Source organism: Dickeya chrysanthemi NCPPB 402, assembly GCF_000406105.1.
In the GTDB taxonomy this organism is placed as follows: domain Bacteria; phylum Pseudomonadota; class Gammaproteobacteria; order Enterobacterales; family Enterobacteriaceae; genus Dickeya; species Dickeya chrysanthemi.
The window spans coordinates 3,767,652-3,825,322 of the sequence record NZ_CM001974.1 but is presented as its reverse complement, the minus strand read 5'-3'; the positions used below and the strand labels follow the sequence as shown (position 1 = coordinate 3,825,322).

Genomic DNA, 57,671 nt, shown 5'->3' with positions numbered 1-57,671 from the left:
GGAATACCGTGAGACGTTGGGCTCCCGGCTGACGCAAACCCGCGTGCTGGGGCTGCTCAACGATGCGCTGGAAGACGACGCTATCGTGGTGGGCGCGGCCGGGTCGTTGCCCGGCGACCTGCAACGGCTATGGCAGGTGAAAACGCCGGACAGCTATCACCTGGAGTACGGCTATTCCTGCATGGGCTATGAGATCGCGGCGGCGGTAGGGGCACGGCTGGCCGCACCCCAGCAGCCGGTGTATGCGATGGTGGGCGACGGTTCTTACCTAATGCTGCACAGCGAACTGCAAACCGCGGTGCAGGAAGGCATCAAGATAACCGTGTTGCTGTTCGACAATGCCGGCTTCGGCTGCATCAACAACCTGCAAATGGGCCAGGGCATGGGCAGTTTTTGTACCGAGAACCGACGGCGCGACCCGAACAGCGGCAAACTGACCGGCCCGCTGGTGACGGTGGATTTCGCCCGCAACGCCGAAAGCTACGGCTGTCGGGCGTGGACGGTGCGGGACGAGGCGTCGTTGTTACAGGCGGTGCGCGAAGCACAGGCGCACTCCGGCCCTTGTCTGCTGGATATCAAGGTGTTGCCGAAAACCATGACCCACGGCTACGACGCCTGGTGGAACACCGGCACCGCGCAGGTAGCGGACAACCCGGCGATTGAAGCCGCGGCGCGCGAGGTGCAATTACAGCGCTCAAAAGCCCGACAGTATTAATCCGCCTGATTGTCTGGCTGGTGCCCTGCGCAGCATTGCGGGGCACCTTCTGCCATACGCCATACGCAGAGATGAATGACAGGTGTGAACCCTGAATTATTCACTCACCTCTTTTCGAACGTAAACAGGAAAATCTTTAGGTTTTAAATCAGGATGATCAATCGAAATATCATTGATCACATTGCAAAGGGTATAAAGAAGTTCGCCTACCCGGTATTTACATTGGTTATATTCTTCCTCTGGTATTTTATCGCCAAGTTCGACCAGCTCTTTTTCAACTAACATTATCATCGTAGAGGTGTTTTTGATGACTCTTCTGGCGACGTCTTTATCCGAAATAAACATGACTTGACTCCAAAATTTATTTTATTAATTAGCGTGACTGTCGGGGGGGGGGATTTACTCGTCTCTGGATATGAAGCGTTATTTTTTCATCAACTCTTGCAGCATTTTTTCCGGGTTGTTCAGAAAGGAGCGTGTAATTTGATAATGATCGGTGTCTTTATAATTTACCGGCGAGAGGCTATCGCCATCGAACTGGTAGATTAACGCATCCGGGTAACCCAGCAGAATCGGCGAGTGGGTGGCGATAATAAATTGTGAATCATCCTGAATCAGGTCATGCATTCTGGCGAGCATGGCCAATTGTCTGGCTGGCGACAGTGCAGCCTCCGGTTCGTCGAGCAGGTATAACCCCTTGCTGCCAAAGCGGTTCATCATCAGTGAGAGAAAAGACTCGCCGTGCGATTGCTCATGTAACGAGTGACCGCCGTAGGAATTAATCACCGGCGGACTGCCAGCCGGTTCGGCATCAAGATGTTCGATTTCGGAGGCCAGATTAAAAAAGCTTTCGGCACGGAAGAAAAATCCATTCCGGGGACGTTTCACGCCTTTGGCGATTCTCAGGTAATTCGATAATGCTGAATGCGATGCCCGCGTGCTGAAATTAAAATTTCGGGTGCCGCCTTCGGGGTTAAATCCCATGGCGACGGCAATTGCTTCCAGCAATGTTGATTTGCCGCTGCCGTTCTCGCCAATAAAAAAGGTTACCTTGGGGTGAGGGTCAATAAAGTCAAACGAATGAATGGCTGGAATAGAAAATGGATAAAGGTCGAATGATTCCACCTTATCGCGGTTAAGAGAGATGCGGCTGATGTACTGATTTGAAATCATGCTGCGTTATTTCCTGCCCTGGGTTGCATCAGCAATCCCTGAATAATAATGGTTGTCATTATCAAATTCAACGCGGTTTTCAGCCACGGCTTTGATTGCTAAACAAACTCATTGCTGCGATTGCTACGCGGTGTTCAGCCTCTGATTGAGCATCGCTGTATGGCGCCGGTGCCCTTGTTTTTCTGCAACGGAAACGGCATTTGAAATATTTATTTCATTTTTATTCACTGGCAGGGAAATGCGGATAGCCTTATCCGTCTCTCCTCGGGCGGCTTTGCCCGTGAGCCGGCTACAAGATACGCAGTGGTCTTTCTTTACTAATCCCCCGTCTTGATTGGGTTTTTCCCCGTTCTGCAACGCGTTGACGGAACGACGATGGTTTCGTGATTTTGCTAACACTATTTTGCTCATATGTCACAAAAATGTTAGCTGGCGCGCAAAAACATAATTTCCAGTTTTACTGAAATTGAAATAAACGTTTTATTGTCTTTACTCTAACAAGCAGAACAGACCCTGACCCTACAACCAACCAGTGATACCTCCAGGTATCGAGGGAGTAGCCATGTTTAACATTGCTTTACTGGGTGCCGGCCGCATCGGCCAGGTTCACGCCGTCAACATCGCCGAACATCGGGAAACCTGCCTCTATTCGGTGGTCGATCCCAATCCGGCTAACGCGCAGGCGCTGTCTGATAAATATCAGGCGCGTTTGCAAACCGTCGATGAGGCGATGGCCGACCCGGCGGTACACGCGGTACTGATTGCGTCCGCCACCGACACCCACGCCGACCTGATCGAGCTAGCCGCCCGCCACGGCAAGGCCATCTTCTGCGAAAAACCGGTACATCTGGATATCGCCCGGGTGCGCGACTGCCTGAAGGTGGTGGAGCAACAGCAGGTGCCGTTGTTCGTCGGGTTTAACCGTCGTTACGACCCGCAGTTTCGCCGGGTGAAAACGCTGGCGGGCGAAGGGCGTATCGGCAAGCCGGAATCGCTGATGATTATCTCCCGCGACCCGTCGCCGCCGCCGGCGGAGTATGTGCGCGTGTCCGGCGGACTGTTCCGCGATATGACCATCCACGATTTCGACATGGTGCGTTTCATCATGGGCGAAGAGCCGGTATCGGTGTTTGCGCAGGGCAGCAATCTGGTGGACCCGGCTATCGGCGCGGCGGGCGACATCGATACCGCGTTTGTGGTGTTCAAATTCGCCTCCGGCGCGATGGCGACCATCGTCAACAGCCGCCGCTCCGGTTACGGCTACGACCAGCGGCTGGAACTGCACGGCGAACTCGGCGTGCTGAGCGCGGGCAATATCCGCGAAAACCAGGTGGAACACTGGGGCGACGCCGGGTGTCTCGCCGCCAAACCGGAACACTTTTTCTTGCAGCGTTACCGTGACGCCTACGCGGCGGAATGGCGTCATTTCGTCGAGGTGCTGCACGGGCGTACCCGGCCCGAGTGCAGCGGCGTCGACGGCGAGCGGGCGCTGTATCTGGCCGACAAAGCGCTGGAGTCGCTGGCGACGGGGCGTGCGGTTTCGCTCTGACATAACTACATGACACAACTACAGGGTCTGGCATGGCATCAGGCCCTGGCATCACGACATCAATAACAACATAACCTGACGTTTATACCCTAAATAATTCGAGTTGCAGGAAGGCGGCGACGCAGTGAATCCCCAGGAGCTTACATCGGTAAGTGACTGGGGTGAGCGAGGAAAGCCAACGCATCGGCAACTTGAAGTATGACGGGGATAACCTACACCCAACTGATGCAGAGACAACACCATGAAAAAGATAACCATCATGGCCGCCGCGATGGCCTTCACGATGTCGTCCGGTCTGGCACAGGCCCAGAACGAACAGATTGTATTCAGTACTCCCAACCTGGCCATGCCATTTGAAGTCCACATGCAGCGTACTGCGGTCAAGGCCGCCAAAGAACTGGGCGTTAACCTGCAGGTGCTGGATAGCCAGGGCAGTTCCCCGAAACAGGTGGCGGATCTGGAAAACGCCATCACCCGCGGCGCACAGGGGTTTGTGGTGTCGCCCAACGATGTCAACGCGGTGTCCGGTGCGGTCACGGAAATTCAGGACGCCAAACTGCCGGTGGTGACGCTGGACCGTTCGGTGAAGACCGACAAGAAAGTGCCGCACTTCGGCGCCAACAACTACAAGGGCGGCCAGGCAATCGGCGATTTCGTTAAAGCGCGCTTTCCGGACGGTGCCGATATCGTGCTGCTGACCGGCCAGCCGGGGTCGTCATCCAACATCGAACGTACGCAGGGCATCCGCGACAGCCTGAAAGCCGGCGGCAGCAAGTACCGTCTGGTGGCGGATCAGACCGGCAACTGGATGCGTTCCGAAGGGATGCGCATTGTGGAAAGCGTGCTGCCGTCGCTGCCCAAGCGCCCGCAGGTGATTTTGTCGGCCAACGACGATATGGCGTTGGGGGCGATTGAAGCGCTGCAAAGCCAGGGGCTGAAGCCGGGCGAGGTGATGGTCACCGGTTTTGACGCCGTACCGGAAGCGCTGGCGCGGGTACGCGACGGCTGGCTGGCAGCCACCGCTGATCAACGTCCCGGCTACGCGGTAACACAGGCGATGACCCAACTGACCAACAACATTCGCACCAAATCGGCGATCACCGGCGCGGACTATCCGCCGACCATGATCACCAAAGACAACCTGAACGATGCTGAACGTATCGGCGAAGCGGGCAAATAAGCGGACACACCACTCACGCACCGGCCGGAAGGCCGGTGATGAAGGAGGGCTATCCCATGACTGAACCCTTACTGGCTATCACTGATCTGGCCAAGAATTTCTCCGGCGTCTGGGCGCTGAACAAGGTGCAACTGACGGTACAGTCAGGCGAAATCCACGCGTTGCTGGGTGAGAACGGCGCGGGCAAGTCTACTCTGCTCAAGGCATTGGCCGGGGCGCAGCCTCAGACCAGCGGCGATATCCGCTTCAACGGCGAGCTGCTGTCGCCGCAGGATTCGCCGGTAGCGCGGCAAAACCGCGGTATCGTCACCATCTATCAGGAATTCAACCTGCTGCCCAACATGACGGTGGCGGAAAACATGTTTCTTGGCCGTGAATTACAACGCAGCCGGCTGTTTGTCGATGCGCAAGCGGTCAATCAGGAAGCCCGCACGATACTGGAGTACCTGCAACTGAACATAGCGCCGACCACCCAGGTGGCGCGGCTGAGCGTAGCGCAACAGCAGATGGTGGAAATCGCTCGTGCGCTGACGCTGAACGCCCGGCTGATCGTGATGGATGAGCCATCCGCCGCGCTGAGCGACAGCGAAGTCGAGAGCCTGCATCGGGTGGTGCGTGAGCTGAAAACGCGCGGCGTCAGCGTGATTTATGTCACGCACCGGCTGCACGAAGTGTTCCAACTGTGTGACCGTTTCACCGTATTTCAGGACGGCCGTTACACCGGTTCCGGCAACGTGGCCGACATCGATGTGGCCGGCATCATTCGCATGATGGTCGGGCGCGATGTGGTGTTTACCCGCCGTCCGCCGTCGGAAACCCATCATCACGACAAACCGGTACGGCTGGCGGTGAAAGGGCTGTGCCGGGAAAAACCGCCGCTCGACCCGCACGGCATCGCGCTCGATAACATCGGTTTTCAGGTGCACGAGGGCGAGATCCTCGGTATCGCCGGGCTGGTGGGCGCTGGCCGCACCGAAGTGGCGCGCTGCCTGTTCGGCGCCGACCCGTTCACTTCCGGTGAATTTTGGCTCGACGGACAGCCCTACCACCCGGTCGATCCGCTGCATGCGCTCGATCAGGGCATCGCGCTGGTGCCGGAAGATCGCAAAAAAGAGGGTGCCGTGCTGGGCTTGTCTATCCGCAACAACCTGTCGCTCTCCAGCCTGTCGTCGCTGTTGCGCTGGCGCTACTTCGTCGATACCCGCCGCGAGGACGACCTGATCGAATCCTACCGGCAGGCGTTGCGCATCAAGATGGTGGACAGCGAGCAGGAGGTGCGCAAGCTCTCCGGCGGCAACCAGCAGAAAGTGATTCTGGCGCGTTGTATGGCGCTCAACCCCCGGGTGTTGATCGTCGATGAGCCGACGCGCGGCATCGATGTCGGCACCAAGTCCGAAGTGCATCAGGTGCTGTTCGATATGGCGAAACGCGGTGTGGCGGTGATCGTCATTTCGTCCGACCTGCCGGAAGTGATGGCGATTTCCGATCGCATCATCACGCTAAGCGAAGGCCGGGTCACCGGCGAACTGCACGGCGATGACGCCACGGAAGAGCGGCTGATGACCCTGATGGCCATCTGCCATGACGCACAACAGGCCGCATAACGGAGAGTCTATGAGTATGCAACAACCCTTATCCCGCATTAAATTGCCGGCGCCGGCCAACGGCCGGGGACGCATCGACCCGATCGCCTTCTTCGAGCGTTTCGGGGTATTCATTTTCATGATCCTGCTGCTGATCTTTTTTCAGTCGCAGAACAGCAACTTCCTGACGGAACGCAACATCACCAACATCCTTACCGAGGTGTCTATCTACGGCATCATGGCGGTGGGGATGACCTTCGTGATCCTGACCGCAGGCATTGATCTGTCGGTCGGGTCGATTCTGGCGGTGTGCGCCATGACCGCCGCTTATGTGATCAAAGGCGATAACTTCACCACCGTCGATGCGCAAGCCTGGGGCGGCATGAGCTGGCTGGTGGGGCTCGGCATCTGTCTGGCGATAGGCACGATCATCGGTTTCCTGCACGGGTTGGGGGTCACCCGCCTGCGTCTGTCGCCATTCATCGTCACGCTGGGCGGCATGACCATCTGGCGCGGCCTGACGTTGGTTGTCAACGACGGCGCGCCCATCGCCGGGTTTGATCCCGGTTACCGCTGGTGGGGACGCGGCGAACTGCTCGGCGTCTCTATCCCTATCTGGATCTTCGCGCTGGTGGCGTTGGTCGGCTGGCTGGCGCTGCATAAAACCCGCTGGGGGCGCTTTGTGTACGCCATCGGCGGCAATACCGAGGCGGCGCGGCTGGCCGGGGTTAACGTACAGCGGGTGCTGGTCAGCGTCTACGTAGTGATTGGCGCACTGGCGGGGCTGGCGGGCTTTATTCTCAGCGCCCGGCTGGGCAGCGCCGAAGCGGTAGCCGGTATTTCGTTCGAACTGCGGGTCATCGCCTCGGTGGTGATCGGCGGCACCTCGCTGATGGGCGGTTACGGGCGTATCAGCGGTACCATTATCGGCTCGGTGATTATGGGGATCCTGATTAACGGGCTGGTGCTGATGAACGTCTCGGCCTACTACCAGCAGATCATCACCGGGCTCATCATCGTGCTGGCGGTGGCGTTCGATACTTACGCCAAAAGCCGACGCGGCGCACTCTGACAATGGGAGCGACACACATGAAACAGGTACGAATCGGTTTGATCGGCACCGGCTACATCGGCCGCGCCCACGCTATCGCCTATGCGCAGGCGCCGGTGGTGTACGGGCTGAAAGGGCAACTGGTGTGCGAGATGCTGGCGGAAGTCTCGCCGGAGCTGGCGAAACAGCGTGCACGGGAACTGGGCTTTGCCCGCTATACCAGTGACTGGCAGGAACTGGTGGCCGACCCGGCCATCGACGTGGTGGATATCTGCGCGCCTAATTTTCTGCATCAGGAAATGGCGATGGCGGCGATTCGCCACGGCAAACACGTCTATTCGGAAAAACCGCTGGCGCTCAATGCCGCCGAGGCGCGCGAGATGGTGGATGCCGCGCGCCAGGCGGGGGTGAAAACGCTGGTCGGGTTTAACTACATGAAAAACCCGGCGGCACAGCTGGCGAAAGAGATTATCGCCCGTGGTGAAATCGGCGAGGTGACCCATTTCTACGGTACCCACAACGAAGACTATCTGGCCGACCCGAACAAGCCGGCGGACTGGCACTGTTTTCGGCATACCGCCGGGCTGGGGGCGCTGGGCGACGTGGGGGCGCACATCGTCAATATGGCGCACTACCTGGTCGGCGAGGTAGCCGAGGTGTGCGGCGATCTGCAAACGGTAGTGCCGCAGCGGCCGGTCAGCGCCGGTTCTGCTGATCGGGTAACGGTGGAAAACGAAGATCAGGCCCATGCGATGGTGCGTTTCGCCAATGGCGCGCGCGGGGTGATCGAGACGTCACGCGTGGCGTGTGGCCGCAAAATGGGGCTGAGTTATGTCATCACCGGCACCCGCGGGGCTATCAGTTTTACCCAGGAGCGCATGGCGGAGTTGAAGCTGTACCGGCATGACGACCCGGTTAACCGGCAAGGATTTCAGACCTTGCTGATCGGGCCGCAACACCCGGAATACGCTGCGTTCTGCGCCAGCGCCGGGCATGGTTTCGGCTTTAACGATCAGAAAACCGTCGAGGTGCGCGATCTTGTCGACGGCATCGCCGCCGACCGGCCGCTGTGGCCTGATTTTGAAGAGGGCTGGCGGGTCTCCCGGGTGCTGGATGCCATTGTGCTGTCGCATCAGGCCGCACGCTGGGTGGCGGTGCATGAAGTGGGATAACCGTCTGGCCGACGTGTTGTCGATTTCCCTTTTGGGCTGACAGGAATGGACATAATGACTACGCAAAAGCAGTTTGATGTGATTTGCATGGGGCGGGTGGCGGTAGACCTGTACGGTCAGCAGATCGGCGCGTGTCTGGAAGACATGGGTAGCTTCGCCAAATATCTGGGCGGTTCTTCCGGCAACGTCGCCTACGGCACCGCCCGGCAAGGGTTGCGTTCCTCGATGCTGGCGCGGGTCGGCGACGAACACATGGGGCGCTTTCTGCGCGAAGAATTACAGCAGGTCGGCTGCGACACCAGCCACTTGATTACCGACCCGACGCGGCTAACCGCGCTGGTGCTGCTCGGCATCAAGGACCGGGAAACCTTTCCGTTGATTTTCTACCGCGATAACTGCGCCGACATGGCCATTACGCCGGAAGATGTCAGCGAAGACTACATCGCCTCGTCGCGCAGTCTGGCGATTACCGGCACCCATTTGTCGCACCCGAACACCCGCGAAGCGGTATTGACCGCGCTGCGCTACGCCCGCCGTCACGGTGTGAAAACGGTGCTGGATATCGACTATCGGCCGGTGCTGTGGGGGTTGACCTCGCCCGGCGACGGCGAAACCCGTTTTATCGAATCCGCTGCGGTGACGGCGCAACTGCAACAGGTGCTGAACCTGTTCGACCTGATCGTCGGCACCGAAGAGGAGTTTCATATCGCCGGCGGTAACACCGACACATTGCAGGCGCTGCGTCAGGTGCGCTCGCATACCGCGGCGGAGCTGGTGTGCAAGCGTGGCCCGCTCGGTTGTTCGGTGTTCACCGGCGCTATTCCGGCGTCGCTGGATGACGGCATCACCGTCAAAGGCGTGCGCGTCGAGGTGCTCAACGTGCTGGGCGCGGGCGATGCGTTTATGTCCGGCTTGCTGCGTGGTTATTTGAGCGGTGAAGGCTGGGAAAAAGCCTGTGCCTACGCCAATGCCTGCGGCGCGCTGGTGGTGTCGCGCCACGGCTGCGCCCCGGCGATGCCGAGCCGTATCGAACTGGATAATTATCTGGCGCGCGCCCATGCGGTGCCAAGACCGGATCTGGACCCGGAACTGAACCACCTGCATCGCGTCACCACCCGCCGTCAGCGCTGGGAAGAACTGTGCGTCATTGCCTTCGATCACCGTATTCAACTGGAGGAGATGGCGCTGGCCTGTGGTGCCGAGCGTAGCCGGATCCCGGCGCTCAAACAGTTGATTCTCCAGGCCAGCCAGCAGGCGGCACAGCAAGCCGGGTTGCTGGGCAGTGGCGAATCGTCCGGCAAAGCCGGATTAACGCCCGGCAAAGCCGGATTAACGCCCGGCAAAGCCGGATTAATGCCCGGCAAAGCCGGATTACTGTGCGACGGCACCTTCGGGCAAGACGCGCTCAATACCATCACCGGGCAAGGCTGGTGGATAGGCCGCCCGATCGAGCTGCCGGGCTCACGCCCACTGGCGCTGGAGCACGGCAACATCGGTTCGCAATTGGTGAACTGGCCGCTGGAACACATCGTGAAGTGCCTGGTGTTTTTCCACCCGGAAGATGACAGCCCGCTGCGGCTGGCGCAGGAGCGGCAGGTGAGCGAGGTCTATCGCGCCTGTTGCCAGTCCGGCCATGAGTTGCTGCTGGAGGTGATCCTGCCGGCCGATATGCCGCGCAGCGACGAGCTGTACCTACGGGCGATTCAACGATTTTACAACCTTGGCGTCCGGCCGGACTGGTGGAAACTGCCGCCGTTGTCCGCCGACGGCTGGCAACGGTTGGAACAGTTACTGGCCGAGCGCGATCCCTATTGCCGTGGCGTGGTGATCCTCGGGCTGGATGCGCCGATCGAGACGTTACGTCAGGGGTTCAACGCCGCTGCCGGTCAATCGGTGGTGAAAGGATTTGCGGTGGGGCGCACGTTGTTTGCCCAGCCGGCGCAGCAGTGGCTGCGCGGCGATATCGACGATCAGCAACTGATCGCCGATGTCAAAGATAACTACCTGCACTTGATCGCCTTGTGGCGTCAGCGCGGCTAACTCCATTAATTCTGAGCAGAGGGAATCGAGAATGAGCGTTCAACTGGGTATCAATCCGCTGACCTGGACCAATGACGACCTGCCATCGCTGGGTGCGGAAACCCCGCTGGAAACCTGCCTGAGCGAAGGGCGTCAGGCCGGTTTCGCCGGGTTTGAGCTGGGCAACAAGTTTCCGCGTCAGTCCGGCGTGCTGGGGCCGATTCTGCAACAACATGAGCTGCGTTTGGTCTCCGGCTGGTATTCCGGCCAACTACTGACCCGTTCGGTCAAAGAGGAAATCGAGGCGGTGCAGGACCATCTCAACCTGCTGCGGGAACTGGGTGCCACCGTGTTGGTGTTCGCCGAAGTGACCGGTGCGATTCACGGCGAGCAGGGTACGCCGGTGCACCTGCGCCCGCGTTTTCCGGCGGCGCGCTGGCAGGAATACGGCGAGAAGCTCAGCGAATTCGCCCGTTATACCCAGCAGCAGGGGGTGCAAATCGCCTATCACCACCATATGGGAACGGTGATTGAAACCGCCGACGACGTAGACCAACTGATGACCCATACCGGGCCGGAAGTGGGGTTGCTGCTGGATACCGGTCACCTCACCTTTGCCGGTGCCGATCCGTTGGCGGTGGCGCAACGCTGGGCGACGCGCATCAACCACGTGCATTGCAAAGATATCCGCCCCGAGGTACTCAAAGAAGTGAAAAACCGCAAAACCAGTTTTCTGGATGCGGTACTGAGCGGCGTATTCACCGTACCGGGCGACGGCTGCGTCGACTACCCGTCATTGTTCCAACTGCTGAAAGCGCAGGATTATCAGGGCTGGCTGGTGGTGGAAGCCGAACAGGACCCGGCGGTGGCGCATCCGCTGACTTACGCGACGTTGGGATTTACTAACCTGCAACGCTTTGCCCGCGATGCCGGTTTGATTTGACGGTAGCAACCAGGAGGTGGCGATGTCTCGATTACTGTCTCGTTATCATGTGCCGGATGAGCTAGGGCGCATCCAGCAGATTACCCCGGCCCGAGCGGGCTGGCGTTATGTCGGGTTTGAGGTTTACCAGCTATCGACCGGTACGACGCTGGCGCTGCCGGCGGTGGCGCAAGAGCGTTGTCTGGTGCTGGTCGGCGGTCGTGCAACGGTGGTAACGCCGCAGGCGCGGTTTGAGCATATCGGCGAACGTATGAACCCGTTCGAGCGTAAGAAGCCCTGGGCGGTGTATGTTACGTCGGGTGAAACGGTGACGATCATCGCCGATACGCCGCTGGAACTGGCGGTCTGTGCCGCGCCGGGCGCGGGTAACCATCCCACCCGGTTGATCGCGCCGCAGGATATCGGTGCCGAGGCGCGTGGCGTCGGGCGCAACCGCCGTTTCGTGCACAATATTCTGCCGGAGGACCAGGCCGCAGACAGCCTGCTGGTGGTGGAGGTTTACACCGACGAGGGCTGTACCAGTTCTTACCCCAGCCACAAGCACGACGTCGACAACCCGCCGCAGGAAACCTGGCTGGAGGAAACTTACTATCACCGGCTCAATCCGCCGCAGGGGTTCTGTCTACAACGGGTCTATACCGAGGATCGTTCGCTGGACGAGTGCATGGCGGTGTATGACCGGGACGTGGTGATGGTGCCGCGCGGCTATCATCCGGTGGCGACGCTGGCGGGCTACGACAGTTATTACCTCAACGTGATGGCCGGGCCGGTGCGCCAGTGGCGCTTTAGCTGGGAGCAGGATCATCAGTGGGTGAACAGCGCGGAATACGCGGCAAAGCACAGCGGATAGCGTGCACATGAGGTTTTTATCGTACAGATAAAACCGGGCTGGCAGCCCAAACCGCTATGTTGTCTCGTGAACGGTGACGTCTGCCTGGGCGGTGAATGGTTTCGTGCGGAATGAACAGAGCCGTTTCTTTGCTATTTCATCGCACGCACGACAAGGAGAGGCTTGTATCTTGCTCATGTCGTGATTAGCTATCACGACATGAAACAGAGTGAGCTTCGAAGGAGAGTCAGGGCTGTAAACCTTGTGGTTGAGTTTAAGCCCTCTGTTTCACCTTTCACGCCAGCATTAACATTGAACGGTTACCTAGAGCACTGACTCTGAACGTACAAGCGAAACGGGCGTGATGGCTTCAGTGAAAGGGGGACATCATTATGTATTACGTAGGTATTGATATCAGTAAGCGTGTCGTCGACGTATGTCTGTTAATTGATGGCATTAAAGGTAAACGGAAGACGAAAACGTTACCCAATGGCCCCAACGCGGTTGAGGCGCTGGCTGAATGGCTAACGCGACAAAAATGTGACCCGAGTCAGGCCCATATCGTCATGGAAGCAACGGGGATTTATCACGAACACCTCGCTTATGGTCTTCATCAGTCAGGTATTGCTGTATCGGTGATAAATCCCCACCGTTTGCGAGAGTTTGCCAAAGGAATGGGGATACTTACGAAGACAGATAAAGTGGATGCCTGTGCGCTGGCCTGTTATGGCTGTCTGAGACAGCCGGAGTGCTGGACGTCCCCCGCTCCAGAAATAAGGAAACTCAGGGCATTACTGCAGCACAGGGATAGTCTGCTGGGTGATAAACAGCGCCTGGAAAACCGGCTGAGCACGTTAAGGTCGACACTGACAACAGAAGAAGTGATGGCATCACTGGAATCGATGGTGCAGCACGTAAAGGATGAGCTGGAGCGTATAGAAAGACTGATAGCGGACCACATAGACAACCATCCCGGACTAAAGAACGACCTGAAACTTCTGAAGTCGATTGATGGAGTTGGAGACCAAATCGGATGGAATATGTTGGCTACCATTCGGGGCAATTGCTTCAGGAGCGCAGAACAGGTGGCGGCTTATCTGGGGGTCATCCCGGTAGAGCGTCGCTCAGGAGCCTCGGTACGTGGCAGAGCCAGGTTGTCGAAAATCGGGCCATCCGCGATGCGGGCAAAGCTGTATATGGGAGCGATAGCAGCCATCAGTCACAATCATCATGTGAAGGCGCAATACGAGCGACTGTTGCTAAAAGGCAAGGCAAAGATGCTGGCGATAGGGGCGGCGATGAGGAAGCTGGTTCATCTGTGTTATGGCGTGCTGCATACGCAGCAACAATATGACAGAAATTATGGGGTGGTAGCCAGTTGAATGGCTTGACTGACAACACGGTTACTCAGCGCCGCCTCTCCTTGACCACTGGCTTGAGGGCTAAACTATGAACCCTGACGGGTTCACCCTTGCGGGCCAGCGCAAGCGCTGTTCCATTTTGCATTGCAAAATGGTGTGCCGCTTCGCGGTCCCTTCGGCGTTCGCCTTCGCTGTTCGGGCCGCCCGTGACGCGATTACTCGCCACATGCTGTGGCTCGCCCTGCGGGCCAGCGTAAACGCTGTTCAAAAACGCTTTTCGCGTTTTTGTCAGACGCGGCACGGGCTTTCGCCGCGTCCATGCGGCTCACCCGGCGAAGTCGTCCACCTCAGCACAGTTTTTGACGCCGGGAAAACCGTCATCCGCATGTACTAATGCGTTTGTTAGCAATTTTTACTCGGTTTAATACCCCATTTTCGCTTTTCTGACTTCGTCCCCTAACTGCCATACCGCCATAGCGTAGTGCACGCTGTGGTTGTAACGGGTGATGGCGTAGAAGTTCGGCAGGCCATACCAGAACTGGTAGTAGCTGCCCATGTCGAGACGCAGCAGGCTGGCTTCCTGCGCGCCGCCTAATGAAGCGGTCGGGCGTAGCCCGGCCGCTGCCAGCGTTGACAAGGAATAGCGGGTTTTGAAGCCGGTTTCCAGTGCGAAAGTCTGGCCGCTGGCGGTCACCGCGACCTGTCCGTCTGGCTGCCAGCCGTTTGATTTGAAGTAGTTGGCGACACTGCCGATGGCGTCTACCGGGTCCCATAGGTTGGGAATGCCGTCGCCGTTGAAATCCACCGCGTATTTCTTGAACGCCGATGGCATAAACTGGCCGTAACCCATCGCACCGGCAAACGAACCACGCAGCGACAGCGGGTCAAAGCCGTCTTCCCGCGCCATCAGCAGAAAGTACTCCAGCTCGCTTTGGAAGTACTCGGCGCGGCGCGGGTAGGCGAAGGCCAGCGTAGCCAGCGCATCCAGTATGCGGGTTTTGCCCATCACCCGGCCCCAGCGGGTTTCCACCCCGATAATACCGACGATGATCTCCGGCGGCACACCGTAGACCTGCTGGGCGCGTTCCAGTGCATCCTGATACTGGTTCCAGAACGCGACGCCGTTTTGCAGGTTATCCGGGGTGATGAATTGCTTGCGGTAACGTAGCCAGGCACCGTTGGGAATGTTGGAAGGCGTGGCGGTTGATGGCGCGGGGGCTTGTTTATCCATCAGCCTGATGACCCAGTCCAACCGCTGCGCCTGCGCCAGCACGTCGTGCAGTTGTTGGCGCTCGAAACCATGCTGCTGCACCATCTTATCCACGAAGCGGTTAACTTCCGGGCTGTTGGCGAAATCGCCGTTGGTCAGCATGCCGCCGGCATGGGCGGGGGACAACAAAAAGCCGCCGGATGGGGCGTTGGTGGCAGGTGTACCGATAATTTCAGCCCCGGTGGGCTCAGTGGATTTATTGCTGCAGGCGGACAGCGCCAGCAACAACGGGAAAACAGCAACCAGGCGACGCATCAGATATCCATATAATTCAGTCAAAAACAACGTGGCGGCCATGGTAGCGCAACGTCCATAGGGAAAAAACCGAATTATGACAGACAAGTACGCGATGGGTTATCCGTCCGTCGTTGCCGCGAATTTTAGTGGTGATTCGATGGCAGGCAGGTAAAAAACGTTGTGGAATATTGTGATGATTGTCACGAAAATAACCGGACGAAATCCGGGGCGCGCCGGCGGCGGCAACCGGAGCCGTTTCACCCGAGCAGGGACATTACATGAACGTGATTGGAATTATCATGTCATCGGGGAAAGCCTCCGTTGACGTTGCACTGTATACACTGTTGCCGATTATGGTGGTGATGCTGGTCATCATGCGGTTTCTGGAAGTGAAAGGCGTTGTCGATGCGTTGGTGCGCTGGATGGCCCCCATCCTCAAGCCTTTTGGGCTCACCGGGATGAGCACCTTTGCGTTAATTCAGCTTAATTTCGTCAGTTTTGCCGCGCCGCTGGCCACGCTGGCGATGATGGAAAAACGCGGCGTATCTGATCGTCATATGGCGGCGACGCTGGCGATGGTGTTTGCCATGGGGCAGGGCAACGTATTTTATCCGCTGACGCCGTTTGGCCTGCACTGGGCGGCGGCGATTGTCATATCGATGATCGGCGGTCTGGCCGCCGCCGCGCTGACCTACCACGTGCTGGGACGCAAACTCTCTATCGAGGAAAGCCGCCGTTCCAGCGAGATCTCTGCCGATGAAACGGCCGCCAGAGGCATTATCGGTATTATTAACAGTGCCGGGGCGGACGCCATCAGGCTGGCGCTGGGGTCAGTACCGATGCTGATTCTCTCCATGACGATTGTCGGCATACTGGAGGCCGCCGGCGCAGTGGCGGCGCTTGAGCGTTTCTTCTCGCCGTTGTTGGCCGCCGCCCATATTTCTCCGGTTTTCGTGATGCCGACGCTGGTGAAATGTCTGGCGGGCGGCACCGCTTATTTCGGCGTGGTATCGGACCTGATTCAGCAAGGAAAGATGAGCGTCAGTCAGATCAATGCGTCCGCTGGTTTACTGATTCAGACCTTTGATTTGCCGGGGATCGGTATTTTTCTCGGTGTCGGCTCCCGTTTTACTCGCCTGTTCCGTTACGCCGCATTGGGGGCGCTGTTCGGTATTGTGGTCAGAACGGCACTGCATGGGGTGATATTTTGAATCATCCAGATTGTGAGATTAACGATAATAAAACAGCGTTATCCGAATAACCCTGGACATGATTTTTCTCAAACGACAGGCTTCGGCACTGTGGCGTCTTGCTTCTTCCCGGCCTTTTACAGGCCGGGGGAGTGATTGAACCGGAAAGGAATAGTTCAGTATTAATCAAGGAATCGGTTAACTGTGACTGACGTTATTCTTTTACGCTTAAATCAATATCGCCGAAATACCGTTTTTTGATACGGGAAAATTCGCCGTTGTTCATTATGTTTTTCAAGCCCAGATTTAACATCTCCTTCGTTTCCGTATCGCCTTTGCGTATACCGTATGCTGAGCCGATACTGAACAAATCCGTATCGGTTACTTCCGGGCCTTTTAACTCAAAATCCTTACCTTCCGGGGTTTGCAGGAATTCGAATGTCAGAGCAACCGATGGGCACAGCGCGCCATCAACCCTCCCGGCATATAAATCTTCGTAAATCGCTTCCTGATCAGGGTAGGTTATAACGTTAACCCCCGCAGGCCGCCAGTGTTTGTTGGCGTAGGCTTCCTGAATGGTGCCTTGTTGTACCGCTATATTTTTCCCTCGCAGTATGTCGACCTGGGGAAGCAGGTTCGTTTCTTTCCTTGCAACAAATCGGGTCGGTATATGAAAAGCATAGTCGCTGAAATCTATCGATTCTTTTCTCTTTTTCGTGACGCCAAGTGGTGAAATAACGTCTATTTTTTTGGCGAGCAGGGCCGGAATCTGGGCATCGAATGTGTTTACGATATAGTCGCATTTTGCATTGACTGATTTACAGATAGCATCGGTTATATCGATATCAAACCCTGCCGGGTTGCCATGTTCATCCCGCATTTGAAAGGGGGGAAAAGTCAAATCGACGCCAATACGAATGACGTCCTGTTTGGCGAATGCAAACGGTGAGATAGTAAAAATAACGATGATTTTCAGGAGAGATAGTTTTCTGAGCATATGCAATAACACCTTTTTTAACCGTATAAAAATGAATGTAAATATTGCGGTATGCATATCATTACCCGTAGCAGGAAATGAGTTGATACCACGTTGAGTCGCCCTGTTAATTTGGACATAGCGGGCCGTATTTCCGGAGCGTATGCAACACCGCGTTTATCGCGGTTGTTAGTGAAGACAGGCAATACGCCAGACATTGCATCATCACTCAGCCCCACATCCGGAAAACGGACGTTAAGTTATCGTGAAATAATAATAAAATGTTATTATTTTGTTTTCAGGGTGTAAGAATTGTGAATATCTATGTGCGGTAAGACGAAGAGGCTGCTTTTGCATTGTGAATCACTGGGCGGGTGTTGTTGGATGCGCAATCCATAGGGCGCAGATTAGGGCGCAGATAACGGCACGCCACGAGCTCATCCTCGTGGCGGAATGATGATGGCGTCACGAAAAACGTAATCTGAATCATCTTGATATCACTCAGGTATACCCGATCAGGCTATCGTGAGCTGATGCCGGGTGCCTGATTAACAAATTCGGGGTTCGAGATTTGGTCGAACATAAATATGGCAACATCCTGACGAGAGACCGTCTGCGAATGTATTGTGCGTCCATACAGCCCGACATTCAGGCGGTTTGACGCCGGCGTATTTTTCAGGAATGCCACACGGACCATCGTCCAGTCCAGCTCCGAAGCGCGTATCGTGTTTGCCAGTCCGATAATGTCCTGAAAGGAGCCGGGCATAGCAAACCGGATAAGTAACGCCGGGAATCTGATTTTTAGATCAAATCGGTCTTCAGGATCTGGGGCTGTACCGGTTGATACAGCAATCAGGCGCTTTACGCCTTCCTGCTTCATGACCGCGGTGATAGCGCTCATGGCGCTGGTAATCGGCCAGTTTTTGGGGTGTTTTAGTGAAGTCGGGCCGAGCGCCGACAACACCGCATCAGCACCCGAAATAGCCTCTCTTAGACGATCTCTGTCGGTGAGTTCTCCATGTATGACACGTACGTTGGCGTTTTCAAATGGGCTGTTCGGTCGGGCAAAGACCGTCATATCCATGCCGCGCTTTAATCCTTCATCAATCAGATAGCTGCCGGTTTTTCCGGTTGCACCGAAAAGGGTTATTTTCATGTTAAACCTCGGGGAAATGGAAGGTATGTTGCCGGTGGAGCGGCCAGGTCTTTTAGTTAACGAAGCGCCTGGATTGCTATTGCAACAGGTGCGTAGGGCGATGAAGGTTCGCGAGCAACGTTTTGTGTCGCGAAAGAGGCAGCCAGAAGGATGAGCCCTACGGCCGCCGGAATGGCGCCTTTGGGTTTGTGAACACCAAGGTGTGCGAGTCCGGATAAAATCAGGTGATACAAGATGCCGGCATACGCAAGATCGCTGAGTGCCACATTGAAGCGTGACAGAATCGCAATCGGGCCCAGTACTTTTACCACGATCATGAAGGGAACGAGATAGGAAGCGGAATAGCCCAACTCCGCCTGTATCTTTCGAACATCGGCGCTCTTCGCGACATATAGCGCGGCTGACGTGAAATAGAGCAGAGAGAGTAGAACGGTACTGATCCAATAAGTATAGGTAGCGGCCATAAGGTTCTCACATTCATGTTTGGGATGCGACAAGCGGCAAGAATGTCGTCTAAGATGATAATTCGCAAGTAGGATGAAAAAGTGGTGATAAGTATGGAAAACCATACTAATGAAGGTGAAGAGATCAATATGCATGAAGAAATGCGTCGGGCATTCGCGCTGCTCTCGGGGAAATGGAAGCTGGAGATCATGTGGTTGCTCAGCCAGCGAATCTACCGTTTTGGTGAATTGCGCAAAGCCATTCCCGGTATCACGCAGCACATGCTGACGGCTCAGCTTCGTGAACTGGAAGCGGATGGGCTGGTATCACGCACGGTCTTCGCAGAAGTACCGCCGCGCGTCGAATATGAAATCACCGAGAAGGCTCGCGGACTGGGGCCGACGATGGAGGCGTTGACGGCGTGGTGGCAGGTGTATGGCGGCACGATACCGAAGCGGCCGGCCGCACGCGGGCGCCAGGCTAAATAGAGCCGGGGGGAAGCGCAGAGGCAACCTTTCCCCATGAGCCCGCCAGCGTAGATAGCAGCGTGTCTGATGATGGGCTTGCAACAGATACGGAAGACGGGTTGGTTAAGCCGGTGTACTGCTCATGCTTTTTATTCCAATGGATTAGGCAAATGGCACAGGGCCTGAGCGTGAACGACGAGTTTCACGCCCAGGCTGACAAAGAAACGGTTAGCTGTGCTGGGTATCGGCGCCGGTGCCGACATCTCCCCAGGCTTCCCATGTCTTGAGCCGCTCGGCATAGACATACGGAATAACCTGGCTGGCAAGCGGGCCAAAGAAGATCCGCAGCGGCGGGTCGTCGGCATCGACCACTTTCAGCAGCGCCGGGCCGACGATATCGGGATCGGCGATCGGCATAGCGGAGAAACTGGCGTTAAACGCATCACGCACTCCGCTGTAAGACTCCAGCGGTGAGGCATACACCGCAGCAGCGGAAAAGTCGGTGCTGAACGGGCCGGGTTCGACAATCGTTACGTTAATGCCGAAGGCGGCGACTTCCTGGGATAACGCGTCGGCAAAGGCTTCGACAGACGCTTTAGACGCGCTGTAGATGCCGGTTGTCGGGAAGGAGGCGAGGCCGAGTACGCTGGATAACATGATGATATGGCCGCTGCCCTGAGCGCGCAGGTAGGGTAATGCTGCCTGCGTCACCCACAGCGTACCCAGCACGTTGGTGTCGAATTGGGTGCGTACCTCTTGCTCGCTCATCTCTTCAATCATGCCGAAAACGCCATAACCGGCATTGTTGACGACGACATCCAACCGCCCGAAGTGCGCGTGCGCCTGACTGATGGCGTCGGTTACGGCCGACTTATCGGTCACATCCAGCGATAACGGTAAAATCGCGCTGCCATGAGCCGCAACCAGATCGGCCAATGAATCGGTAGTGCGTGCGGTGGCGGCGACTTTATCGCCACGTTGCAGTGCCGCTTCGACAAAGCGACGGCCGAAACCGCGAGAGGCACCGGTGATAAACCAAATTTTACGCATAGCAATCCCCTTGATGTTGGCTTGGTGATGACCTGATAACACTTGGCGGAGCGCGTTGTGTCAGCGCTCCGCCTGATGAATGCCTGCCCAGGCGATCCTCTTACTCCGCTTCCCAGCGACGAAACAGCACGCAGGCGTTCACCCCGCCGAACCCAAATCCATTCGACAGGGCATACTGCATCGGCATTGCCCGTGCGGATGTCGTTACCAGATCAAGGCCGTTGGCCAGCTCATCCGGATGGGTCAGGTTGAGGGTCGGGGGCACGATTTGATCGCGCAACGCCAGAACCGTGAAAATGGCCTCGATGCCGCCGGCCGCTCCCAGTAAATGACCGGTACTGGATTTGGTTGATGTGATCGCGACGCTGGAGTCGGTTCCGAACACAGCACGAATGGCGCTCAGCTCTCCCCGATCGCCGACTGGCGTAGAGGTAGCATGTGCGTTGATGTGCTGAACCTCGCCGGGAGCGATGCCGGCTTGTCGCAGTGCTTGCTGCATCGCGCGTTGCGCACCGTTGCCATCTTCCGGGCCGGCCGTCAGATGGTAGGCATCGGCGCTGGTGCCGTAGCCGACCAGCTCCGCCAGCGGACGCGCGCCGCGCGCCAGTGCGTGGTCGAGCGATTCGATCACCAGCAACCCGGCGCCTTCGGCCATCACAAAGCCGTCCCGATCTCTGTCAAAGGGGCGCGAGGCTTCCTGAGGGCGATCGTTGAATGCGGTCGATAGCGCCCGAGCCGCCGCAAAGCATCCGAGTGCGACGCGGTCTAGCGCCGCCTCGGTGCCGCCGCATAAGGCGATGTCCGCTTCGCCACTGCGTATCAGCCGTGCCGCATCGCCGATAGCTTGCACACCCGCCGCGCAGGCGGTGACCGGCGTTCCCAGCGGCCCTTTGAAGCCATGTGCGATAGAGACATGGCCGGCCGCCATGTTGGCGAGAAAGGACGGTGCGGTAAATGGCGACAGCCGACGTGGCCCCCGCTCGTCGGTGGTACGCACCGCCTCGGCGATGGCGCCGAACCCGCCGACGCCGGACGCAATGATCGTGGCCGTTCGCTGGCGTTGAGACTCTTCGGCAGGGTTCCATCCCGCCTGAGAGAGCGCTTCTTTGGCGGCCATTAACGCAAACTCAATGAAACGATCCATTTTCTTGCGCTCTTTGGGCGCAATAATGTCTCCTGCGTCATAGCCTGCCAGTGGATCTTCCTCCCGAGCTGGCACCCGCCCACCGATCGACGTGCCAGTGCCGTCAGTAAGCTCAGCGGGTAACGTTCGAATACCTGATTGTCCGGCCAGCAGGCGGGACCATACGTTTTCGGTACCACATCCCAATGGCCCGACAATACCGGTTCCTGTCACGACGATACGTGTAGCGTTTCCCGTACTCATGGCGTATTTACCTCTAACATATTGATATGATTGCTATACCCGTCATACTTCAAGTTGCAGGTGTGTTGGCTGCGTGACTCGGCCCCTCCTTGGGCCTCGCCCTTTCAGGGCCGCAGCAAGCTGCGTTCAAATCTGCTCCCGGCAGATTTGTCGCTCACCCGAATCACTTACCTGAGTAAGCTCATCGGGATGAAATGAGAGACATCCTGTCTCTCACCGGAGGCCAGCCGTTGGCTGGTCAAATTCGTTCCCGACGAATTTGTCACTCGCTTGCCGCGTGACAAGACTCATAATGAGTCTTGTCCTGACGGGCCAACGCTTTGCGTTGTTCAACACGCGAGCGTGTTGTCCTGCAACTCGAATTATTTTGGGTATAAACAGATGGTCAATTGAGCCCGAAGGTTTTACGCAAACTGGAATCGACCGGTCCGGCAGGCATGAAGCGGCGCAGTTTACGTAGCAGAGAGGCTTGCCCTGACGGTGTGCGGCGCATCTGCCATGGTCCCAGCGCGGCATCGACAATCGTGGCGGCCACCCCTTCAGGGTCGGGAGCACTGTTGACGCTGTTGACGATGGCGTGTGATGCCTGTCCCCGCTCGCGATCGTAGCTGTCGAGTTTGGCGCTGGTCTGCGGCGCATTGATATCCAGATTGGTTCGGGTGAAAGACGGTTCCACCAGCGTGACGCGGATACCAAACTGGCGTACTTCGTGATCCAGACTTTCCGTGAGCCCTTCCACCGCATGTTTGGAAGCGGAGTACAGCCCCATGTACGGCGCCGGGAGGAAACCGAGCACCGAACTGACATTGACGATCCGCCCGCTACCCTGCGCCCGCATGAGCGGCAGCACCGCCTGTACCGTGCGCAAAATACTGAACACGTTGGTATCGAACAGGGCGGCGGCTTCCGCCGTCGACGTCTCTTCCACCGCGCCGACTAAGCTCGTGCCTGCGTTATTGATAAGCACGTCAATACGTTGAGCCCGCTCAATGATAGACTGAATGCCGCGCTGTACGGCGTCGTCATCACGCACATCCATTTCGATCAGTTCCACACCGGGCAATGCGTTCGCGGTGTGGATGTTGCGCACGGTGCCGAAGACCACACAGCCCTGACTGGCAAATTTCTTTGCTACGGCACGTCCTATGCCTGACGAGACGCCGGTAACCACCACAACCTTTTGTTTTGACATAGTAAGTCCTCTAAAATCAGATAATTAGGGATCGATGGACCGATCACGCATGACGGACCGCCCTGATCTTGAACCAGATGGAATACATGGCCGGCAGGAACACCAGCGTCAGGATTGTCCCGGCCAAGGTGCCGCCGATCAGTGTGTAGGCCAGCGTTCCCCAGAACACCGAATGGGTGAGCGGGATGAACGCCAGAATTGCCGCCAGCGCCGTCAGCAGCACCGGTCGGGCTCGCTGTACGGTGGCTTCGACGACCGCACGGAACGGGTCCAGGCCCTCCTGTTCGTTGTGGTGGATCTGCCCAATCAGTATCAGCGTGTTACGCATCAGGATCCCTGATAACGCAATCAGGCCAACCAGCGCGTTGATGCCGAACGGTTGCTGGAACAGCAGCAGAGTCGGCACCACGCCGATCAAACCCAGCGGACTGGTGGCGAACACCATCACCATCGCCGCAATCGAGCGCACCTGCAAAATGATGATGAGCAGCGTGAGGGCGATCATGATCGGGAACAGCGGCAGCATGGCGACAGTTGCCTTGGCGGATTCCTCGATCGAGCCGGCCTGTTCGATCCGGTAGCCTGCCGGAAGACGCGCGATGACAGGTTGCAACTGCGTCATGATGGCGGTGGAAACATCCGGCGGTTGCAGTCCTTCGGCGATGTCGCCGCGAACCGTGATAGTCGGCGTGCGGTCACGGCGTCGCAGGATCGGGTCTTCCATGCGTACATCGACCGACCCCACCTGAGACAACGGGATGCGCTGCCCGGCGGAACCGACTAACGTAAAGTCGGCGATCCTGGCGGGATCAAGGCGGATATCACCCGCCGCGCGGCCAACGACCTGCACCGAACGAATATCTTCACGCACCTCTGTCAGCGGGGTGCCGCTCAGCAGGAATTGCAGTTGCAAGGACACCGAGTTGGTGGTCAGCCCTACTGCCTGGAGACGGTCCTGATTGAGGGTGAAGTGCAAGGTTGGAACACGTGGTCCCCAATCCGTATTGACGGTGCGCATCATCGGGCTGGCGCGCATCACTGTCCCGACTTCATCGGCGATGGCGCGCAGCTTGTCCGGATCCGGCCCCATGACGCGGTAGGCGACGGGGAACGGCGACGGCGGGCCAAACACGATCTGAGTGACACGCACCTGGGCTTCGGGCGCTAAGCCGCCGGCTATCGCCTCGCGCAACCTGAACTTGAGGGCTTCGCGCTCTTTATCGTTACCTGCCAGCACCACGATTTTGGCGAACGACGGATCAGGCAATTCAGGCGACATAGCGAGGAAGAAACGCGGCGCACCCTGACCGATGTAGGACGTCACGATCTGCGCTTCTTTCTGCTGCGCCAGCCAGGCTTCGACTTTCGCGGTGGCGGTGCTGGTTTGTTCAATCGAGGTGCCGTACGGCATCTGCACTTCGACAAGCACCTCTGGCCGGTCGGACGCCGGGAAGAACTGCTTCTTGACAGCCCCCATGCCAAGCACCGATACCACGAACAGCGTGATGACCGCACCGGCGACGATCCACTTGCGGGCAATGACATGCCCCAGCACCTGCCGAAAGCGGTTGTAGTGACGGGTGTTGTAGATGGCGTCGTGTCCGCCCTCGACCTTCTTGATATCCGGCAGCATTTTCACCCCCAGATAAGGGGTAAACGCTACCGCTACCACCCAGGAAGCGATCAGCGCGATGCCGACGATCCAGAACATGTTGCTGGTGTATTCACCGGCGGTGGAGCGGGCGAACCCGTTCGGCATAAAGCCGATGGCGGTGACCAGCGTGCCGGAAAGCATCGGGGCCGCCGTGTGGCTCCAGGCATAGGCCGATGCTTTGATGCGGCTGTAACCTTCTTCCATTTTCACCACCATCATTTCGATGGCGATGATGGCGTCATCCACCAGCAAGCCCAGCGCCAGAATCAGCGAACCCAGCGTGATGCGGTCAAAATTCTTGCCGGTGGCGGCCATGATGACGAACACCGCCGCCAGCGTCAGCGGCACCGCCGCGGCGACCACGATACCGACGCGCCAGCCCATGCTGAGAAAACACACCAGCATCACGACCAGCAAAGCGACGAAGAATTTGACCATGAACTCGTCGACCGCCGAACTGATGTTGACGGCTTGATCGGTCACTTTGCTCAAGGTCATGCCCAGGGGAAGCGCCGCGTTGATCTTGGTGACTTCCGCTTCAAGCGCCTGGCCGAGCTTAAGCCCGTTCCAGTCGTCACGCATCACGACGCCCAGCAACAGCGCCGGTTCACCGTTGCTGCGTACCATGAAGGTCGAAGGGTCTTCATAACCGCGCTCGACGGTGGCCACATCTGCTAACTTCAGCGTCCGTCCCTGCGCCACGATAGGGGTCTGGCGGATTTTCTCCAGGTTATCGAACGCGCCGTCGACGCGCACAAACACCTGCGGCCCTTTGGTCTCGATGGAGCCGGCCGGGGTCAGTACGTTCTGGTTATTGAGCGCAGCGAAGATATCCTGCGGCGTGACGCCCAGCGTAGCCAGTCGATCATGGGAGAACGAAACGAAAATGCGTTCGGGTTGCTCGCCAATGATATTGACCTTCTTCACCCCGGGAACGTGCAGCAGTTGCTGGCGTAATGCTTCCGCATCCCGTACCAGCAGCCGCTGCGGTTCGCCTTTGGCTTTGAGCGCAAATAGCGCGAACGTCACGTCGGCATATTCGTCGTTGATGAGGGGGCCGACGACGCCGGCAGGCAATTTTTTGGCTTCATCCCCCATCTTTTTACGCGCCTGATAAAACTCCTCCTGAATCTCTGAAGGCGGTGCGTTGTCAAGCAGAGAAAGCATGGTGACAGCCAGACCGGGACGGGTGTAGGTTTCCGCGCGGTCATACCAGCGCAGCTCCTGCAGGCGTTTTTCCAGCGGTTCGGCGACCTGATCCTGCATCTCCTGCGCCGTGGCTCCCGGCCAGGCGGTGATGATCGTCATCTGCTTGATGGTAAACGGCGGATCTTCCGCACGTCCGAGTTGGAAGAACGCGAGGATACCGGCGACGGAGATCAGGAAGATCAGAAACAGCGTAATGGCGCGTTCGCGTACCGCGAGCGCCGACAGATTGAAACGGCTTTCACTCACGGGCGACCTCCCGCCGCAGCAGTCGTGGCGGCAGCAACCTCAGCGATCCGCACCGCTTCGCCTTCGCGCAGCAGGTGCGCGCCGAGCGCGACGATCTGTTCACCTTGTTGTATCTGGCCGGTGACGCGTGCGGTGTCGTCGCTCATCGTCTGAATGGCGACCGGGCGCCAGGTTACCGTTGCCGGTTCGCCGTGAATCACCCACACGCCCGGCCCTTTGCCGGCGTCAAACAAGGCGGCCAGCGGCACCTGCAGGCTTCCCTGCGTCGTTGCCTGTTCTTCGGCGATCCGGATCATCACCGTGGTTCCCAGCGGTGCGTTGGCCAGCTCGCCTTGCAGTACATAGCGCGCTTCGAATGTGCGCGTCAGCTTGTCCGCCGTGTTGGAGAGTTGCCGCAGGGTGGCCGGACTGCCGGCGCCAGCCTGGCCAAAGCGTGTTGCCAACCCGGTTGAACCGAGCGCCGGGCGCAGCGTTTCCGGTAACTGGATAATCGCTTCGCGCTGCCCGGCCTGAGCCAAACGTACGACGGTTTGCCCGGCGCTGACCACCTGGCCCGGTTCGGCCAGCGTGTCCATGACGATGCCGTCACCATCGGCGACTAATACCGCATAACGGCTGGCATTCCGGGCCACGTCGGCCTGGGCTTGTGCTGCACTGAGCTGGGCTTTGGCTGCGTCTGCCGCTGCTTTCACCTGGTCGTAAGCGGATGACGATATCGCGCCGGTTCCGCGTAGGCCGCGGTAGCGGGCTTCATCTTCTGCGGTTTGTAACGCCCGCGCACGGGCGGCGACTACCGCTTCCTGCTGCGCGCGAGCGGCGAGTTCCAGATCGATGGGGTCAAGGCGCATCAACGGCTGACCACGTTTCACGGCTTGCCCGGTATCGACCAGCCGTTCCAGTACTTTGCCGGAGACCCGGAACCCTAAATCACTCTCTATTCTGGCGGCGATCGTTCCGGTGAACGTCCGTGACTCAACCTCTGAGCCCTGTATCGTTGCGGATCGTACCAGTGGCGCCTGCGTTCGCGGGTCGGAGGATGTTTTTTCGCCGCAGGCGGCCAGGGCAAGCGGCAATGCGCAGATAACTGCAAATGAAAGGAGGCGGCGACGAGCCATAAGTAGAGTCCCCTTGACGGATTAATCAGGAGACCCATCTTCAATCAAGTGACCAATTTAGTCAATAGTCACTATCTCGTGTTCGCTGCTGAACTATGGTGATAAGCTACGCAGTATCAGGCTGGACAATTGCGCCGGTGCTTCGTCGATGTAATCGAAACTGTACTGCAACATCAGTGGGCTGAGATAAGGGCGCATGACGAGATAAATCGCTGCTGCCGTTTCATCAAGCGGCGTTTTTCGTTCAAAATCCCCGCTTTGTCGGCCTTCCTGCAAGATGTCCTGCAGTAATTTCTGGATGCGTTCCTCATAAGCGCACGCTACCTGCCAGCGTTCGCCGGCGGCCGACGCTGCAATTTCATAAAGCTTTCGATCCTTAAAGAACAAACGCAGGCTGGCTTCGACGATGGCCTTAAACATCCGCCGCAGCTTCTCCGGCGGCCGATCGGCTTCCTCAACGGCGGCCCGAACTTCTAACTCGATCTCTCGCGAACAGTTGGCGCAAATCATTTCGCCAATTGCCTGCTTGGATGGGAAGAACTTGTAAATGTAGGCCTTGGAAAAGCCGATGGCTTTGGCGAGGTCTGAAACCGTAGTTTTTTCATAGCCATAGCGGCTAAAGTGCGCGGTCGCGGCGCTCACTATCTGATCCCGTACATCATGATCAGCCGGGCCCCGGTTCGACACGGGATAAGGGTTTTCTTTACTCATAGTTTGCAATTTGCCCCTGACGTAATACACAGGGGGAGAAGTTTACCCCCTGACCTTCTCGTTGACAACGAGTGACCAATTTGTAATATGGTCACAAATCGGTGCAATGTCTATGGTGGAAAAATATGTTACCTAAGTCTCCCGTTATCGTCCTTACCGTGGCTGGTTTGTTAGCCGGTTGTGCTGTCGGCCCTGATTACACCCGGCCTGCCGTGTCAATGCAGGAAAAATATTTTGGTCAGGAGGCTGTAAATCAACGACATGCCGTCACCCGTGCCGAGCTTCTGACGTGGTGGGAGGGGTTCGGCGATCCGCAATTAACCCGATTTATCACGCAGGCGTTGCAGCAGAATCTTTCTCTTGCGCAAGCTTCCGCGCGTGTGGTGCAGGCTCGTGCCGGTCTTGGTGCGGCGAATGCCGCACTGCTGCCTTCCGGCAACATTTCCGGTCAGGCGGGCCGTGCCTACCAGTCTGTCGAAACCCCATTGGGGAAAGTACTGAATTCGACGCCGGGTTTCGACCGCTACGGTAATTCTTACGAGACCAATCTCGGCGCCAGTTGGGAACTGGATGTGTTCGGCGGCCTGCGCCGCGGGCGGGAAGCGGCTCTTGCCGAGTATCAGGCGTCTGAAGCGGGAGTGGCGGCAACACGTCTGGCGGTAGCCGCACAAACCGCCGACATCTACATCACGATTCGTGGATTACAGGCCCGTCTGAACGTCGCCCGCCGGCAAGTGCAAACACAGCAGGATTTGCTCGCCACCATCAACCGCTTGTATGACAAGGGGCTGGCGGCGGAGCTTCAGGTAAGACAGGCCGAAGGCGCGCTGGCGCAGGTGCAGGCATCGGTGCCCGTTTTACAAACTGCGCTGGATACGGCGATGAACGCACTGGATGTGATGCTGGGGTCGGCGCCGGGCACGAACCGGGCAGTACTGGCTGAGACGAGCGCCATTCCCGCCGTGCCGCAAATCGCCGCGACCGGTACGCCGGGCGAGCTGCTTCGACGCCGGCCGGACCTGATCGTGGCTGAGCGTCGCTTAGCCGCATCCAACGCGCGTATTGGTGTCGCCGTTGCCGAGTATTACCCCAAATTTTCCCTGAGTGGGCTGCTTGGCAGCGCGACGACGGTATCCAGCGGCAACCTGTTTAGCAACGGCGCCAGCCAGGCGTCCGAGGTGATCGGTTTGCGCTGGCGGCTGTTCGATTTCGGCCGCATCAATGCGCAGATCAACCAGGCCAAAGGCCAGGAAGCTGAGATGCTGGCAGCCTATCGGCTGGCGGTATTGCAGGCGACTGAAGATGTGGAAAACGCCTTCTCGGCGCTGGTTAATAATGAGGAGCAGGCCCGCGTGCTGACGCAAGGGGTTGGTTCACTCAGCCGGGCGCGGGATGCGGCGTTTGCGGCCTATCAGCACGGCACCCTTAGCCTGATAGAGGTGCTGCAAGCCGACGAAAGTATGCTGCGGGCTTCTGATGCGCGACTTCAGGCGCAAGCCGAATCCGCCCGTGCGGCGGTCGCGGCGTTCAAAGCGCTCGGCGGCGGCTGGCAACCCGGAGAAACGGCGGCGGCTCCCAGCCAGCACAGCAATAGCGGCGTTTAAATTTTATTCATAACACTGAGTGTTGGGCCTGCATGATGACTAAATTATTACCGAACGCAAATCGAAGCCATGAGCCGACCGCCAAACAGTTGACCACGGATATTCTGGTCGGCCCCATCCTGCCGGTCATGCTTCGTCTGGCGTTGCCGACGGTTGCGGTGCTGGTGGTTCAGGCGTTGGTGGGGGTAGTGGAAACCTACTTTGTAAGCTCGCTTGGCGCCGATGTATTAGCTGGGGTGGCGGTGGTATTTCCCGTCTTGATGCTGATGCAAATGATGGCGAACGGCGGCATCGGCGGGGGATTATCATCGGCGATATCGCGGGCATCCGGCGCAGGTCGATGGCAGGATGCGCAGGCGCTGGTATGGCATGGCGTTATTATTGCTGGTGTGCTGGGGGCCGCCTTTGCCGCCATTATCCTCATCGGCGGTGAGGCGCTGTATCATGTAATGGGGGTTAAAGGGCCGTCGCTTTCTGCCGCGTTGGCCTATTCAAATCTTGTGTTTGCCGGGGCGCCGCTGGTCTGGCTGGTTGCGTTGTTGTCTGCCGCCCTGCGCGGTGCGGGCGACACGAAAACCCCTGCGCGTATCACCTTGCTGGGGGGCGCTATCCTGCTGCCGCTCTCTCCTGCGCTGATAATGGGATGGGGGCCGATACCGTCGTTTGGCGTCGCCGGCGCGGGGATAGCGATACTTTTCTACTATCTCTTTGCCACGCTATTACTGATCAGGCATATGCGTTCGGCCAACAGTGTTATCAGGCTGTCAATCGCACCGCTGAGTTCCCGATTATTCAAAGATGTACTTGGCGTTGGTTTCCTGTCGGCCATCGGTACTGTGCAGATCAATTTGACCGTTACCGTGGTGACTGCCGTTGTCGGGCTGTTCGGGCCTGATGCTATCGCCGGGTATGGCATCGCTTCACGGCTGGATTATCTGCAAATTCCGCTGCTGTTTGGGCTGGGGACGGCGATCATGACGATGGTCGGCGTCAATATTGGTGCGGGGAAAACGCAGCGCGCACAACGTATTGCCTGGGTTGGCGCCGCCGTCGCGTTTACGTTTACGGAGTTAATCGGGCTTGTCGTGGCGGTTTATCCGCGCCTTTGGCTTTCGCTGTTTAGCGACGATTACGCCATTCTGGCGGCAGGGACCCGCTACCTGCAAAACGTAGCGCCGTTTTATGGCGCCATCGGCATCGCTATGGCGCTCTATTTTGCCGGTCAGGGAGCGAAACGCGTGCTCTGGCCCGTACTCGCCGGGACTGTGCGCATGGTGATTGCGGCGGTTGCAGGGTGGCTGGCCGTCACACAGTTTGAAGCCGACCTGGCATCGCTTTTCAACATCGTCGCGTTAAGTGCGTTTGCTTATGGTGCTATCACCGTCGTGGCCAGTTTAGTCATTGGACGGAAAATTCGCGCGGCTGTGCCGACCATAACATGAGTTGTGGTCACCATCAGGAGGGGCGGCGCTACAGTTGGATCAGGTCGCCATCCTTCGCGGGCGGCAACCCAGGATCGCCTACCGTGGTGGGCACAGTCCGCTCTAATGGTTATTTGCAACGGTGCCGATTAAATCTGAAAAAAAGTGTAGTTTTTATTGAGACGAATCTTATGTAAATCAAGGTCATCAACTGTAATTTTATTTCAAGAAGAATGTGATGGGGTATTTAATAAATGACTTTTGGGATTAAGTATCCTAAGGGCGGTAGCGTTTTTAGTTAGTGAAATATTGCTGATTTTAACAAAAAATAAGACGGTGTAACTCTATGTGTTTTTAGTTAAATTATGTTTATACCCGTCATACTTCGAGCTGCAGGTGTGTTGGCTGCGTTCGTTCACCCGAATCACTTACCTGAGTAAGCTCATCGGGATTCTCTCTCTTGCCGCCTTCCTGCAACTCGAATTATTTTGGGTATATATTTAATACGGCAGATGAATTTGATAAATAAATATTAAAAAATGAAATGAAAAGTTGTGAAAATAAAGACACGTTTAATAATAGCACTAGCCTGTTGATTATACAGTATGCACTATGAAACGCATTAATATTACGGTTAAAAAAGTAATCAGTGGAATCTCATGGCTGAGTTTACTGGCGTTTTCCACGTGGTTAATCGTGCCGCAAGATGATGGCGACACGCCGGGACGTCTATTTTATATCAGTCACTATTTTTATACGGTACAACAAAAAAAGGCGGTGACGGAAAAACTTCTGTTTGGAGAACCGCATGTCGTCAGATCCGAAAGTGACAATACATTTAGAATAGACAATACGTTTAGAATATATGACCACCCTTTGTCAGAATACATTATACAGCATGCGCCGGAGTCTGAATCGCCGGCTAAACTCACCGGTGTCGTTTATTCGGTTGACGCCAATGCCGCAAGAATAACAGTTGCAAATGATAATACACAGCAGACCTACCGTGCGGGAGATGTTTTGCTACCCGGTAATGAAAAGATCCTGCTGATTTTGCCGGATGAAGTTATCATCGACAGTAATGGATATTATCGGTCGTTACATTTTAAAAATGATTAAGATCAGGATCTAAGAATGAACAACATTTTTAGGGCAAACGCACTGTTTTTAATTTTTATCATATCGCAACGTGTTTATGCTGAAAAGTCGATGACGACTGATGATGTTCATTCTTTAGCTGCCACAACGTCTGCGAATACATCAAATAAATATTCAGCCTCATTTCGTGAAGTGGAAATAAAGGAGTTTGTTGCGACTGCAGCACAAGTTTTAAAGAAAAATATTATTATTGATCCGTCAGTGACCGGGCAGGTTTCTGTACGTAGTTATGATGATTTGGATGAAACCCAATATTTTGTTTTCTTCCTTAACGTGATGGAAACCTATGGCTACAGCGTGGTTCAAATTGATAACCACACTCTGAATATTGTCCCTTTGGCGCAATCCTTACGGGCAGCCTGGACTGAAGGCAACACCGGCCGAGGAAAAAATATTGTGGTGCGTCTGGCAAAAATGGATGCGCTGCCCGGTTCAGAACTGGAGCCTATTTTAAGTCGAATATCGGAAGACGTTGCGGTGAAACTGAAATATTACTCACCAGGTAATTTGTTTATCTTCACCGGGCGCGAGGATGTGGTTAAACGACTGGTGGACATTGTGAATCAGGTTGACAATGCCAGAAAAGATAACAGTCCGGCGGTATTTGGCGTGAGCCGGGCAAAAGCGTCGGATATTGCTAAATCTTTGCAGGGCGCTTTCAGAAACCTCAACCCTGAAGATAAAGATGCGCCGTTAATTTACGGCAACGATGCGACCAGGACCATTATGGTCAAAGGCAGCGCGCACGTGAAGACGGAAATCAGACGGTTAATTTCAGCTATGGACGTGCCCGATCAGCAATCCCAAGTGTTTTTTTTAAAGTATGCCGATGCGGTGCAGATAGCGAAACTGTTCACCAATAACCAGTCAGGAAGTTCTGAGCCAGGCACACCGCCGAGTACGGGCAGGAGCACCAGTAGTAGCACCATGTCGATGGACGCGCAGCAGTCGCAAGGCAATATGGGCCTGGAACAGTCCGTCAACCCTGACGATCAGGCTGCCAGCGGCGGTACAGATCCTGCATCTGGCGAAGGTTTTTCGAATGATCTCGGCAGTCTGTTCAGCGACGGTGATACGCTGGTGAGGCAAATCCGCGCCCATGCCGATCGCGATAACAATGCAGTGATCGTCAGCGCGCCACCCGCAGCTATGCGTCAGGCGGCATCAATTATACAGCAGCTTGACGTCCGGCATGAGCAGGTACTGGTTGAAGCGATTGTGGTGGAAGTACAGCAAGCCGAAGGCTTGAATCTCGGCATCGCCTGGGGAAATAGAAATTATGGCGGCAGCAACTTCACTGGCGTTAACGCCGGGAATGGGTTCAATCAGGCTAATCCATTAGTCAATGCGTTAAAAGGGACAGAGGGACTGGTTGCCGGTTTTTATCATGGCAACTGGGGAACATTATTTAACGCGCTCGAAAGTAATAAGCGTAATAATATTCTCGCAACGCCCAGCGTCGTTACCCTCGACAATCACCGCGCAGAATTTAACGTCGGTCAGGACGTACCTATTTTAACCGGCTCGCAAACCACCAATAACGATAATATTTTTAATACGGTCCAGCGGCGCACTATTGGCATTAAGTTCAGTATCCTGCCCCGCATCAATCAGAGTGGAACCATTCTGTTACATATTTCGCAGGAAATTTCCAGCTTGTCCGATACCGCGCAGGTAAATAGTAATCTCGGCTCGGTGTTTAATATTCGTACGGTAAATAACGTGGTGCAAGTTCAGGATGACGAAACCGTCGTGATTGGCGGGTTATTGGATGACGAGAATAAAGAGACCACTAACAAGGTTCCTCTGCTGGGTGATATCCCCTGGCTGGGCAACTTATTCAGGTATACCTCACATAACAATGACAAACGTAATCTGATGCTGTTTATCCGCCCGCGAATTATTCGTAGCGATGGTGTTGAGGCCGCGCAGGCAAGGCAAGGCGCGTCTTCCTCTGTGGCTGATGAGGCGGTGCGGCGTTTCTCCGAGTCCCATGCGACCGAAGGCCCGAATGCCGGAGTGAACGCTATTCTGAACAGCATTCAGAAATTCACGGCGAGTCTGCGCTAATGCATCCAAAGGTCTCTAGCCTGGAGTGGGCGAAAAGCCAGGGCATTTTAATTGAGAGACAAGATGACGTCTGGCGGATTTATTACCGTAGCGATGCCCATCCGCAGGCGATTATGAGTGCGTTGCGCCATTGCCCGCCGGGCACGTTACTCATCGTCACCGACGAGGACGCCTTCGCGGAGCGTATCGCCAGCACGTTTCAGAATAGCGATCAGCGGGCGAGTGAGGTTATGGCCGGGCTGAGCGAGGATCTGGATATGTACCAGTTAGCCGATGCGCTGCCGGTGTACGAAGAGATTCTCAATAACGAAGATAATCCGCCTATCGTTAAGCTGATTAACGCGATTCTTGCGCAGGCGCTGAAGGAACACGCTTCCGATGTCCATATTGAAACGTTTGAGCAGCGGGTCGCCATCCGTTTTCGCCTTGATGGCGTACTGCACAAAAAGCTTGAGCCGGAACGGCGCCTCTCTTCGTTGCTGGTTTCGCGACTAAAGATTATGTCCCGCCTGGATATTGCAGAAAAACGCAAACCGCAGGACGGGCGCATGAGTTTACGTATATTGGGCCGGGCCGTAGATGTCAGGGTGTCGGTATTACCCTCTAGTTATGGCGAAAGGATTGTGCTGCGTTTGCTGGATAAAAACGCCGTTAAACTGGATTTACGTCAGCTCGGCATACCTGACGCGGTGAGAAAAAAGGTGGTGTCGTTAGTGAGCCGGCCGAATGGCATCATTCTGGTCACGGGGCCGACCGGGTCGGGTAAAAGCTCAACGCTGTATGCGATGATCAACGAACTGGATCAAGAAAAGCTGAACATCATGACCATCGAAGATCCGGTCGAATATGACATCGCCAATATCTCGCAGACTCAGGTTAACGGCAAAATTGGTATGACGTTCGCGAAAGGGTTGCGGGCTATTTTGCGTCAGGACCCTGACGTGATTTTAATCGGCGAAATTCGCGATCAGGAAACGGCGCAGATAGCGGTACAGGCATCGATGACCGGCCATCTGGTGCTGTCGACGCTACATACCAATACCGCCATCAGCGCACTTACCCGCTTGCAGGATATGGGCGTAGAGCCTTTTATGCTGGCCAGTGCGCTGAATGCCGTCATGGCGCAGCGACTGGTGAGATGCCTGTGCGTCCACTGCCGTCAGCCCGTAGCCATCACGCAAGCGGAATGCCGGATGCTCAGCGTGCCCTGGCGGGAGGGCATGACGGGATATCGCGCGCAGGGCTGCCCGGCCTGTTTTAATACCGGTTATCTCGGGCGTACGCTGATTCAGACGCTGGTGGTGATTAATGAACCGATGCGTGTAGCGATCTATCAGCAAAAAAATGAGAGTGAGTTGGCAGCGCTGGCTGGAAATGCGGCTTCACTCAGCCTGGATGGGGTCAATAAAGTCCTGGCTGGTTTAACCTCGCTTGATGAGGTCATCCGGGTTACAGGTGAGCTTGATGATGCGTAATTTTCGCTATATTGCGGTCAATAAAGACGGGGAGGTGGTGACCGGCCACCGCCGCGCTTTTTCGCAAGAGTCGTTGCGGGAGCAGTTATTCGCCCGGCAGCTAATTATGGTCAGTTGCCGCATCAGCCTGCTGCAACAGTGGCTGCTTTTCCTGAGCCGCTATGAAAGATTATCCACCCTCGATCTGGCGTTATTAACTCGCCAGCTTGCTTCTCTGCTTGACGCGGGCATTCCGCTGGAGGAAGCGTTAACCACGCTGGCTGGTCAGGCGGATAAGCCGGCCGTAGGGGGGGTGCTCAACGCCGTGCGGGAACAACTGATAGCAGGCGTGAGTTTTGCGCAGGCGCTGCAAACCCTGCCGCACAGCTTTAATCGCTTATACTGCGCGATGGTTGCTGCCGGGGAAGCGACGGGCTGCCTGGCGCTGGTGCTAATCAGGCTGGCGGATTATCTCGATCAGCGGCAGAAAACCAAGAATGCGTTAATTCAGGCGCTGCTTTATCCCGCGCTGCTTGCCGTAATGAGCGTCATTGTGGTGTCGGTTTTACTCTCCTCGGTGGTGCCGCAGGTTGTCATGCAACTTCAGCAAATGCATACCCCGTTGCCGCTGACCACGCGAACGCTGTTAGTCATCAGCGATTTGTTGAATCAATATGGTTGGGTGTTGCTGGCCGCGCTGGTAGCGCTGGTCATCGGCCTGCACCAGATTATACGCATACCCGCGCGTAAACTCTGGCTGGATCGTCACCTGCTCAGGCTACACGTCATCGGCCCGTTATTAAGGGATATAAGCAGCGCACGCTATATCCGCACCATGGAGATCTTAATCGCCAGCGCAATCCCGCTGCTGGAGTCGATGAGCGTAGCCGAAAATGTACTTAACAACAGTTTTGCGCGCTTTCAGCTTGCCGTAGCCAGCCAAAAGGTAAACGAAGGTAAGTCGCTCACCGAATCGCTCAGTAATAACGACATATTTTCCGGGATGGTAAAACATATGATTGCCTCCGGTGAGCAAAGCGGCAGGCTGGAACAGATGCTGAAGTATATCGCCGATATACAGGAGGAGAGTCTTAAGCGGAGAATTAGTTTGGTATTACTGCTAAGTGAGAATGGTTTATTAATTATCATCTCCAGCCTGATTTTATTTATTGTTATGTCAATACTCCAGCCTATTATGCAACTCAGTAATACTATCTAACGCCAGAGAGTAAATATTTATGTCATATCGGCGCATTAAAAGCGTCCAGCAAGGGTTTACCTTGATGGAGATTATGGTTGTTATTGTCATTATTGGATTAATGACCACCCTGATCATTCCCAATATCATGGGGAGCAAACAGCGAGCCAATATTCAAAAAGCCAAAGCGGATATCAGCGCCATTGAAAACGCATTAGAGATGTATCATCTCGATCATAATCACTTCCCGGAAGAACAGGAGGGGTTGTCTGCGCTGACGGCAGAAAAAAACCGCGCAAGCCTGAGCGGCGGTTATGTATCCGAACTTCCCAAAGACCCTTGGGGACATGCCTACTATTATGCTAACCCGGGTCAGCATAAGGATGTCGATATTTACTCTTCAGGGCCGGATGAAAAAGCCGCCACCGCAGATGATATTGGAAACTGGACGAAATAGTCGCTGTTTCGAAATAAAAAAGCGAGAGGTGCCTTATGACCAATAATAAAAAAGTCAGAGGGATAATTTTGCTGGAAGTATTAATCGCTGTGTTTATTCTGGCGCTGTGCGGTAGCACTATTCTTCGCGTTGTTTCTCAGCAGATGGCGATGACGGCCTACACTCAGGAGGCGATTATCGCAGGCTGGGTCGCAGATAATATTCTGGTTCTCTCCCGCCTGACGCCGTTATCTGCCGGCGACGAGCAAGCGTCTGGCAATAGCGTGATGGGCAATCAACGCTGGCGCTGGGAATTGGGCTACACGCAGGACGTCGCGCCGTCAGGCATGAGGCGGTTGCAGGTCAGGGTCTTTAATGCCACGCAGTCGCAGCCGCTAGTCCAGCTCAGTATTGCGCCGCCATGAAACAGACCCAGAGAGGATTTTCGCTTTTGGAGGTGCTGCTTTCCGTCGCCGTTGCCTCGGTACTGCTGGTGAGCGCACTCTTTATACTGCGAGGGCTGACTAGCGGAAGTCAGCGTTTACGCCTCCGGCAGCAGCATATCACTATGCTGGTGACGGGCGTGCAGCAGATGCATCAGGACCTCTCTAACCTCGTCCCGTTTAAACGTGCCGGTGGGAGCATATTGCTGTTTACTGAGCCGCTGGATGGGAGCAAGTTGAGTACGCTGGCATTCAGTAGCGGCCTGCTTTCTCAACGGACATCGACCGTGCGGATCGTGTGGCGCTTGCAGGACGGCGTGATTTACCGACAAACGTCGCTCGCCCCCCGCTGGCAGGCGGTTCTGACCGGCGTGCAGAGCTGGCGTCTGCGTTTTTACCAGCAAGGCAGTTGGCAAAACGAGACCGGTTGGCAGCCTTTGCCGCCCAGCGCCATTGAATTCACCGTGACCCTTAGCGATTTGGGAACGTATCAGCGGCTGATTTTGCTGAGGGGCGTGCCATGACGCGTGCTGATGACCAAAAAGGCGTTATCCTGCTGATGGTGATGCTGGTGGTGTTGATCGGCATGCTTTTACTGGCGGGAGTGATGCAGAACAGCCTGCTGGTGCATTATTCGCTGCGTCACCATCGCCAACAGATGAACCAGCGCTGGGCGTTGTTGAGTGCAGAATCGATAATAGCGCAAAGCCTGCGCGTGCAGTTGGCTCAGCATCATAGCCAGCTTATTACCGGTGCGCTTGCCGCAACGGGTACGAAGCAAGACAGTAGCGGTCAGACGATCCGCTACCAGGTAAAAGATTTATCGGGCTGTTTTAATCTCAACTGGCTGCTGATTGAGGCGAAGAAATCTGACCGCGCCGGCGTTCGTAAAAATATGGCCCGCGACTGGATCGATGCCGTATTAGCAAAGCAGGGTTTTTCGCCCCTTCCGTCGCAGGATACGCTGAAAACCATGCTGAACGGCGCGGAATTTAGCGATATCAGCCAGTTGAGCCAGCTTCCGTTGCCGGCGGCGGAAAGGTCTTTCTTGCAGCGGATCAGCTGTGTGTGGCCAATTTTCTCACTGTCGGAAACGTCTGACGTCTTTAAAATCAACATCAATGCGATAACCCGTGAGACGCTGCCGCTGTTGGCCGAGGTGCTGCATATTACCGATAAACAGGCGCCACTGGAGTCGTTATTACGGAGCCGGCCTGCTACAGGGTGGCGTGGGGTAAAGGAACTGCCGCCGGCTTTAGCACACGACAATCGCTACCTTAATTTTGGCAGCCACCACTACCTCTTAACCCTGACCCTCTCCGCAGGTGGCCATAACCTCGGTCTTGCGACCTGGCTCTATTTTTATCAAGGCCAGGCGTTGGTGTACCGCCGCCGCTATTTTATTGATTCTGGTGAACCCGATGTTCTTTAAGCAAAAGAAAACGGCTCGGCTGTCGATCCTGTTGCCGTCTTCTCCGCATGGAAGAGTACGGTGGTGGTGGTGCTCTGCCGACAGTGGTGAGCCGATTCATCAGGGAGAAGCCAGCAGCCTGGCGGAATTAACGCTGCCCGTTGCCACCCGGCGAGAGGACGACGCCATTTTATGGATCCCTGCCGAGCAGGGCGTGCTGGAAACGGTTAGCGTCACGGGAAACGTCGCGCTATCGGCCGCACAACTGGCGCTGCTGATTGAAGATAAGCTGGGGCAACCTGCTGCTGATTTTCACTGGTGGCGGCTGGATCGCGGCAGTCGGTTGATATTCGGCTGTTCGCGCGCGTGGCTGTCGGCGGTATTGGATGAGGTGAAAACAGCAGGGCTTAACGTGAAGCAGATTCTGCCTGAATGGTTGAGCCTGCCTGATGCACCCATAGTTTTAGCGTGGGCAGAACAGCGTTGGTTGCTGCGTTTTAGCAAGGGGGCTGGATACTGGCTGCCTGCGGCGTCGGTTCAGACGTTGCTGCCCCATATTGCCGCGCCGGAATCGGTATCGCTCTACGGTCCGCCTCCGGTAGAGGCTGTGTGCTGGGCAGCGCAACATCCGGCCCTGTCGGATGCCCAGCGTCTTGCACCACCTGAACGTGTCGATGTCAATCTGTTGCGCGGCCTGCCAGGCTCTCTTCACATTACGCATAGACGGTCATGGCACCGCTACATCGCGGCCATCAGCCTGGCGCTGTTGGCCGCGGTGATACTCGCGCTGGCGAGCGGGTTGGGAATAGTGGGCTATCAAATACAGCGTGACACGGCATTTTTGCAGACATTTTATGCTCATCAGCCTATCGGCGACGCCGGTGTTTCGTTACCGGTGCTGGAGCGATTAATCCGCGATCGTCAACAGCAACTCGTGGTGAGTGGTGAGAGCAACTTCTTTGATCGATTGGCCGATTATTTAACCCTGAGCCAGCGATTCCACGACCCAGTGATTACCCGCCTGCAGTTCGATGCGTCGCAGCGTCAACTTCGGCTTGATGTTCTCCTGCCGGAAACAGAAGTCAGAACGCTCATTCATACGGCTCCTGCCACCGTGAGTGTGGCTGTTCATGAGGCCCAGGCGGAAAAAACTCACGTCACCCTCGTCATAAGGCGGTTGCAGTGAATGCGGTCTTGCACGCATGGCGCACGTTTACCCGGGCCCAGCGGCGCTGGCTGGCTGCAATGGGGGCCATCGTCATTCTTCTCTCGGCTCTATTGGTGCACTTTCGCGAAAAATCCGCGCAGTTGCATCAAGCCAGCGTCTGGGTCGCACAGCAGCAGGATTTCACCGTCTGGCTGGTAGCCAGACCCGACAAAAAGACGCTCGCGTTGCCGTTGCAGGAAGCCCTCCGGCGCTCTGCGCCGCCAGCCGCTCTCGCCGCCGCATTTCAGTACCACCCGCGAGAGGCTGTGCTCGCGTCTCCTGTGGCGGTTGGTTTCAACGCGTTGTTTCTCTGGCTCAGCGATCTCCAGCAGCAGTATGGCATCAGCGTGGTTCAACTGGACGCGGTGCCGGCGAGCGAACCTGGCGACATTCGCCTGATGCATGTGGTGTTACATTCCTCAACCCCGACTGAATAAGCGAGGCTACGATGCGAAAGAATACGGTTATGCCTGCGATGGATACCGTTTTTTCACGGCGGCATTTACTTAAGCTTGCTGTGTTGCTGCCCGTATTTCCCTACGCCAGAATTGCCCAGTCTGATAGTGGTGTAACCGGGTATGCCAAGATGAAACAGGTGAGCGGTGGGGGAGTGGGGGGCCAAATTGTCTATGTTGACAACGTAAACGCGCTGGCTTTCCATCTTGCCGGCCCGGAGCATAAAAATATTGTTATCACAAGCACGCTGAATACACCTGATAAGCACATTATCTTACTGGGGTCGAATAAAACCTTAGTCGGCCGCAATCCAGCGATTACGCTTAATAATATTTACCTGATCGCCGACAATAACGTGGGGAATGTCATCATCAAGAATCTGACTTTCCTACATGATAAGAAAATTAACGGCAATAACGATATTCAACTGAGAGTCAGCTCGGGTGAAGGCTACTGGTTGGATCATTGTAACTTCGTGGGGCACCCGTGGGCGGTTAATGATGGCGCGGAAGATAAGCATATCTATTTTGGAGAGGGCGCTGATTTCATTACCATTTCCTACTGTGTTTTTGCCAATCACCGATACGGTTGTATCTTCGGTTATCCGGTTGATGGCAGCAGTAGATTTAAAGGCAAGCCCCGAATCACTATCTGCAATAATTATTACTACAACCTCTATGTTCGTGCCCCTGGGTTATTTCGCTATGGTGAATTTAATGTTTTTAATAATATGATAAAAGGATTCCATTTAGGTTTCACCGTTGACGGCGACGCGCGCGTGTATTCATCCAATAATAGTTTTTATACGGCGCTTGAGAATTTTTCTGTTGTGGATTACAAACGGGGATATCTGCACAGCCAGAATGATAACGTTAACGGTCAAATCATCAATAAGACCTGGGGGGTATAGCGCTGCCTATAACCGGTACACCTGGCGGAGTGAACCTCTTGCGTCTGTCAGCCAGCGGAATCGTGCAAACCGTGCCGGAATTCCCCCGGTCTTTGCCGGGAAAATTCCGGGTGTCACTGACGGAAAACGCTGTGGTGTATTTCTGCCAGCTTTATCTAGGCTGTAGGCCGGGGACTCATCTTGTGTTGAGAGTTGATAAAATCGTGTTCCTCATAGGCAATCTGCTGAGCTAAATGGGCAACATCCCATGCTGTCTGCCTGACGGCAAGGTATGCTGCTTTTGCCTGCTTAACCGAGATTTGCAGTGCTTTGTACTGTTCACTACAATCGTACGCTATATTACCGTTTGTGCAGTCATGAACATATGTTGCAGCATAGTCATCAGCCGCTTTTTTTTTGCTAGCGGCAGTCTCAATTTGTTGTGCCAGTTTGGTTTTTAGCATGATCATGACGTTTGCATCGTGATAAAGAACCCGTCTCTCACTGGGACTCAGGTGGGCAGCGTTATTTTGGTCATTCACGAAAATGGTCTTGAAAATGGCATTACCCACCCAATGGCATGTTGATGCAGTGGCAGCAACGGCACCCGATTTGGTGGCAGCCAGCAGAATATTCGCCGCACTGATTGGGTCGGTGGGCGGGCTCCATGACCTGAAGAAGGCCGCAGCATTTGCACCACAGATGGCTGTCAAAATATTGACGCCATCTTCGGCAGTCAGCGGGCCGCCGCCTCTTGCAATATACGACAGCACCGCGTTTAACGTTCCCCAGCCAGCCCAGGCCCCCCCTGCCGCTAATCCGTATATGAGCGTTTTGTATTGCTCGTTGGTCAAAGCATAAGACGGGCTTATGCTCACCAGACTGATGGCAATGGGTAAACACAGCAGACTCATTAATCGCTTCTTTAAGATCATCATAATCACCTTATTTAATCGGTCACCTACGTGATCGCCAGCGTTGTTATTTCAGGTGCAGATATTCCCTGAAAACGCATACTCACTTTCGATGGCCGTTAGCATGATAAATAAAGCTAGAAAGTATATCGGTTAAGATGTCACGAATTACTCCCTCCTTATATACCCGTCATACTTCAAGTTGCAGGTGTGTTGGCTGCGTTCGTTCACCCGAATCACTTACCTGAGTAAGCTCATCGGGATGAAATGAGAGACATCCTGTCTCTCACCAGAGGCCAGCCTTTGGCTGGTCAAATTCGTTCCCGACGAATTTGTCACTCACTTGCCGCGTGACAAGGCTCAATGAGCCTTGCCCTGACGGGCCAACGCGTTGCGTTGTTCAACACGCGAGCGTGTTGTCCTGCAACTCGAATTATTTTGGGTATACACATCATCATGGTAGCGCTTAAAACGGATATTATGTGCCAAAACCCTGCTTTATAATTTCCTGAAGGCTTCTGGTCAGCACGCCACAACCTTTGCTATCACGATAATTTTCAACAAGAATAGTGTAACTTTCCCGGCTGAGACGGGTAATGTTATCTTTTGCGTCCTCGTCAAAGGCCGTGCTCCATTTGCGGCTGGCAAGTATCACTACTCTGTTGATAATATTCTCCTCCGTACCTAAATGTTGGTAGCCGCACTGCTGCTTTAAATAAGTAAGCCCGGCGATAGTAGAAGACATGTTTTCGATATTTTCCGGTGTATGGGGGGGGCCATGTGTTTTTTGATTAGGTGTTTTTTCTATACATCCAGACAGAAAAAACGCCAGCGCCACGGTTACATTAATCTTTATCTTCACGCTTGATCTCTTCATTATCAAAATCATCTGCTGTATGAAATTTAAGAAACATCTTTTTTATGATAATACCTTACTGGTGATAAATAGGATTGCGCTGCTTTTTGTTGATGCCGGTAATGTATCACTAACTCAAAGTGCTAATTTTTAAAAAAAGCATGTTTCTTTTTTTAATGCATGTTTAAAATATTAAATTAAAAATGGATTATGTTTTTTATGCCGGGTCGTATTTACGAATTATTGCATGTTAATCCGTTTATTTAACAACGCTACCGCTCTTGGGGTGTCACCCAAAAGTTATTTATTACATTGCCTTTTTGAAATCCCTCTGGAATAAATTTACAATTACTAATTTTAGTTTACATAAGATTTATCTTAATAAAACCTCTGCTTTTGTTGCAAATTTAATTGGTACTGTTACAAAAAATCATTACAGATAACGTAACATCGCATTGAATACGTACCCTCAATTTTATCGTAAAGCTTATTGTTCTCTCTCGGTTTTTATCAAATTACCCCGTGGTTGTTTAGCTTTGATTCGTCCGAATGAAATGTAATTTATTGTTTTTATATTATTTGATTATTGTTGTCTGGCGGGCGATTCAACGAGGTGTTTTTCGTCGGTGATAAACCATACTGCAATAGCAGAACAACCTAAGTTAGGGGCCGGAAATACTTAACTACTACAATTCTTGATTTCTGTATCAGTAAGCTTCTTTGTGAGTTTTACCCTTTTGGGAACGCTTTCATGTGGGTCCCCAACAGGCTGCAATAGCGAATAGCTTATGGCAATTCTGGTCGCTACCATAGACGCAAAAAAGCCCGCAGGGCTTGCGCCGTGCGGGCTCTTAGGACTTCATCGGATGACTCTGGTAATCATCGATGAAGAATTTTGGTGCTACGTTCTGTCAGGGGGAGAGTGTTCTGAATCCTGTTTCCCGCCGAAAGTTCGATTTATTCAAAAAAGCCAAGCATATTCTGTTATTTTCGCTAATTATTAGCCGGATTAATGATTGGTTTTTATTTAACTGTCGTTCTGAATTAATCGCTGTGACCTTTCAAGGATGTTTTCATCTCAAATTTTAAGTAAAAATATCAGAATAAATGCGAAGCACAGGCAATTTCTTGCGCAGATTGCAGAGCAATCCGACTGCTCAGGCAGGTTTTGCAAATGATCGTCATCGTTTCGAGGGTGTCTGAGCAACTTTTTGCTCAAATTTGACTTAGGGGAAAATGACGATATTGTTTTTCCCTTTAAAAACAATAAAATAAAGGTTGGCATAGTCATTGCTATGTAAACGGTGAAGTCATACTAACCGTTCAACAACAAGGAGCAAGACTATGCCAACTCCATGCTATATCAGCATCGAAGGGAAAACCCAGGGCAATATCACCGCCGGTGCCTTCACCTCCGACTCCGTCGGCAACATCTACGTGCAGGGCCACGAAGACGAGATGCTGGTGCAGGAATTCAAACACATCGTCACCGTCCCGACCGACCCGCAGTCCGGCCAGCCTGCCGGTCAGCGCGTGCACAAGCCGTTCAAGTTCACCGTCGCGCTGAACAAGGCCGTCCCGCTGCTGTATAACGCGCTGGCCTCCGGCGAAATGCTGCCGACCGTGACCCTGAAGTGGTATCGCACCTCCGTCGAAGGCAAGCAGGAGCACTTCTTCACCACCACCCTAACCGACGCCACCATCGTCGACATCAACAACCAGATGCCGCACTGCCAGGACCCGTCCAAGCAGGATTACACCCAGCTGATTGAAGTGTCGCTGGCCTACCGCAAGGTGGACTGGGAGCACACCGTGGCCGGTACCTCCGGCTCCGACGACTGGCGCGCGCCGATCGAAGCGTAATCACGCCGTCACCCGGACTCCGGTCCGGGTGTTGTCGTTTTCAGCCTGCCCTGAGCGATGAAAGGGGCCATCGCTGAGGGCGGACGCAGACAGGGAATAAGGAGGAAGTCAGGTGGCCAACAGTACCGGATTGCAGTTTACCGTGAAGGTCGGCGCGTTGCCGGAAACGACGTTCGCGGTGGTGGATTTTGAGCTGAGCGAGGCGCTGAACCAGCCGTTTGCGCTGTCGCTCAATCTGGCAAGCGCGTTACCCGGCGTCGACTTCGGCGCGGTGCTGGACCAGCCGTGCGAGCTGCGGGTGTGGTACGAAGGCGAGCTGCAACGCCGGGTCAGCGGCATCGTCAGCCGCTTTGCCCAGGGCGACACCGGCTTTCGCCGCACCCGCTACCAGGCCGAGGTGCGCCCGGCGCTGTGGCGGCTGGGGCTGCGCACCAACGCCCGCATATTCCAGACCCAAAAACCGGATGCCATTATCAGTACCCTGCTGGAAGAAGCCGGGATCACCGATTACGCCTTCGCCCTGCGCCATGAGCACGCGGTACGCGAATACTGCGTGCAGTACCGCGAAAGCGACCTGGCGTTCATCAACCGGCTGGCGGCGGAAGAAGGGCTGTTCTACTTCCACGAATTCGAAGCGGGCAAGCACCGGGTGGTGTTTGCCGATGACGCCGGTGCGCTCGCCAAAGGCCCGGCGCTGTTCTTCAATCTCGCCACGCAGGGGCTGAGCGAAGGCGCTTACGTGCGCCGTTTCCGTTACGCCGAAGCGGTCAGTACCGCTGAGGTGGCGCTGAAGGATTACAGTTTTAAAACCCCGGCCTATGGGCTGCTGCACAACAAGATGAGCAGCGAGCTGGACCACCAGCGTGAATCCTACCAGCACTTTGATTATCCCGGCCGCTTCAAGCAGGACCCGAGCGGCAAGGCGTTTACCGGCTACCGGCTGGACGCGCTGCGTGCCGGGGCGATGACCGGCAGCGGCGAATCCAATGCCGCCGAACTACAGCCGGGCAGCAGCTTTACCCTGACCGAGCACCCGAACCCGGCGTTTAACCTGGCCTGGCAGGTGGTGGCGGTGACCCACAGCGGCCAGCAGCCGCAGGCGCTGGAAGAAGAAAGTGGCGGCGAGCCGACCACGATAAGCAACAGTTTCGAGGTGGTGAAAGCCACCACCACCTGGCGCGCGGCCATGCCGTACAAGCCGATGGTGGACGGCCCGCAGATTGCCACCGTGGTCGGCCCGGCGGGGGAAGAGATTTACTGCGACGAGTTTGGCCGGGTGAAGCTGCAGTTCCCGTGGGACCGCTACGGTGCCAGCGACGACCAGAGTTCGTGCTGGGTGCGGGTCAGTCAGGGCTGGGCCGGCGGGCAGTACGGCCTGATTGCCATTCCGCGCATCGGTCATGAAGTGGTGGTGAGCTTTCTGGAGGGCGACCCGGACCAGCCCATCGTCACCGGGCGCACCTTTCACGCCACCAACCCGTCGCCGTATCCGCTGCCGGCCAGCAAGACCCGCACCTCGCTGCGCACCCGTACCCACAAGGGGGCCGGGTTCAACGAACTGCGCTTTGAAGACCAGGCCGGGCAGGAAGAGGTGTTTATTCACGCCCAGAAAGACATGAACACCGTGGTGCTCAATAACCGCAGCACGGGGGTGGGGGGCGATCACGCAGAAAACGTCGGGCGGGATCAGGTGGGTGTTGTGGGGCGCCATCAGGTACTGAAAATCGTCGAAAATCAGGCGACTGATATTCAGGGGGCACAGAAAGTTGCGATAGGGGCGGGCCGTGAAACGGACGTGACGGGCAACGATAAATTGACGGTGACGGGAGACATCACGATCACCTCGACCGGTGGTGATATCACGCTGTCAACTGCAGGTGGCGGGTCACTGACCATTTTCAAGAACGGCAATATTCAGATCAAGGGTGTGCACATCGACGTCATCGGCAGTGATCGTATTGATTTGAATAAATAATCAGCAGGTTGTCCGCTATGCCTATTGGCATGGCGGCTACCGATTATGGCATTCCATCATTATTCGAGGCTTTTATTTTGACGACTCAATCTCCCGCCCACTGTGTCTTTACCGAGGGCTGTATCACACTGCCTGACGGCTACACGGATCGTACGGTAAATGCATTTGTACCCGGAAAAGAAGGCGACGCTGCCATTACGGTTACCCGCGACACGCTCAATGAGGGGGAGTCGCTAAACGACTATATCGATCGGCAACTGGCACTGATGTCGCAGCATCTCAAGGGGTGGAAAACACAGCAGCGTGAGGCGATCTGGCTGGGTCAGCAGGTGCTGGAAGGTGAAAGTGTCCAGGCAAGTTATCTCCGCGATGGTCAGCGTATCTGGCAGCAGCAGGCGGTATTTGCGCTGGATAGCGCACACATTCTTGTTTTCACCCTGTCGAAAACCGCCGTGTTATCTGATGTCGATGCATCCCGGTTCAACGCCCTGCTGGGGAGCTTTACGTTTAACCAGTAACGATAAGGAACATTGTTATGTTTGAAGCGGCGCGCGTTGGGGATGGGATTGGGCACTCGGGGGCTTTGGCGGGCATGATTGCCGGCACCATTGTCGGTGGGCTGATTGCGGCCGTTGGGGGCATTGCTGCCGGTGCGCTGTTTATGGCGGGTATCGCCTCCTCCTGCCTGGGGGTCGGCGTGTTACTGGTTGGCCTCAGTTTTGCGGTTGGCTGGGGGACCGGCGTGCTGGCAGAAAAAGCCCGCGACAGCATAGCGGAGTCCGGTGCCAGCAGCATGTCGAAGGCAGGCACGCTCCTCACCGGTTCCCCGAATGTGTTCATTAATAGTCTGGCCGCAGTTATCGCCACCCAGAGTATGGCGGCCTGTAATAAAGATGGCCCTTCCATGCAGGTCGCTCAGGGGTCTTCCGGGGTATTCATCAACGGCCAGCCTGCATCCCGTCTGGGCGATAAAATCAACTGTGGTGCTTCCATAACAGAAGGCTCATCAAATGTTTATATTGGCGGTGAAGCCCAGACTACTCTGCCGATTAAGCCCGAAGTTCCCGAATGGCTCTATAAGGTCTCGGATTTAACGCTGCTTTTCGCCGGGTTGGCTGGCGGTGCCGGGGGGGCATTCAGCAAGGTCGGAAAACTGGGCCAGCTTCTGCAAAAACTTCCCGGGATCAATAAAATCCAGCGTATTGCCTGCCGTTATGGTGTGCTCATGACGGCCGTCGCCGCCGGGGGGATCATTGCCCGTCCGATCGATGTGGTAAGCGGGCAAAAATTTTTGGCGGGTGAGGATGAGCTGGATTTCGTCCTGCCTTCCCGTTTGTCCGTGTACTGGCAGCGCTGCTGGCGTAGCGGTAACCCCGGTGACAGCGTACTGGGAACGGGCTGGAGCCTGTTCTGGGAAACGACGCTGACGCGCTATCAGGACGGGCTGGTCTGGCGTGCGCCGTCGGGCGATCTGATTTCATTTCCTGTTGTGCCTGCCGGGCAGCGAACCTACTGCCCACCGGAAAAACGCTGGCTGGAGCATCATCAGGATGATAGCTGGTCCGTGTATGGCACCGATGGTGAAGTGTGGTATTACACCGCTTTGTCCTCACAAGGTAAGGCGGTGTTGTCACGTATCGCCGACCCGTGTGGCAATGACGTCCTCTTTTCCTGGAATGCGGACGGCACGCTTCAGACACTGAAGGACAGTGCCGACAGGCAGGTGACATGCCGGTATCGTGATGGGCGGCTGGAGAGCGTCTGGCTGGATGCGTCGACGTGTCTGGTGCACTATACCTACAACGCGCAAGGGCAACTGATCACCGTCACCGGGCGGGGCGGTAGCGTGCGCCGCCGTTTTACCTGGCAGGATGATGGGTTGATGTCCAGCCATGAAGACGCCAACGGCCTGCTCAGCGAATATACGTGGCGGGAGATAGCGGATTTGCCCCGCGTGGTGGCATACCGCAACAGTGCGGGCGAGCAACTCACGCTGGAGTATGACTTTCCGGGGCGGCGCAGAACGGCGCGCCGGGATGACGGTTGCTGTGCACAATGGGAGCTGGACGAAGACGATCAGGTCGTCCGCTTTACCGATTACGATGGGCGGGAAACGGCGCAGCGTTACAGCGATGGCGAGCTGTGCGAGGTCATCCTGCCCGGCGGGGCGAGTCGCAAAACCACGTGGGACAATTACGGTCGCCTGCTCAGTGAGACTGACCCGCTGGGCCGGGAAACCCACTACCAGTGGTACCGGCTGACGGATAACGTGACGCAAGTGACGTATGCGGATGGCAGCAGCGAGCTGAATCTGTACGACGACCTTAACCGGCTGGTGGAGGAAACTGATGCACTGGGGAACCCGACGCGTTATCACTACCCCAGTGCGCAGGAGAGTCTGCCGGACAGCGTGACCGATGCGCTGGGCGGAACGGTGACACTGGCCTGGGACAGGCAGGGGCTGCTGACGGCGCGTACCGACTGTTCCGGGCAATGCACGACCTTTGAGTATGACCGCTATGGGCAGTTGCTGGCCTCTGTCGATGCGGAAGGTCACCGTACCCGTCGTGAATGGGATGCGCATGGGCAACTGACGGGCGTTATCTACCCGGACGGCCGCCGGGATACGCTGCGCTGGAATGAGCGTGGTCAGTTACAGGCGTGGCGCGATGCGCAGAGCAGCGAGGTACGCTGGCAGTATAACGCGCTGGGCCAGCCGGTGAGTGTGACAGACCGGCTCCGTCGGGTAAAACGCTGGCATTATGACGTACGTGGGCAGTTGCTGCGGCTGGAGAACGGTAACGGCGCGGAATACCGCTTTGGGTATGATGCGGCAGGTCGCCTGGTGAGCGAGCGACGGGTGGACGGCGTTGAACTGACGTTCCGCTACGACGAGGCGGGCTACCTTTGTCAGCGATCGCAGCGTGGTCAGGCGGCGAATGATGAAGCCATACCGCACGTTTACCAGCATGATGTCGCCGGGCAACTGGTTCGCCGCGCCCATGCCCATGCCGTGTTTCATTATCAGCATGATAACCGGGGACGGCTGGTTTCGCTGAAACGCGAGCCCAGTGAGGCAGGTCTTGCGCTGGGTATCAGCGCGGATGAGGTCAGGCTGAGTTATGATGCGGCGGGCTATCTGTCGGGTGAGCACGGCAGTGGGGGAGAGATTGCCTACCGGCGGGATGCGCTGGGGAATGTGAGCACCCTGTCGCTGCCGGATGGCGACGAACTGCACTGGCTGCGCTACGGTTCAGGGCATGTCAGCGCGGTGAAATTCAATCATCAGGTGGTGAGTGAGTTTACCCGTGACCGGCTGCATCGGGAGATAACACGCACACAGGGCCGACGCGAACAGCAACGAACGTATGACAGTCTGGGCCGTCTGACGTCACAGCGCAGCGCGTTGTGGGAAGTGGCGGAGCCGGAGCAGCGGATACTATCACGGGCGCTGAGCTATACGGCATCCGGTGAACTGGCTTCGGTCAGGGACAGCCTGCGGGGTGACGTCGAGTACGATTACGACGCCGAAGGGCGTCTGGTGAAACGGGCAGATGTACACTGGCAGGTTCATCACCGGGCGTACGGGTATGATGGAGCCGATAACCTGCGGGATGCGGAAGACCGGCATGGTATCTTCCCGTTAGCCGATAACCGGCTGCTACACTGGCGCAATCTGTGGAACCAGTATGATGGTCAGGGTAACCTGACGCGGCGACGTGAAGGCGAAACAGAGCAGTATTATCAGTATGATGCGGACAACCGTCTGGTCGCGGCGCGTGGCCGGGGGCCGCAGGGCGAGTTCGTGGCGCGATATGGTTATGATGCGCTGGGAAGGCGAACCGGCAAAACGGTGACCTGGTGTGAGAGCGGGAAGCAGGAAGAGACCCACTTTCTGTGGGAAGGCTACCGGTTGTTGCAGGTCAGGCAACCTGACCGGAAAGAGAGTTACGTGTATGACCCGACGGTATGGTGGGCGCCGTTAGCACGCATCACACAGCGGGCGGGAACGCGTGAGGGCGACATCCGCTGGTTCATCACGGATCTGAATGGCGCCCCGCTGGAGATGACGGATGCGGACGGCTCGGTCCGCTGGAGCGGTGACTACGGCAGCTTTGGCCAGCTACGCGGGCAGACGCAGGACAGTGAAGGGCTGCGCGACGGCAAGACAGTAGAGCCGCAGCCGCTACGTTACGCGGGGCAGTACGCGGATGACGAAACCGGGCTGCACTACAACCTGTTCCGCTATTACGACCCGACGGTAGGCCGGTTTACCACACAGGACCCGATTGGGCTGGCGGGGGGGATCAATCTTTATCAGTATGCGCCTAACCCGATTAGATGGATCGATCCTCTGGGTTTATATAATGGCGAAGGACAGCGTGAACTCGGTAAATATCATGTATTCCATGAGCATACATTAGATTCTTCAGAATATACGATGACAGATAAAGAGCATTTCAGTCGTGCTAACGAATCTGTTTATAAACGCCTACAAGTTGACCCAGAATTCAAACGTGAGCTGCAAACAAAATATCCCGGTGTAGTTGAGCATGTTCAGCCTATGAAAAATGGAAAATTCAGGGGATCATCACCTAAAAATATGACATGGCATCATGGTGACACTCCTGGATCTTTGCAACTTGCTGACTTTAAAGATCATCAGACGTATCATAAAATTTATCATCCTGATGGTACTGGTGGTCGTAATAAATGGGGTGGTGGAACTCCTTGTCGAAAATAGAGAGGTGATAAATGATAGTTATTTCTGGTTTTGATGATTTATTGAAAAAATATAAAGATTTGCCAAATGTAGGCTGGTTGTATGTAGAGAGCTCGTTTGATCTTGAATCAAAGGATGATATTAAAAGTGGGACATATTATCTCGCTGAAAATGAAGACGAAGAAATGGACTTTGAAGAAAACTATGGGACATTTTTAGAAGCTCCTATTTTTACTGCTATAATAGAAAACAAGTTTGAGCATGATCCTAATGCGAAAAATGATGATCTTTTTGATGCTGTTTTGTTTTATATAAATAATGATGATTTCTTAGACTAAGCGCGAAGTCAGAAACGATTCTTCCGATTCTATTTTTCGCGGTTATTTACTATTGATTTTCCATTCTTAAGAGTCTAAGTCGTAGAGAAGTTGGGAGGTTTTATTCTCCCAACTCCTAATTCATGGGTTGATCCGCTTGGACTCACAGGGACATATATTTTTACTGATGAAGTTACATCGTATATTGGTAAAGGGCCAGAGTCTCGAATGAATAGCCCCATGAACTATCGTATAGGTGGTAAATCTAGGCCGTGTCCCTTAACTTAACAACCGCTTCAAAAATAACCTGATCGCCCCCAGCTTTAGCATACTCAGGTAGTTTTTGGCTGTTTTTTCCGAACGTGTAGCGATACGACGATTTTCTTTGAGTATCGCAAAGCAACGCTCCACGACACACGACATTGTGTTTTTTGTACAGGTATCTGTCGAGGGGCCGATGTCTGTCCTGACTGGCTTTCTCATTCGATTTAAAAGGAATTACCAATTTTATTCCCTTTATTTTCAAATGAATGCGGAGACTGTTACTTGAGTAACCCTTATCCGCCAGTACCGCTTTCAGGGCGCGAACGTTACCGCTATCCAGCGCGATAACATCCCAGTCAATCAGCGCTTTTTCATCCAAAATCGGGAGTAATTTATTGAAAATACTGTTCATTATTCCGGCTTTAGACCACCGGTTAAAGCGGTTGTAAATAGTTTTCCATTGACCATAACGCTCAGGTAAATCCCGCCACAGCGCGCCAGAGCAAAGAACCCAAAATATACCATTCATGACATGCCTGTGAGCAAAGTAAGGACGACCGCCTCTGGAAGAACCTCTTTCAGGTGGCAGCATGGGAGAAATCAGCGCCCATGCTTCATCGGGGAAATCGTAACGAGCCAAATTAAAGAACTTTTTGTGGTGAAATCATGCCACTGATTGTACAAAAAATAGTTACGGGACACAGCCTAGGACTTATTCTCGGGCACAGGCATTTAAAGATGCGTACAACAGCAAAAGAAATAGCACAGGAAAATCAGGAGGGAAATGTGGATGAATGACTTTAAGTTTTGGGGATGGGAAAAAAAGCCAAGAACCATGCTGCGCTTCGTCAAGCCGGGCGACATATTTTGCTTTAGAATTAATGATAATAAATATGGTTTCGGTCGTATTATATCCAAAATTACGACCGGGCATGTGGCTGAAGTCTTTAATTTATTTCTGTCTGAGCCAATTATAGAAGACGATGAGATTATTCATGCTGAGCGTGCATTTACTCCGCTAGTTATAGATACATATGGGTTATTTGATAAAAAAGTCGAGCCTAATGGCGACTGGAGAATAATTGGGTGTCAAGAAGATTATACTCCTAAGGATATGGATGGGGTTTATTTTTCATTTGGGATAGGAGACTCCTGCAAGAAGAAAGATATATTTGGTAATGTGTTTTCTATAACAGAAGAGGAAGCTGAGTTACTACCAGAGCTAAGCCCAAATACTGATTATGATATAAAGAAACTTATAGAGAAAATTTAATCAAAAAAAGCTGGAAGTGTTCGAAAAGACTCTTCCGGCTATTCGGGCAGACACAGGATAGTGAAGGGACTATGCGACGGCAAGGCGGTGGAACCGCAGCCGTTACGCTACGACAACCTGCTCCGTTATTACGACCCGACGGTAGGCCGGTTTACCACACAGGACCCGATTGGGCTGGCGGGCGGGATCAATCTTTATCAGTATGCGCCTAACTCGTTGAGTTGGGTTGATCCACTTGGCTTGGCGGCTACAGGTGATTATGGGCAAATGCCAGTTATGCCGGGTTATCAGAAGCATCACAATATTCCTCAATCTATGGCAAATCATCCTGCGATAGTAAATTCTGGGTATGATGTGAATAATAGTCGCAACATTACCCAACTCCCGTCATCTAAAGAGGCTATTAAAGCTGATCCTGGAAGAACAGTACATCGAGGGAGGCATAATAAAGCTTATGATGACCTTGTTCGGGGGCAGTTAGATGCTATACATGCAAATAACGCCAGTCCTGAGGTAAAGAGAATGCAAATTGATGCATTGTCGGATGACTTGGGGCATAAGTTAAGAAATAAAAAGATTAAGTTAAATAAAGCTTGTTGCTGATAGGTGATCAGATGAGTTATATAATTTCAGTAGAAGAGAATACATATAATATGCTTGATTATCTTCATGATATATCAGCAGATTTCTCATTATTTAATGAAGGGATTCGTCTTGATGGTCTTGATTTTACTTTGATGTATAAAGCAAAGAGTAAGTCTGGTTTTAATAAAATAAAAAAATGTCATATATTATCTACTACTGGGCCAGATCTGGTTAGCCGGGAGCTTAGGACTATCCTTGAGAGTATAGTACCAGCAGAGGTTGAGTTTTTTGATGCTGAGATAATATACGGAAATGATAAGCTAGAGGGTTTTAGTGTGATAAACCCTATAGCAAAGATAAATTGTTGCGATATGGAAAAAAGTGAATATCAGCTCACTAATTTTGATCCGAATAATCCGTGCTATATGTTTCTATATACGGTTTTACTAGATGAAATACCTGATGGTTTTAATATTGTCAGGTGTAATGAGCAACCAACGTCGATTGTGGTTAATGATAAAGTTAAATTGGCGATTTTAAATTCTGAGCTGAGGGGTATCAAGTTCTGTAAGGCGATTGATATGACATATAAAGAACGAACTATTTGTGAGTTAAGTTAAAGTATATTTTTGATTAACCGAGGTATTTCTCTCCAGAATACCTCGGTTGTTATTGATATTACATGAAAATAGATATTGCATGACGCCGCCGAGTCCATGCCGTGTTTCATTATCAGCATGATGACCGAGGACGGCTGGTTGATCTTACCCAGCAATAGTGAACACGCAACTAAGTGAGTAAACTTTCAACCAGGGGTGATTACTCATGACAAATCCAGCATCAACCAATAAAAATCTCCGTAAGCTGCATTCGCCAGAGTTCTGCGAGGGGCTCTGAATCTGGCTGAGCATATTGCTGTCGCTGTCGCTGTCGCTGTCGCCGGACGCCAGCTCAGCCTGCATGAATCACAATTCTACGCCTGGCGCAGCAAACAGTGACAAATGACGTCCACAGAACGTGAAAATGAACTCGTCGCTGAAAATGCCCGGCTAAAGCGACAACTGGCTGAACAGACTAAGGAATTGGCCATCATCCAAAAAGCAGTGACAGACTTCACGAAGCGCCTGAAATATTGAGTGCGATTACAATCGCTGGCGACGCCACAGTGCCTGTGGCAGTCTCAGCTCGGAACAATTTGAAAACCAGAACCTCGCTTAGGGTTGTGTCCACATTAGGTGAGTAGGATCATAATTAATGAGACAGGGAGGTAGCGATGCCTGAAAGCAGAACATTATCGAGTGGGGAATATGGCACTGAAAGCGCTGAAGCGTCGGTGCAGACATTATCGTTTGATCTGGCGTTGGCGATGATACGTCAGAAAACGGAGCCGGATTTGTGCGACTGGCTGTTGTCCACAGTGACTTCTGTTTGGCGACCGCAGGGTATAATTCTTGGGTTGGTTGATGGCTGTGGCAGACAGTTATTGTGTTGTGGCCGTGTTGGTGATGAACCTGTTGCGTTAGCGCTGGAGGTGGATGATTTTAGCCATCCACTGGCCTATGCGCTGCGTGAAAATAAGGCGCACGCCTGGTCATCGTTGAATGCGGGGGCTCGTATTGAACACCCGCTCTTTCAGCAGGTGTTATCGGGACTGGGTGCAGACTGTGGGATGTATGCCATACCGCTGTTGTCAGAGAGCGGCAAGGTACTGGGACAACTGGCGCTGTTGGATACGCCGGAACGTCTGCAGCTATGGCATGACGGTGGCGAAGGTAACCTGTTGGCTCAGGTGTTTTGCAACCAGTTGAGTCTGCTGCGCGAGTTGGCGGGAGCGCAGCAGGTTCAGTTGACACTCAGGGCGTCCGTTGAACGGGAGCGGGATGAAGCGCGTCAACAGGCGCAGCTCACGCGCATTAAGGACACCTTGATCGGCCAGTCATCGGTCATGAAGTCGCTGCAACAGAAGGTCTGCCAGGCTGCCGGACATAACCTGTCGGTGTTGATCCAGGGAGAAACGGGTACAGGCAAAGATGTGGTTGCCCGCCTGCTGCATCAATGCTCTGTCAGAGCAGACGGGCCCTTTGTGGTGATTAACTGTGCAGCTCTCCCTGAGAGCCTGATCGAAAGCGAGCTGTTCGGCCACCAGAAAGGGGCGTTTTCCGATGCCCTGAGCGACAAGGTTGGTCTGGTCGCGCAGGCCAATGGCGGTACGCTGTTTCTGGATGAGGTCGGCGATATGCCGCTTTCCATGCAGGCCAAGTTGCTGAGGGTGCTGGAAACCCGGTTTTTTCGTCCATTGGGGGCAGAGCAGGAAGTACATTCAGATTTCCGGCTGGTTGCTGCCACGCACCATACGTTGAAACAGCTCGTTTCCGACGGTGTGTTCCGTCAGGATCTGTACCACCGGTTGTGTCAGTGTGTATTGCATGTTGCGCCGCTGCGTGAACGTACAGAGGATATCTCACTGTTGTGCCACCATTTCATCGCGCAGTGCTGTGAGCGAGAGCAGAAAGCCCCGGGGGCTCTGGTGCCGTCATTCCTGCAACAGCTCATGTGGTACGATTTTCCAGGGAACGTGCGGGAACTGCGCAATCTGCTGGAGGTGACTTGTGCCCATACCTTACCGGGTCAGCCGATTACGATGCAGGCTCTGCCGCCTGAGGTGCAGAAGAGGCTGACAAGTGAGCCGGATAAGGTGGATGAGTGTTTCCAACACGTAAAAGATTTAGGTCTTTCGGTGCGTTCGTTCGAGGCGGCGGTGATAGAGGCGCGGTTGTGGCAGTACGGTGGCGATCGTCAGGCAGCGGCAGAAAGCCTGAATATGCCCAGCCGAACGTTTAACGATAAGTGTCTAAGGATGGGGATTACTTACTAATGATGTTGCCGTGGCTGAGCACTGGCATGGCGCTTGGTGGTGCACCATCTCAACGACATGCTGGCGGTAGACAAGTCTACTCCCGTTATTTGCTGGGTAGTGGTGACGTAAGAGATATATAGGGATTGTTCGGCATGGGGGAGCTAAAAATCAGCCTGGGATCGGATAGCAGGTAGCCGTTCAGTCGGCGCGATTTGCGTGGCCCATTGATTGTGCAGGCCCATATGTTCAGACCATTGGCTTGTTTGCGATGGATGTGCAGACGCTCAAAGTGTTTCTGTACCCACTGCCAGTCCTGAATTTTCTCTTGTTTGGCAAGTTCGCCGATCTGCAAGTGTTCTTGTGCATAGCGCTGGAAAACGCCAGGGCTGACCAGGTAGACAGTATCGTCCACGCTATG

At 54.8% G+C, this 57,671-nt stretch carries 50 protein-coding genes and 3 pseudogenes (1 of these 53 only partly in view); 37 read left to right on the top strand and 16 right to left on the bottom strand.

From position 1 onward, the window contains the following. A protein-coding gene (gene iolD, locus DCH402_RS16835; protein WP_040002350.1) for a 3D-(3,5/4)-trihydroxycyclohexane-1,2-dione acylhydrolase (decyclizing) crosses the window boundary here: on the top strand, positions 1–715 show its end. 1,217 nt of this gene lie to the left of the window's left edge; 715 of the gene's 1,932 nt are visible here — the last part of the coding sequence; its start codon lies off the left edge, out of view; it ends in the stop codon at positions 713–715. 96 nt (positions 716–811) lie between these two features. On the opposite strand, the gene DCH402_RS21670 is transcribed toward iolD, so the two are convergent. Continuing rightward, the gene (locus DCH402_RS21670) at positions 812–1,060 is read right to left on the bottom strand and encodes a hypothetical protein (protein ID WP_071604732.1); all 249 of its coding nucleotides are present in this window, start codon (positions 1,058–1,060) and stop codon (positions 812–814) included. Positions 1,061–1,138: 78 nt separating this feature from the next. Further along, complete coding sequence (locus DCH402_RS16830; RefSeq protein WP_040002349.1) at positions 1,139–1,888, bottom strand: AAA family ATPase; 750 nt, start codon at positions 1,886–1,888, stop codon at positions 1,139–1,141. 562 nt (positions 1,889–2,450) lie between these two features. Here DCH402_RS16830 and iolG point away from each other — a divergent pair. From iolG to DCH402_RS16780, 10 genes are all read left to right on the top strand, one after another. Then, complete coding sequence (iolG, locus tag DCH402_RS16825) at positions 2,451–3,437, top strand: inositol 2-dehydrogenase (RefSeq protein WP_040002347.1); 987 nt, start codon at positions 2,451–2,453, stop codon at positions 3,435–3,437. Between the two features lie 241 nt (positions 3,438–3,678). Beyond that, positions 3,679–4,617: a substrate-binding domain-containing protein gene (locus DCH402_RS16820; RefSeq protein WP_040002346.1), complete on the top strand. Its 939-nt coding sequence runs from the start codon at positions 3,679–3,681 to the stop codon at positions 4,615–4,617. A gap of 56 nt (positions 4,618–4,673) precedes the next feature. Beyond that, positions 4,674–6,221, top strand: coding sequence for a sugar ABC transporter ATP-binding protein (locus tag DCH402_RS16815; protein ID WP_040002345.1), 1,548 nt, complete (start codon positions 4,674–4,676; stop codon positions 6,219–6,221). Positions 6,222–6,237: 16 nt separating this feature from the next. Beyond that, the gene (locus DCH402_RS16810) at positions 6,238–7,272 is read left to right on the top strand and encodes an ABC transporter permease (RefSeq protein ID WP_040003691.1); all 1,035 of its coding nucleotides are present in this window, start codon (positions 6,238–6,240) and stop codon (positions 7,270–7,272) included. Between the two features lie 17 nt (positions 7,273–7,289). Next, the gene (locus tag DCH402_RS16805) at positions 7,290–8,423 is read left to right on the top strand and encodes a Gfo/Idh/MocA family protein (RefSeq protein ID WP_040002344.1); all 1,134 of its coding nucleotides are present in this window, start codon (positions 7,290–7,292) and stop codon (positions 8,421–8,423) included. Positions 8,424–8,477: 54 nt separating this feature from the next. Next, complete coding sequence (locus DCH402_RS16800; RefSeq protein ID WP_040002343.1) at positions 8,478–10,463, top strand: bifunctional 5-dehydro-2-deoxygluconokinase/5-dehydro-2-deoxyphosphogluconate aldolase; 1,986 nt, start codon at positions 8,478–8,480, stop codon at positions 10,461–10,463. Between the two features lie 31 nt (positions 10,464–10,494). After that, positions 10,495–11,385 carry a myo-inosose-2 dehydratase gene (iolE, locus tag DCH402_RS16795; RefSeq protein ID WP_040002342.1) on the top strand — a complete coding sequence of 297 codons (891 nt, stop codon included), beginning with the start codon at positions 10,495–10,497 and terminating at the stop codon, positions 11,383–11,385. Between the two features lie 22 nt (positions 11,386–11,407). Next, positions 11,408–12,235 (top strand): 5-deoxy-glucuronate isomerase, encoded by an 828-nt coding sequence (gene iolB / locus DCH402_RS16790; protein ID WP_040002341.1) that lies wholly within the window; start codon positions 11,408–11,410, stop codon positions 12,233–12,235. 371 nt (positions 12,236–12,606) lie between these two features. Beyond that, positions 12,607–13,596 carry an IS110 family RNA-guided transposase gene (locus DCH402_RS16785; protein WP_040002339.1) on the top strand — a complete coding sequence of 330 codons (990 nt, stop codon included), beginning with the start codon at positions 12,607–12,609 and terminating at the stop codon, positions 13,594–13,596. Between the two features lie 67 nt (positions 13,597–13,663). Then, positions 13,664–13,969 (top strand): hypothetical protein, encoded by a 306-nt coding sequence (locus DCH402_RS16780; RefSeq protein WP_233276296.1) that lies wholly within the window; start codon positions 13,664–13,666, stop codon positions 13,967–13,969. A gap of 27 nt (positions 13,970–13,996) precedes the next feature. Here the strand turns inward: DCH402_RS16780 and mltB are convergent, their stop codons facing one another. Then, on the bottom strand, positions 13,997–15,100 hold the full coding sequence (gene mltB / locus DCH402_RS16775) for a lytic murein transglycosylase B (RefSeq protein ID WP_040003690.1): 1,104 nt from the start codon (positions 15,098–15,100) through the stop codon (positions 13,997–13,999). 260 nt (positions 15,101–15,360) lie between these two features. Here mltB and DCH402_RS16770 point away from each other — a divergent pair, with 260 nt between their 5' ends. Continuing rightward, the gene (locus DCH402_RS16770; protein ID WP_040002338.1) at positions 15,361–16,293 is read left to right on the top strand and encodes a nucleoside recognition domain-containing protein; all 933 of its coding nucleotides are present in this window, start codon (positions 15,361–15,363) and stop codon (positions 16,291–16,293) included. 193 nt (positions 16,294–16,486) lie between these two features. On the opposite strand, the gene DCH402_RS16765 is transcribed toward DCH402_RS16770, so the two are convergent. The 3 genes from DCH402_RS16765 to DCH402_RS16755 form a co-directional block, all read right to left on the bottom strand. Next, entirely contained in the window at positions 16,487–17,269 is a 783-nt protein-coding gene (locus tag DCH402_RS16765; RefSeq protein ID WP_040003688.1) for a transporter substrate-binding domain-containing protein, read from the bottom strand. Positions 17,270–17,768: 499 nt separating this feature from the next. Then, entirely contained in the window at positions 17,769–18,404 is a 636-nt protein-coding gene (locus DCH402_RS16760; RefSeq protein WP_040002337.1) for an NAD(P)-dependent oxidoreductase, read from the bottom strand. A gap of 56 nt (positions 18,405–18,460) precedes the next feature. Then, positions 18,461–18,868: a DoxX family protein gene (locus tag DCH402_RS16755; RefSeq protein WP_040002336.1), complete on the bottom strand. Its 408-nt coding sequence runs from the start codon at positions 18,866–18,868 to the stop codon at positions 18,461–18,463. 93 nt (positions 18,869–18,961) lie between these two features. Between DCH402_RS16755 and DCH402_RS16750 the strand changes: the two genes are divergently transcribed. Beyond that, on the top strand, positions 18,962–19,336 hold the full coding sequence (locus tag DCH402_RS16750) for a winged helix-turn-helix transcriptional regulator (RefSeq protein WP_040002335.1): 375 nt from the start codon (positions 18,962–18,964) through the stop codon (positions 19,334–19,336). Between the two features lie 207 nt (positions 19,337–19,543). Here the strand turns inward: DCH402_RS16750 and DCH402_RS16745 are convergent, their stop codons facing one another. The 6 genes from DCH402_RS16745 to DCH402_RS16720 all read right to left on the bottom strand — a co-directional run bounded on the left by DCH402_RS16745 (position 19,544) and on the right by DCH402_RS16720 (position 27,879). Continuing rightward, a complete protein-coding gene (locus tag DCH402_RS16745) occupies positions 19,544–20,365 on the bottom strand; it encodes an SDR family NAD(P)-dependent oxidoreductase (protein WP_040002334.1) in 822 nt (273 codons plus the stop codon). A 100-nt stretch (positions 20,366–20,465) separates the two neighbouring features. Beyond that, on the bottom strand, positions 20,466–21,752 hold the full coding sequence (gene fabF, locus DCH402_RS16740) for a beta-ketoacyl-ACP synthase II (RefSeq protein ID WP_040002333.1): 1,287 nt from the start codon (positions 21,750–21,752) through the stop codon (positions 20,466–20,468). Between the two features lie 385 nt (positions 21,753–22,137). Next, entirely contained in the window at positions 22,138–22,944 is an 807-nt protein-coding gene (locus DCH402_RS16735) for an oxidoreductase (RefSeq protein WP_040002331.1), read from the bottom strand. Positions 22,945–22,987: 43 nt separating this feature from the next. Next, complete coding sequence (locus DCH402_RS16730) at positions 22,988–26,053, bottom strand: efflux RND transporter permease subunit (protein ID WP_040002330.1); 3,066 nt, start codon at positions 26,051–26,053, stop codon at positions 22,988–22,990. After that, a complete protein-coding gene (locus tag DCH402_RS16725) occupies positions 26,050–27,168 on the bottom strand; it encodes an efflux RND transporter periplasmic adaptor subunit (RefSeq protein ID WP_040002329.1) in 1,119 nt (372 codons plus the stop codon). Before DCH402_RS16725 ends, DCH402_RS16730 begins: the two co-directional genes overlap by 4 nt. Before the next feature lie 93 nt (positions 27,169–27,261). After that, entirely contained in the window at positions 27,262–27,879 is a 618-nt protein-coding gene (locus DCH402_RS16720; protein ID WP_027713031.1) for a TetR/AcrR family transcriptional regulator, read from the bottom strand. A gap of 125 nt (positions 27,880–28,004) precedes the next feature. On the opposite strand from DCH402_RS16720, the gene DCH402_RS16715 reads away from it, so the two are divergent. From DCH402_RS16715 to DCH402_RS16655, 13 genes are all read left to right on the top strand, one after another. Beyond that, on the top strand, positions 28,005–29,483 hold the full coding sequence (locus DCH402_RS16715; protein WP_040002328.1) for an efflux transporter outer membrane subunit: 1,479 nt from the start codon (positions 28,005–28,007) through the stop codon (positions 29,481–29,483). A gap of 32 nt (positions 29,484–29,515) precedes the next feature. Further along, entirely contained in the window at positions 29,516–30,925 is a 1,410-nt protein-coding gene (locus tag DCH402_RS16710; protein WP_040002327.1) for an MATE family efflux transporter, read from the top strand. A 591-nt stretch (positions 30,926–31,516) separates the two neighbouring features. Then, positions 31,517–32,023 (top strand): type II secretion system protein N, encoded by a 507-nt coding sequence (locus DCH402_RS16705; RefSeq protein WP_040002326.1) that lies wholly within the window; start codon positions 31,517–31,519, stop codon positions 32,021–32,023. A 15-nt stretch (positions 32,024–32,038) separates the two neighbouring features. Further along, positions 32,039–34,132, top strand: coding sequence for a type II secretion system secretin GspD (gene gspD, locus DCH402_RS16700; protein ID WP_040002325.1), 2,094 nt, complete (start codon positions 32,039–32,041; stop codon positions 34,130–34,132). Beyond that, positions 34,132–35,607 carry a GspE/PulE family protein gene (locus DCH402_RS16695; RefSeq protein ID WP_040002324.1) on the top strand — a complete coding sequence of 492 codons (1,476 nt, stop codon included), beginning with the start codon at positions 34,132–34,134 and terminating at the stop codon, positions 35,605–35,607. The genes gspD and DCH402_RS16695 overlap by 1 nt, the downstream gene beginning before the upstream one ends. Beyond that, positions 35,597–36,805 (top strand): type II secretion system F family protein, encoded by a 1,209-nt coding sequence (locus DCH402_RS16690; RefSeq protein WP_233276295.1) that lies wholly within the window; start codon positions 35,597–35,599, stop codon positions 36,803–36,805. The genes DCH402_RS16695 and DCH402_RS16690 overlap by 11 nt, the downstream gene beginning before the upstream one ends. 19 nt (positions 36,806–36,824) lie before the next feature. Next, positions 36,825–37,241 carry a type II secretion system major pseudopilin GspG gene (gene gspG, locus DCH402_RS16685; RefSeq protein WP_040002323.1) on the top strand — a complete coding sequence of 139 codons (417 nt, stop codon included), beginning with the start codon at positions 36,825–36,827 and terminating at the stop codon, positions 37,239–37,241. A gap of 35 nt (positions 37,242–37,276) precedes the next feature. Beyond that, entirely contained in the window at positions 37,277–37,645 is a 369-nt protein-coding gene (gspI, locus tag DCH402_RS16680) for a type II secretion system minor pseudopilin GspI (RefSeq protein WP_040002322.1), read from the top strand. Next, the gene (locus DCH402_RS16675; protein ID WP_040002321.1) at positions 37,642–38,187 is read left to right on the top strand and encodes a type II secretion system protein GspJ; all 546 of its coding nucleotides are present in this window, start codon (positions 37,642–37,644) and stop codon (positions 38,185–38,187) included. Before gspI ends, DCH402_RS16675 begins: the two co-directional genes overlap by 4 nt. Before the next feature lie 35 nt (positions 38,188–38,222). Continuing rightward, on the top strand, positions 38,223–39,095 hold the full coding sequence (locus DCH402_RS16670) for a type II secretion system protein GspK (RefSeq protein WP_226052410.1): 873 nt from the start codon (positions 38,223–38,225) through the stop codon (positions 39,093–39,095). Continuing rightward, positions 39,085–40,260 (top strand): type II secretion system protein GspL, encoded by a 1,176-nt coding sequence (gene gspL / locus DCH402_RS16665; RefSeq protein WP_040002319.1) that lies wholly within the window; start codon positions 39,085–39,087, stop codon positions 40,258–40,260. The genes DCH402_RS16670 and gspL overlap by 11 nt, the downstream gene beginning before the upstream one ends. Further along, the gene (gspM, locus tag DCH402_RS16660; protein ID WP_040002318.1) at positions 40,257–40,718 is read left to right on the top strand and encodes a type II secretion system protein GspM; all 462 of its coding nucleotides are present in this window, start codon (positions 40,257–40,259) and stop codon (positions 40,716–40,718) included. Before gspL ends, gspM begins: the two co-directional genes overlap by 4 nt. A 29-nt stretch (positions 40,719–40,747) precedes the next feature. After that, positions 40,748–41,647, top strand: coding sequence for a pectate lyase family protein (locus DCH402_RS16655; RefSeq protein ID WP_226052408.1), 900 nt, complete (start codon positions 40,748–40,750; stop codon positions 41,645–41,647). A gap of 155 nt (positions 41,648–41,802) precedes the next feature. Here DCH402_RS16655 and DCH402_RS20800 read toward each other — a convergent pair whose 3' ends face one another. Beyond that, on the bottom strand, positions 41,803–42,564 hold the full coding sequence (locus DCH402_RS20800) for a hypothetical protein (protein ID WP_152486937.1): 762 nt from the start codon (positions 42,562–42,564) through the stop codon (positions 41,803–41,805). 454 nt (positions 42,565–43,018) lie between these two features. Then, positions 43,019–43,402: a type II secretion system pilot lipoprotein GspS gene (gene gspS, locus DCH402_RS16645; RefSeq protein WP_233276294.1), complete on the bottom strand. Its 384-nt coding sequence runs from the start codon at positions 43,400–43,402 to the stop codon at positions 43,019–43,021. Between the two features lie 1,338 nt (positions 43,403–44,740). Here gspS and DCH402_RS16640 point away from each other — a divergent pair. The 5 genes from DCH402_RS16640 to DCH402_RS16620 all read left to right on the top strand — a co-directional run bounded on the left by DCH402_RS16640 (position 44,741) and on the right by DCH402_RS16620 (position 52,295). Then, a complete protein-coding gene (locus DCH402_RS16640; protein WP_012768188.1) occupies positions 44,741–45,259 on the top strand; it encodes an Hcp family type VI secretion system effector in 519 nt (172 codons plus the stop codon). Between the two features lie 112 nt (positions 45,260–45,371). After that, on the top strand, positions 45,372–47,234 hold the full coding sequence (gene tssI / locus DCH402_RS16635; RefSeq protein ID WP_040002316.1) for a type VI secretion system tip protein TssI/VgrG: 1,863 nt from the start codon (positions 45,372–45,374) through the stop codon (positions 47,232–47,234). A gap of 17 nt (positions 47,235–47,251) precedes the next feature. Then, positions 47,252–47,752, top strand: a complete 501-nt coding sequence (locus DCH402_RS16630) for a DcrB-related protein (RefSeq protein WP_224062574.1) — start codon at positions 47,252–47,254, stop codon at positions 47,750–47,752. Positions 47,753–47,769: 17 nt separating this feature from the next. Then, complete coding sequence (locus tag DCH402_RS16625) at positions 47,770–51,978, top strand: RHS repeat-associated core domain-containing protein (RefSeq protein ID WP_040002315.1); 4,209 nt, start codon at positions 47,770–47,772, stop codon at positions 51,976–51,978. An 11-nt stretch (positions 51,979–51,989) separates the two neighbouring features. Beyond that, entirely contained in the window at positions 51,990–52,295 is a 306-nt protein-coding gene (locus DCH402_RS16620; RefSeq protein WP_040002314.1) for a DUF7716 domain-containing protein, read from the top strand. 258 nt (positions 52,296–52,553) lie between these two features. Here DCH402_RS16620 and DCH402_RS22055 read toward each other — a convergent pair. Then, a pseudogene (locus DCH402_RS22055) lies at positions 52,554–53,178 on the bottom strand (IS5 family transposase). Between the two features lie 150 nt (positions 53,179–53,328). On the opposite strand from DCH402_RS22055, the gene DCH402_RS16610 reads away from it, so the two are divergent. The 6 genes and pseudogenes from DCH402_RS16610 to DCH402_RS16590 all read left to right on the top strand — a co-directional run bounded on the left by DCH402_RS16610 (position 53,329) and on the right by DCH402_RS16590 (position 57,271). Then, positions 53,329–53,811 (top strand): immunity 26/phosphotriesterase HocA family protein, encoded by a 483-nt coding sequence (locus DCH402_RS16610; RefSeq protein ID WP_040003680.1) that lies wholly within the window; start codon positions 53,329–53,331, stop codon positions 53,809–53,811. 60 nt (positions 53,812–53,871) lie between these two features. Continuing rightward, the gene (locus DCH402_RS23300) at positions 53,872–54,414 is read left to right on the top strand and encodes an RHS repeat-associated core domain-containing protein (protein WP_050583324.1); all 543 of its coding nucleotides are present in this window, start codon (positions 53,872–53,874) and stop codon (positions 54,412–54,414) included. A gap of 11 nt (positions 54,415–54,425) precedes the next feature. Next, positions 54,426–55,016 (top strand): imm11 family protein, encoded by a 591-nt coding sequence (locus tag DCH402_RS16600; RefSeq protein WP_040002313.1) that lies wholly within the window; start codon positions 54,426–54,428, stop codon positions 55,014–55,016. Between the two features lie 205 nt (positions 55,017–55,221). After that, a pseudogene (locus tag DCH402_RS23170) lies at positions 55,222–55,528 on the top strand (transposase); the annotation flags it as partial. Continuing rightward, a pseudogene (locus DCH402_RS23430) lies at positions 55,528–55,614 on the top strand (IS3 family transposase); the annotation flags it as partial. The pseudogenes DCH402_RS23170 and DCH402_RS23430, both read left to right, overlap by 1 nt. A gap of 55 nt (positions 55,615–55,669) precedes the next feature. Next, complete coding sequence (locus DCH402_RS16590) at positions 55,670–57,271, top strand: sigma-54 interaction domain-containing protein (protein WP_081642177.1); 1,602 nt, start codon at positions 55,670–55,672, stop codon at positions 57,269–57,271. An 85-nt stretch (positions 57,272–57,356) separates the two neighbouring features. Here the strand turns inward: DCH402_RS16590 and DCH402_RS21655 are convergent. Then, the coding region (locus tag DCH402_RS21655; protein ID WP_161624083.1) for a conjugal transfer nickase/helicase domain-containing protein at positions 57,357–57,671 on the bottom strand (315 nt) is incomplete at its 5' end.

Coding starts and splice junctions, on each gene's coding strand:
- DCH402_RS16630 (WP_224062574.1), top strand. CDS start 47,252: ATGCCTATTGGCATGGCGGCTACCGATTATGGCATTCCATCATTATTC.
- DCH402_RS16750 (WP_040002335.1), top strand. CDS start 18,962: ATGGAAAACCATACTAATGAAGGTGAAGAGATCAATATGCATGAAGAA.
- gspL (WP_040002319.1), top strand. CDS start 39,085: ATGTTCTTTAAGCAAAAGAAAACGGCTCGGCTGTCGATCCTGTTGCCG.
- DCH402_RS16805 (WP_040002344.1), top strand. CDS start 7,290: ATGAAACAGGTACGAATCGGTTTGATCGGCACCGGCTACATCGGCCGC.
- DCH402_RS16695 (WP_040002324.1), top strand. CDS start 34,132: ATGCATCCAAAGGTCTCTAGCCTGGAGTGGGCGAAAAGCCAGGGCATT.
- DCH402_RS16815 (WP_040002345.1), top strand. CDS start 4,674: ATGACTGAACCCTTACTGGCTATCACTGATCTGGCCAAGAATTTCTCC.
- DCH402_RS16705 (WP_040002326.1), top strand. CDS start 31,517: ATGAAACGCATTAATATTACGGTTAAAAAAGTAATCAGTGGAATCTCA.
- DCH402_RS16620 (WP_040002314.1), top strand. CDS start 51,990: ATGATAGTTATTTCTGGTTTTGATGATTTATTGAAAAAATATAAAGAT.
- gspD (WP_040002325.1), top strand. CDS start 32,039: ATGAACAACATTTTTAGGGCAAACGCACTGTTTTTAATTTTTATCATA.
- iolG (WP_040002347.1), top strand. CDS start 2,451: ATGTTTAACATTGCTTTACTGGGTGCCGGCCGCATCGGCCAGGTTCAC.
- DCH402_RS16770 (WP_040002338.1), top strand. CDS start 15,361: ATGAACGTGATTGGAATTATCATGTCATCGGGGAAAGCCTCCGTTGAC.
- DCH402_RS20800 (WP_152486937.1), bottom strand. CDS start 42,564: ATGATGATCTTAAAGAAGCGATTAATGAGTCTGCTGTGTTTACCCATT.
- DCH402_RS16600 (WP_040002313.1), top strand. CDS start 54,426: ATGAGTTATATAATTTCAGTAGAAGAGAATACATATAATATGCTTGAT.
- fabF (WP_040002333.1), bottom strand. CDS start 21,752: ATGAGTACGGGAAACGCTACACGTATCGTCGTGACAGGAACCGGTATT.
- DCH402_RS16765 (WP_040003688.1), bottom strand. CDS start 17,269: ATGCTCAGAAAACTATCTCTCCTGAAAATCATCGTTATTTTTACTATC.
- DCH402_RS16745 (WP_040002334.1), bottom strand. CDS start 20,365: ATGCGTAAAATTTGGTTTATCACCGGTGCCTCTCGCGGTTTCGGCCGT.
- DCH402_RS16670 (WP_226052410.1), top strand. CDS start 38,223: ATGGTGATGCTGGTGGTGTTGATCGGCATGCTTTTACTGGCGGGAGTG.
- DCH402_RS16800 (WP_040002343.1), top strand. CDS start 8,478: ATGACTACGCAAAAGCAGTTTGATGTGATTTGCATGGGGCGGGTGGCG.
- DCH402_RS16785 (WP_040002339.1), top strand. CDS start 12,607: ATGTATTACGTAGGTATTGATATCAGTAAGCGTGTCGTCGACGTATGT.
- DCH402_RS16690 (WP_233276295.1), top strand. CDS start 35,597: ATGATGCGTAATTTTCGCTATATTGCGGTCAATAAAGACGGGGAGGTG.
- DCH402_RS16755 (WP_040002336.1), bottom strand. CDS start 18,868: ATGGCCGCTACCTATACTTATTGGATCAGTACCGTTCTACTCTCTCTG.
- DCH402_RS16760 (WP_040002337.1), bottom strand. CDS start 18,404: ATGAAAATAACCCTTTTCGGTGCAACCGGAAAAACCGGCAGCTATCTG.
- DCH402_RS16725 (WP_040002329.1), bottom strand. CDS start 27,168: ATGGCTCGTCGCCGCCTCCTTTCATTTGCAGTTATCTGCGCATTGCCG.
- DCH402_RS16675 (WP_040002321.1), top strand. CDS start 37,642: ATGAAACAGACCCAGAGAGGATTTTCGCTTTTGGAGGTGCTGCTTTCC.
- DCH402_RS16625 (WP_040002315.1), top strand. CDS start 47,770: ATGTTTGAAGCGGCGCGCGTTGGGGATGGGATTGGGCACTCGGGGGCT.
- DCH402_RS16710 (WP_040002327.1), top strand. CDS start 29,516: ATGATGACTAAATTATTACCGAACGCAAATCGAAGCCATGAGCCGACC.
- DCH402_RS21670 (WP_071604732.1), bottom strand. CDS start 1,060: ATGTTTATTTCGGATAAAGACGTCGCCAGAAGAGTCATCAAAAACACC.
- DCH402_RS16735 (WP_040002331.1), bottom strand. CDS start 22,944: ATGTCAAAACAAAAGGTTGTGGTGGTTACCGGCGTCTCGTCAGGCATA.
- iolE (WP_040002342.1), top strand. CDS start 10,495: ATGAGCGTTCAACTGGGTATCAATCCGCTGACCTGGACCAATGACGAC.
- gspI (WP_040002322.1), top strand. CDS start 37,277: ATGACCAATAATAAAAAAGTCAGAGGGATAATTTTGCTGGAAGTATTA.
- DCH402_RS16830 (WP_040002349.1), bottom strand. CDS start 1,888: ATGATTTCAAATCAGTACATCAGCCGCATCTCTCTTAACCGCGATAAG.
- DCH402_RS16590 (WP_081642177.1), top strand. CDS start 55,670: ATGCCTGAAAGCAGAACATTATCGAGTGGGGAATATGGCACTGAAAGC.
- DCH402_RS16715 (WP_040002328.1), top strand. CDS start 28,005: ATGTTACCTAAGTCTCCCGTTATCGTCCTTACCGTGGCTGGTTTGTTA.
- DCH402_RS16720 (WP_027713031.1), bottom strand. CDS start 27,879: ATGAGTAAAGAAAACCCTTATCCCGTGTCGAACCGGGGCCCGGCTGAT.
- DCH402_RS16810 (WP_040003691.1), top strand. CDS start 6,238: ATGCAACAACCCTTATCCCGCATTAAATTGCCGGCGCCGGCCAACGGC.
- DCH402_RS16640 (WP_012768188.1), top strand. CDS start 44,741: ATGCCAACTCCATGCTATATCAGCATCGAAGGGAAAACCCAGGGCAAT.
- DCH402_RS16610 (WP_040003680.1), top strand. CDS start 53,329: ATGAATGACTTTAAGTTTTGGGGATGGGAAAAAAAGCCAAGAACCATG.
- DCH402_RS16655 (WP_226052408.1), top strand. CDS start 40,748: ATGCCTGCGATGGATACCGTTTTTTCACGGCGGCATTTACTTAAGCTT.
- DCH402_RS16780 (WP_233276296.1), top strand. CDS start 13,664: ATGAACCCTGACGGGTTCACCCTTGCGGGCCAGCGCAAGCGCTGTTCC.
- iolB (WP_040002341.1), top strand. CDS start 11,408: ATGTCTCGATTACTGTCTCGTTATCATGTGCCGGATGAGCTAGGGCGC.
- mltB (WP_040003690.1), bottom strand. CDS start 15,100: ATGCGTCGCCTGGTTGCTGTTTTCCCGTTGTTGCTGGCGCTGTCCGCC.
- gspG (WP_040002323.1), top strand. CDS start 36,825: ATGTCATATCGGCGCATTAAAAGCGTCCAGCAAGGGTTTACCTTGATG.
- DCH402_RS16820 (WP_040002346.1), top strand. CDS start 3,679: ATGAAAAAGATAACCATCATGGCCGCCGCGATGGCCTTCACGATGTCG.